58 protein-coding genes and 8 tRNA genes (1 of these 66 only partly in view) are annotated in these 55949 nt (G+C 38.6%); 14 read left to right on the plus strand and 52 right to left on the minus strand.

Annotated elements, in window-relative coordinates; all coding sequences use genetic code 11:
- The 13 genes from ACT2CV_RS00255 to guaB all read right to left on the minus strand — a co-directional run.
- A protein-coding gene (locus ACT2CV_RS00255) for a DUF441 domain-containing protein (RefSeq protein WP_464973912.1) crosses the window boundary here: on the minus strand, positions 1-138 show its 5' portion. Its footprint begins 315 nt before the window's first position; the window shows 138 of its 453 coding nt (coding positions 1-138); its start codon is at positions 136-138; the stop codon falls past the left edge of the window.
- A 71-nt stretch (positions 139-209) separates the two neighbouring features.
- Positions 210-1754 carry a peptide ABC transporter substrate-binding protein gene (locus ACT2CV_RS00260; RefSeq protein WP_464973911.1) on the minus strand — a complete coding sequence of 515 codons (1545 nt, stop codon included), beginning with the start codon at positions 1752-1754 and terminating at the stop codon, positions 210-212.
- Positions 1755-1787: 33 nt separating this feature from the next.
- The gene (gene degS, locus ACT2CV_RS00265; protein WP_464973910.1) at positions 1788-2831 is read right to left on the minus strand and encodes an outer membrane-stress sensor serine endopeptidase DegS; all 1044 of its coding nucleotides are present in this window, start codon (positions 2829-2831) and stop codon (positions 1788-1790) included.
- An 8-nt stretch (positions 2832-2839) separates the two neighbouring features.
- Positions 2840-3967: a bifunctional diaminohydroxyphosphoribosylaminopyrimidine deaminase/5-amino-6-(5-phosphoribosylamino)uracil reductase RibD gene (gene ribD / locus ACT2CV_RS00270; protein ID WP_464973909.1), complete on the minus strand. Its 1128-nt coding sequence runs from the start codon at positions 3965-3967 to the stop codon at positions 2840-2842.
- Positions 3964-4419: a transcriptional regulator NrdR gene (gene nrdR / locus ACT2CV_RS00275; protein WP_464973908.1), complete on the minus strand. Its 456-nt coding sequence runs from the start codon at positions 4417-4419 to the stop codon at positions 3964-3966. The genes ribD and nrdR overlap by 4 nt, the downstream gene beginning before the upstream one ends.
- Positions 4420-4502: 83 nt before the next feature.
- Positions 4503-5300, minus strand: a complete 798-nt coding sequence (locus ACT2CV_RS00280; RefSeq protein ID WP_464973907.1) for a hypothetical protein — start codon at positions 5298-5300, stop codon at positions 4503-4505.
- Between the two features lie 335 nt (positions 5301-5635).
- Entirely contained in the window at positions 5636-7210 is a 1575-nt protein-coding gene (guaA, locus tag ACT2CV_RS00285; RefSeq protein ID WP_464973906.1) for a glutamine-hydrolyzing GMP synthase, read from the minus strand.
- An 8-nt stretch (positions 7211-7218) separates the two neighbouring features.
- Entirely contained in the window at positions 7219-7758 is a 540-nt protein-coding gene (locus ACT2CV_RS00290; protein ID WP_464973905.1) for a hypothetical protein, read from the minus strand.
- Positions 7759-7916: 158 nt separating this feature from the next.
- Entirely contained in the window at positions 7917-8738 is an 822-nt protein-coding gene (locus ACT2CV_RS00295) for a BRO-N domain-containing protein (RefSeq protein WP_464973904.1), read from the minus strand.
- A gap of 48 nt (positions 8739-8786) precedes the next feature.
- On the minus strand, positions 8787-9413 hold the full coding sequence (locus ACT2CV_RS00300) for a DUF1919 domain-containing protein (RefSeq protein WP_464973903.1): 627 nt from the start codon (positions 9411-9413) through the stop codon (positions 8787-8789).
- Position 9414: 1 nt separating this feature from the next.
- The gene (locus ACT2CV_RS00305; protein WP_464973902.1) at positions 9415-10086 is read right to left on the minus strand and encodes an HAD family hydrolase; all 672 of its coding nucleotides are present in this window, start codon (positions 10084-10086) and stop codon (positions 9415-9417) included.
- 9 nt (positions 10087-10095) lie between these two features.
- Positions 10096-10524, minus strand: a complete 429-nt coding sequence (locus ACT2CV_RS00310; RefSeq protein WP_464973901.1) for a hypothetical protein — start codon at positions 10522-10524, stop codon at positions 10096-10098.
- A gap of 54 nt (positions 10525-10578) precedes the next feature.
- Positions 10579-12042, minus strand: a complete 1464-nt coding sequence (guaB, locus tag ACT2CV_RS00315; protein WP_464973900.1) for an IMP dehydrogenase — start codon at positions 12040-12042, stop codon at positions 10579-10581.
- Between the two features lie 134 nt (positions 12043-12176).
- Between guaB and birA the strand changes: the two genes are divergently transcribed.
- Positions 12177-13109, plus strand: coding sequence for a bifunctional biotin--[acetyl-CoA-carboxylase] ligase/biotin operon repressor BirA (birA, locus tag ACT2CV_RS00320; RefSeq protein WP_464973899.1), 933 nt, complete (start codon positions 12177-12179; stop codon positions 13107-13109).
- A gap of 2 nt (positions 13110-13111) precedes the next feature.
- Here the strand turns inward: birA and ACT2CV_RS00325 are convergent.
- The 26 genes from ACT2CV_RS00325 to rne form a co-directional block, all read right to left on the minus strand.
- Positions 13112-13186 (minus strand) — tRNA-Gln (locus ACT2CV_RS00325).
- A gap of 48 nt (positions 13187-13234) precedes the next feature.
- A tRNA-Gln gene (locus ACT2CV_RS00330) sits at positions 13235-13309 on the minus strand.
- A gap of 28 nt (positions 13310-13337) precedes the next feature.
- Positions 13338-13420, minus strand: a tRNA-Leu gene (locus ACT2CV_RS00335).
- Positions 13421-13426: 6 nt separating this feature from the next.
- Positions 13427-13503, minus strand: a tRNA-Met gene (locus ACT2CV_RS00340).
- A 137-nt stretch (positions 13504-13640) separates the two neighbouring features.
- Positions 13641-14861, minus strand: coding sequence for an ROK family protein (locus tag ACT2CV_RS00345; protein ID WP_464973898.1), 1221 nt, complete (start codon positions 14859-14861; stop codon positions 13641-13643).
- Between the two features lie 79 nt (positions 14862-14940).
- Positions 14941-18342 carry an exodeoxyribonuclease V subunit gamma gene (recC, locus tag ACT2CV_RS00350; protein WP_464973897.1) on the minus strand — a complete coding sequence of 1134 codons (3402 nt, stop codon included), beginning with the start codon at positions 18340-18342 and terminating at the stop codon, positions 14941-14943.
- 33 nt (positions 18343-18375) lie between these two features.
- Positions 18376-18675: a DUF5374 domain-containing protein gene (locus ACT2CV_RS00355; protein ID WP_464973896.1), complete on the minus strand. Its 300-nt coding sequence runs from the start codon at positions 18673-18675 to the stop codon at positions 18376-18378.
- Complete coding sequence (locus ACT2CV_RS00360; RefSeq protein ID WP_464973895.1) at positions 18659-19345, minus strand: DUF2572 family protein; 687 nt, start codon at positions 19343-19345, stop codon at positions 18659-18661. Before ACT2CV_RS00360 ends, ACT2CV_RS00355 begins: the two co-directional genes overlap by 17 nt.
- Positions 19342-20061 (minus strand): hypothetical protein, encoded by a 720-nt coding sequence (locus tag ACT2CV_RS00365; RefSeq protein ID WP_464973894.1) that lies wholly within the window; start codon positions 20059-20061, stop codon positions 19342-19344. The genes ACT2CV_RS00360 and ACT2CV_RS00365 overlap by 4 nt, the downstream gene beginning before the upstream one ends.
- Positions 20058-20585, minus strand: a complete 528-nt coding sequence (locus tag ACT2CV_RS00370) for a prepilin-type N-terminal cleavage/methylation domain-containing protein (protein ID WP_464973893.1) — start codon at positions 20583-20585, stop codon at positions 20058-20060. The genes ACT2CV_RS00365 and ACT2CV_RS00370 overlap by 4 nt, the downstream gene beginning before the upstream one ends.
- A 111-nt stretch (positions 20586-20696) precedes the next feature.
- Positions 20697-20772, minus strand: a tRNA-Lys gene (locus ACT2CV_RS00375).
- Between the two features lie 186 nt (positions 20773-20958).
- The gene (pal, locus tag ACT2CV_RS00380; protein ID WP_464973892.1) at positions 20959-21417 is read right to left on the minus strand and encodes a peptidoglycan-associated lipoprotein Pal; all 459 of its coding nucleotides are present in this window, start codon (positions 21415-21417) and stop codon (positions 20959-20961) included.
- Positions 21418-21437: 20 nt separating this feature from the next.
- Positions 21438-22727 (minus strand): Tol-Pal system beta propeller repeat protein TolB, encoded by a 1290-nt coding sequence (tolB, locus tag ACT2CV_RS00385; RefSeq protein ID WP_464973891.1) that lies wholly within the window; start codon positions 22725-22727, stop codon positions 21438-21440.
- Positions 22728-22762: 35 nt separating this feature from the next.
- Positions 22763-23911, minus strand: a complete 1149-nt coding sequence (gene tolA / locus ACT2CV_RS00390; protein WP_464973890.1) for a cell envelope integrity protein TolA — start codon at positions 23909-23911, stop codon at positions 22763-22765.
- Positions 23912-23926: 15 nt separating this feature from the next.
- Positions 23927-24352 carry a colicin uptake protein TolR gene (tolR, locus tag ACT2CV_RS00395; RefSeq protein WP_464973889.1) on the minus strand — a complete coding sequence of 142 codons (426 nt, stop codon included), beginning with the start codon at positions 24350-24352 and terminating at the stop codon, positions 23927-23929.
- A gap of 70 nt (positions 24353-24422) precedes the next feature.
- Positions 24423-25106 carry a protein TolQ gene (tolQ, locus tag ACT2CV_RS00400; RefSeq protein WP_464973888.1) on the minus strand — a complete coding sequence of 228 codons (684 nt, stop codon included), beginning with the start codon at positions 25104-25106 and terminating at the stop codon, positions 24423-24425.
- A gap of 16 nt (positions 25107-25122) precedes the next feature.
- Complete coding sequence (ybgC, locus tag ACT2CV_RS00405) at positions 25123-25524, minus strand: tol-pal system-associated acyl-CoA thioesterase (protein ID WP_464973887.1); 402 nt, start codon at positions 25522-25524, stop codon at positions 25123-25125.
- A gap of 153 nt (positions 25525-25677) precedes the next feature.
- Entirely contained in the window at positions 25678-26955 is a 1278-nt protein-coding gene (gene murA / locus ACT2CV_RS00410) for a UDP-N-acetylglucosamine 1-carboxyvinyltransferase (RefSeq protein ID WP_464973886.1), read from the minus strand.
- 12 nt (positions 26956-26967) lie between these two features.
- The gene (locus ACT2CV_RS00415; protein ID WP_464973885.1) at positions 26968-27225 is read right to left on the minus strand and encodes a BolA family protein; all 258 of its coding nucleotides are present in this window, start codon (positions 27223-27225) and stop codon (positions 26968-26970) included.
- A 14-nt stretch (positions 27226-27239) separates the two neighbouring features.
- Positions 27240-27593, minus strand: a complete 354-nt coding sequence (locus tag ACT2CV_RS00420) for an STAS domain-containing protein (RefSeq protein WP_464973884.1) — start codon at positions 27591-27593, stop codon at positions 27240-27242.
- A 2-nt stretch (positions 27594-27595) separates the two neighbouring features.
- A complete protein-coding gene (mlaC, locus tag ACT2CV_RS00425; protein WP_464973993.1) occupies positions 27596-28228 on the minus strand; it encodes a phospholipid-binding protein MlaC in 633 nt (210 codons plus the stop codon).
- 21 nt (positions 28229-28249) lie between these two features.
- Positions 28250-28756, minus strand: a complete 507-nt coding sequence (mlaD, locus tag ACT2CV_RS00430) for an outer membrane lipid asymmetry maintenance protein MlaD (RefSeq protein WP_464973883.1) — start codon at positions 28754-28756, stop codon at positions 28250-28252.
- A gap of 71 nt (positions 28757-28827) precedes the next feature.
- Positions 28828-29607 (minus strand): lipid asymmetry maintenance ABC transporter permease subunit MlaE, encoded by a 780-nt coding sequence (mlaE, locus tag ACT2CV_RS00435; protein WP_464973882.1) that lies wholly within the window; start codon positions 29605-29607, stop codon positions 28828-28830.
- Positions 29604-30401, minus strand: coding sequence for a phospholipid ABC transporter ATP-binding protein MlaF (gene mlaF, locus ACT2CV_RS00440; protein WP_464973881.1), 798 nt, complete (start codon positions 30399-30401; stop codon positions 29604-29606). The genes mlaE and mlaF overlap by 4 nt, the downstream gene beginning before the upstream one ends.
- Before the next feature lie 109 nt (positions 30402-30510).
- A complete protein-coding gene (gene xseA, locus ACT2CV_RS00445; RefSeq protein ID WP_464973880.1) occupies positions 30511-31839 on the minus strand; it encodes an exodeoxyribonuclease VII large subunit in 1329 nt (442 codons plus the stop codon).
- Positions 31840-31895: 56 nt separating this feature from the next.
- A complete protein-coding gene (rne, locus tag ACT2CV_RS00450; protein ID WP_464973879.1) occupies positions 31896-34739 on the minus strand; it encodes a ribonuclease E in 2844 nt (947 codons plus the stop codon).
- A 403-nt stretch (positions 34740-35142) separates the two neighbouring features.
- Here rne and rluC point away from each other — a divergent pair, with 403 nt between their 5' ends.
- Positions 35143-36114, plus strand: coding sequence for a 23S rRNA pseudouridine(955/2504/2580) synthase RluC (gene rluC, locus ACT2CV_RS00455; RefSeq protein ID WP_464973878.1), 972 nt, complete (start codon positions 35143-35145; stop codon positions 36112-36114).
- A 6-nt stretch (positions 36115-36120) separates the two neighbouring features.
- Entirely contained in the window at positions 36121-36633 is a 513-nt protein-coding gene (locus ACT2CV_RS00460; protein WP_464973877.1) for a hypothetical protein, read from the plus strand.
- A gap of 71 nt (positions 36634-36704) precedes the next feature.
- Here ACT2CV_RS00460 and trxA read toward each other — a convergent pair whose 3' ends face one another.
- A complete protein-coding gene (trxA, locus tag ACT2CV_RS00465) occupies positions 36705-37028 on the minus strand; it encodes a thioredoxin TrxA (protein ID WP_464973876.1) in 324 nt (107 codons plus the stop codon).
- Positions 37029-37164: 136 nt separating this feature from the next.
- Positions 37165-38274: a methionine biosynthesis PLP-dependent protein gene (locus tag ACT2CV_RS00470; RefSeq protein WP_464973875.1), complete on the minus strand. Its 1110-nt coding sequence runs from the start codon at positions 38272-38274 to the stop codon at positions 37165-37167.
- A gap of 270 nt (positions 38275-38544) precedes the next feature.
- On the opposite strand from ACT2CV_RS00470, the gene ACT2CV_RS00475 reads away from it, so the two are divergent.
- From ACT2CV_RS00475 to ACT2CV_RS00485, 3 genes are all read left to right on the plus strand, one after another.
- Positions 38545-38620 (plus strand) — tRNA-Gly (locus ACT2CV_RS00475).
- Positions 38621-38635: 15 nt separating this feature from the next.
- Positions 38636-38722, plus strand: a tRNA-Leu gene (locus tag ACT2CV_RS00480).
- A gap of 49 nt (positions 38723-38771) precedes the next feature.
- A tRNA-Cys gene (locus tag ACT2CV_RS00485) sits at positions 38772-38845 on the plus strand.
- A 122-nt stretch (positions 38846-38967) separates the two neighbouring features.
- On the opposite strand, the gene ACT2CV_RS00490 is transcribed toward ACT2CV_RS00485, so the two are convergent.
- Complete coding sequence (locus ACT2CV_RS00490) at positions 38968-40227, minus strand: HlyC/CorC family transporter (RefSeq protein ID WP_464973874.1); 1260 nt, start codon at positions 40225-40227, stop codon at positions 38968-38970.
- A 67-nt stretch (positions 40228-40294) separates the two neighbouring features.
- A complete protein-coding gene (locus tag ACT2CV_RS00495) occupies positions 40295-41062 on the minus strand; it encodes a cytochrome C assembly family protein (protein WP_464973992.1) in 768 nt (255 codons plus the stop codon).
- A gap of 158 nt (positions 41063-41220) precedes the next feature.
- Between ACT2CV_RS00495 and ffh the strand changes: the two genes are divergently transcribed.
- Together ffh and ACT2CV_RS00505 are read left to right on the plus strand one after the other, a co-directional pair.
- Entirely contained in the window at positions 41221-42609 is a 1389-nt protein-coding gene (gene ffh, locus ACT2CV_RS00500) for a signal recognition particle protein (RefSeq protein ID WP_464973873.1), read from the plus strand.
- Between the two features lie 64 nt (positions 42610-42673).
- The gene (locus tag ACT2CV_RS00505; RefSeq protein ID WP_464973872.1) at positions 42674-43141 is read left to right on the plus strand and encodes a surface-adhesin E family protein; all 468 of its coding nucleotides are present in this window, start codon (positions 42674-42676) and stop codon (positions 43139-43141) included.
- 75 nt (positions 43142-43216) lie between these two features.
- Here ACT2CV_RS00505 and mpl read toward each other — a convergent pair whose 3' ends face one another.
- Positions 43217-44593, minus strand: a complete 1377-nt coding sequence (gene mpl, locus ACT2CV_RS00510; RefSeq protein WP_464973871.1) for a UDP-N-acetylmuramate:L-alanyl-gamma-D-glutamyl-meso-diaminopimelate ligase — start codon at positions 44591-44593, stop codon at positions 43217-43219.
- A 122-nt stretch (positions 44594-44715) separates the two neighbouring features.
- Here mpl and fbp point away from each other — a divergent pair, with 122 nt between their 5' ends.
- From fbp to priC, 6 genes are all read left to right on the plus strand, one after another.
- Positions 44716-45720, plus strand: coding sequence for a class 1 fructose-bisphosphatase (gene fbp, locus ACT2CV_RS00515; protein ID WP_464973870.1), 1005 nt, complete (start codon positions 44716-44718; stop codon positions 45718-45720).
- Positions 45721-45871: 151 nt separating this feature from the next.
- The gene (locus ACT2CV_RS00520) at positions 45872-46384 is read left to right on the plus strand and encodes a hypothetical protein (RefSeq protein ID WP_464973869.1); all 513 of its coding nucleotides are present in this window, start codon (positions 45872-45874) and stop codon (positions 46382-46384) included.
- A gap of 110 nt (positions 46385-46494) precedes the next feature.
- Entirely contained in the window at positions 46495-46902 is a 408-nt protein-coding gene (gene gloA, locus ACT2CV_RS00525; RefSeq protein ID WP_464973868.1) for a lactoylglutathione lyase, read from the plus strand.
- 59 nt (positions 46903-46961) lie between these two features.
- Positions 46962-47624, plus strand: a complete 663-nt coding sequence (gene rnt / locus ACT2CV_RS00530) for a ribonuclease T (RefSeq protein WP_464973867.1) — start codon at positions 46962-46964, stop codon at positions 47622-47624.
- Between the two features lie 98 nt (positions 47625-47722).
- Positions 47723-49078, plus strand: coding sequence for a Na+/H+ antiporter family protein (locus ACT2CV_RS00535; RefSeq protein ID WP_464973866.1), 1356 nt, complete (start codon positions 47723-47725; stop codon positions 49076-49078).
- A gap of 42 nt (positions 49079-49120) precedes the next feature.
- Positions 49121-49696, plus strand: a complete 576-nt coding sequence (gene priC / locus ACT2CV_RS00540) for a primosomal replication protein PriC (protein WP_464973865.1) — start codon at positions 49121-49123, stop codon at positions 49694-49696.
- 426 nt (positions 49697-50122) lie between these two features.
- Here the strand turns inward: priC and ACT2CV_RS00545 are convergent, their stop codons facing one another.
- The 8 genes from ACT2CV_RS00545 to ACT2CV_RS00580 all read right to left on the minus strand — a co-directional run.
- Entirely contained in the window at positions 50123-50392 is a 270-nt protein-coding gene (locus ACT2CV_RS00545) for a DNA helicase UvrD (RefSeq protein ID WP_464973864.1), read from the minus strand.
- On the minus strand, positions 50371-51024 hold the full coding sequence (locus ACT2CV_RS00550; RefSeq protein ID WP_464973863.1) for a hypothetical protein: 654 nt from the start codon (positions 51022-51024) through the stop codon (positions 50371-50373). Before ACT2CV_RS00550 ends, ACT2CV_RS00545 begins: the two co-directional genes overlap by 22 nt.
- Positions 51021-52604 carry a tail fiber protein gene (locus ACT2CV_RS00555; protein WP_464973862.1) on the minus strand — a complete coding sequence of 528 codons (1584 nt, stop codon included), beginning with the start codon at positions 52602-52604 and terminating at the stop codon, positions 51021-51023. The genes ACT2CV_RS00550 and ACT2CV_RS00555 overlap by 4 nt, the downstream gene beginning before the upstream one ends.
- Positions 52597-53202 carry a baseplate wedge 1 family protein gene (locus ACT2CV_RS00560; RefSeq protein WP_464973861.1) on the minus strand — a complete coding sequence of 202 codons (606 nt, stop codon included), beginning with the start codon at positions 53200-53202 and terminating at the stop codon, positions 52597-52599. Before ACT2CV_RS00560 ends, ACT2CV_RS00555 begins: the two co-directional genes overlap by 8 nt.
- Before the next feature lie 4 nt (positions 53203-53206).
- The gene (locus ACT2CV_RS00565; protein WP_464973860.1) at positions 53207-54643 is read right to left on the minus strand and encodes a baseplate J/gp47 family protein; all 1437 of its coding nucleotides are present in this window, start codon (positions 54641-54643) and stop codon (positions 53207-53209) included.
- Complete coding sequence (locus ACT2CV_RS00570) at positions 54640-55014, minus strand: contractile injection system sheath initiator (protein WP_464973859.1); 375 nt, start codon at positions 55012-55014, stop codon at positions 54640-54642. The genes ACT2CV_RS00565 and ACT2CV_RS00570 overlap by 4 nt, the downstream gene beginning before the upstream one ends.
- On the minus strand, positions 55011-55646 hold the full coding sequence (locus ACT2CV_RS00575) for a Gp138 family membrane-puncturing spike protein (RefSeq protein ID WP_464973858.1): 636 nt from the start codon (positions 55644-55646) through the stop codon (positions 55011-55013). Before ACT2CV_RS00575 ends, ACT2CV_RS00570 begins: the two co-directional genes overlap by 4 nt.
- A gap of 2 nt (positions 55647-55648) precedes the next feature.
- On the minus strand, positions 55649-55949 hold a 301-nt coding region (locus ACT2CV_RS00580), incomplete at its 5' end, for a hypothetical protein (RefSeq protein WP_464974038.1).

The raw sequence follows: 55949 nt of genomic DNA on the forward strand, positions 1-55949 counted from the left end.
GATATATCTGGATAAAAAAGTTTGCTGCATTAACAGCAAGATGGTAGCAGAAATGGTAATGGAGCTATTATTGCCCAGCACGCCAAGCAAAATCAGCATAACTAATAATAATGCAATTGAATTAAAATGAAGCGACATAATTTTCCTAAAAGTGCGGTGGAAAAAAGAAAAGTTTTGCGAATTATAGCAAATTTATTATTTGAATGATCTTATTTATTTTGCACGCGTCGATAAAGATCTTTGCTATATAACACGCCTGTTGGATTTTTCAGACTATATCCTGCCAACAAGGGTTGAATATTCATTGCATGGGTATATTGGAAAAGCGGCAACACCACTTTTTCTTGTTGCATAATATCAATCACTTTTTGATAAATTTCCGCACGTTTTTGTTCGGAAGCTGTTAGACTTTCCAATAACAATTGATCCACATCTGAATGGCTAAAACCCATTTTATTGTCAGGATTGGTTGAATGTAACAAATTCAAAAATGCTGAAAGTTCATTATAATCCGCACACCAACCAGAGCGAATCAACTGAAAATCACCCGTTGCGCGTTTCTCCAATAACTCGGTATAGGTCACAGCCTCTGGCACAATACGTAATAAATCCGATTGAGACCAGGCGCGAATCAAACGCTCTGCAATCACATTATGAGGAAAACTATTATCATAGGTTAAACGCAAGCTAATGGGTTGTTTTATTTCTGCAAGCTGCAAAAGTCGCTCAATTTCTTGCGGTTGGAATTCCTGTTCCTGTTTAGGCTGCATATGCAACGGTAAAAAATTCAAGCCATTAGACAACACATTTGCTTTTTTCAGCACCATGCCTTTGGTGTAAATCATCGAAACTAACGCTTTTCGCACCGCACTTTTGGCTAGCAAAGGATCCTTAAAATTGAACTCATAAAAGTAGGTACAGAGTTTCGGAAAATAACGAGTGATCGTTTCTTGTTGCTTTGGCTTTTCCACAATATCAAACTGCTGAAGATCTTGTTCACCGCTTATTTTTCGATAAATAACTTGATTAAAATAACCTTTACTTGTATTCCAATAATGCGGATTTTTTTCTAATCGAATTTCCTGTTCATTTTCTGATATTAAACGATAGGCACCGTTGTAAACATGAGGTTGCTCGTTTTGCGGTAATAAAACCAAATGGGCGAGCATTTGTGGTAAATAAGGCGTTGGTTTATCCAATATGATTTTAATATGCTGCGGATCTAAGGCTTGAATACCTAAATGCTCAACTGATAATTCGCCTTGCAATACCGCACTCGCGTTTTGCATATTCATATAGCTTAAATATTGCTTTTGCGGATGATCTGATTGTGCTAAACGTTGCCAACTTGCCACAATATCCTGTGCTGAAAATACCTCACCATTTGACCACTTTAACCCTTCACGCAAAGTAAAAATCCATGTTTTTTGATCTGTTGTGGTCCAAGATTCAGCAATGCCAGGTTTAATATTACCCAGTTGATCGTAAATCACTACTCCTTCGAATAAATCTCGCATTAATGCAGCTTGTTCAGGCTGTTTTATTTGTTGGATTTCAGTGGCAAGATCTAAATAACTGCCTCGTAATAAAGTATCGACGGGCAATACTTCTGACAACGTTGGCTTCTGTTCAACGGAATTGGCAGGAACTTGTGGTTTTATCTGATCTACAGGCTCACAGGCGGTTAGTAAAACAAATAAAAAACTAACCGCACTTAAACGCAGAAAAGAAAGAAAAACCTTAACACCAATCATCTTATTACCCCAATGAATATCATCCACCAAAACTTAATTTGAAGGATATTCCTCTATAATAACGGGTAATTCTAAGGTTTTGCCTAAGCGAGAAATCAATACTTTCACTTTCGTATGTGGCGGCATATTACTAATCACAGGCATAATCTGAGCAGGAGAAGTTGCTTCAATATCATTAAATTTCAACATAATATCGCCCGCTTGAATCCCTGCCTTATCCGCCGGGCCATTTGGTACGACATTTTCAATCAAAATCCCACTGCGGTTGTAAGCACCCTGTCCATCGCTAAATAAAATATTACTTTGTACGCCAAAATAACCACGAATTACTCGTCCATCACGAATGATTTTTTGCATAACATCATTGGCAATTTCAATTGGAATCGCAAAACTCAATCCTTCAGCAATTTCATTGGCGTCTTTACCAATACTCAAGGTACTAATGCCGACTAATTCCCCTAATGAATTAATTAATGCGCCACCGGAGTTACCTCGATTGATGGAAGCATCAGTTTGGATAAAATTCTGTCTACCAACGGTTTCACCAATGGCATTACGTCCTGTGGCACTAATAATGCCTTGAGATACGCTTTGCCCTAGATTATAAGGATTGCCAATAGCTAAAGCGATGTCACCTACATGCACTTGGCGTTCAGCATTTTGAGGGATGGTTGCTAAATTATCCGCGCGGATTTTTAATACCGCTAAATCTGTTAAATCATCAGATCCAATTAAATTAGCCTCAAAAATTCGCCCATCTTGTAAAGCAACAATAATTTGATCCGCACTTTGCACCACATGCTTATTGGTTAAGATATAACCATCTTTTGACATAATAACCCCTGAACCAAGGTTATTAGTGGTAACATCGCCCGCATCCAAATTCGAATTACTAATAAAGGTTTGGTTATACACATTAACCACCGCTGGCGATGCAATACGTACCGCGTCTTTAAAAGACATCACCTCACTAGTTAATTTTAAGGCAGAGCCACCGGTAAATTTAGGAATAACAAATAAAATCAACCCTGCGCAAACTAATCCTATAAAGGCTGATTGTAATAATTTCTTAATCATAACCACTCCTAAGCTTGTTTAGGCGAATAAATCATTTTGACATCTTCGCCGATTTGCTCAATAGATTGTAACTGCCATTGGGGTGCTTTGGCTAATTGCGTAAGATGAGGTAATTTACATAATCCTCTTGCCTGATCGCCCAATAATTTTGGCGCCATATACAAGATTAACTCATTGACCGCATGCTGCTCAATCAATGCACCTGCCAATGTTGCCCCTGCTTCAACCCAAAGCGTATTAATTTGACGCTGACCTAATTCTTCCATCAATTCTAAAAGTGCGGTCTGTTTTTCACGACTTTTTAAAGTAATTTGTTGGCAAAACTCAGGAAAATTAGCAAGATCACGCGTTTTATTGCTGACCAGCCAAATTGGTGAAGATAAATGAAACAGCTGCAAATCTGGGGTAAGTTTATGCTCAAAATCTAAAATGATGCGTATTGGCTGGCGTAAATTTTCAAAATGATATTGTTGCTGAATTGATGTTGGTAGCTGCTCCCAACGTACATTTAAGCTTGGATTATCCGCTAAAACAGTAGCACTGGTCGATAAAATCGCCGACGCTTGCGCTCGTAATTGTTGCACATCGGCACGAGAATCAGCGCCCGTAATCCATTTGCTTTCACCGCTTGCCATTGCAGTACGCCCATCTAAACTCATACCTAATTTGAGTTGCACAAAGGGCTTGTTATGCCTCATTCGATACAGAAACCCTTTATTTATTGCTTCGGCTTTTTCTTGCAATAATCCCACCGCAGTTTCAATGCCTGCTTGCTGTAACATTTGCAAACCTTGTCCAGCCACAAGAGGATTGGGATCAGACATCGCTGCAATCACTTTGCTCACACCTGCATCAATTAAACCTTTGGCACAAGGCGGTGTTCTACCATAATGGGAACAAGGCTCAAGGGTAACATAAGCGGTAGCGCCTTTTGCCTTTTCCCCTGCATCGCACAACGCCATGACTTCTGCATGTGGTTGACCTGCTTTAAAATGAAACCCTTTTCCCACCACCTGATCAGCTTTTACTAACACACAGCCCACAACTGGATTAGGCGTTGTTGTAAAACGCCCTTGCAACGCTAAATCAAGCGCCATTTGCATATAATATTCATCCTGTGGGCTAAATTTCATCATAGCAAATCCTTTAATTTATCAATTTCTTTTGAAAATTCATTGATATCTTCAAAACTCAGATAAACGGAAGCGAAACGAATATAAGCGACTTTATGCAAGGCTTTCAATTCATCTAAGACCAGATTCCCCACGAATTTACTTGTTACTTCTCGCTCACCTGTTGCCTGCAATTGATGGGTAATGCGACTAATTGCCTCTTCAATTTGGTCTTCACTTACGGGCAATTTCCCTACTGCTTGTTCAATACTTCGACGCAATTTACTGTCATTAAAAGGTTCTCTTGAACCATCACTTTTTATCACTCGAGGCACAATTAATTCTGCCATTTCAAATGTAGTAAAACGTTCGTGACATTCAATACATTCACGACGACGTCTAACTTGAAATCCCTCTGCGACCAATCGGCTATCAACAACTTTGGTTTCTTCCGCAGAGCAAAAAGGACAATGCATAATAATTACCTTAATCAGAAAAGTGAGGAAAAACAGTCTAACAAAAATTTATTCAATTGACGATCAATTCTCAGCGCATTGCATTACAAATGAATCTGAAAAAATACCGCCCAAATAGGCAATGACATGCTGAGTAATAATAAAATCACGAGTTCAAAATAGGCTAATTTTTGCTTTTTAATAATATGCAGCGCAATGAAGAACATTAAAATCAAATGCAGAACAAAATATAAAATCACTGCAAATTCATTGCTTAAATGATCAAGTTGTTGGCTTAGAACTAACAAAACAAAAATCACATTTAGCAACAGCACAACTGCCATAGCAAAAGGTAATAAAGCAATAAAATTTTGCAAACGACTACGCGAAATCACTAAAGCAAAATTCGCCAACACAACACCAATAAATAGCTGACTGATTGGATTATAAATCAACAAGGAAAAATCATGAGAAGGCATTATAGTGATATAGCTTATTATTCCCACGACACCAAGCAACGCACTAAACTGCAATAATTTTGACCGCAGTTTTTCATTGTCAAAGGGTTGTTTTGCTGCAATTAAACACATAGCTAAACCGCATAAATAACTAAACAGCATTGAAATAGAAAATTGTTCTGCTGCAATATTTATTACCAACCAAACTAGCCAAAATACAGTAAAAAAATGATGAGAAAACAGCAAACGTCCACGTTGCCCTGGGCAAATATCGCCTTTCACAAATACCAAACAACATAATAATTGCGCGATCAATAGCGCAACAGCAAAAGCAGAAACTGCATGTGGTTGTAGAAACGAGATATAACTATCTGTTAATAACAATAAAAGAATTGGTAACAAGGAAAAAAGCGCGGTCTGTTTTAATGAAGTTTTCTCTGACATAAACGAAATAAAAAAATAAGCCCCAAAAATTGGGCTTATTATGCAAGATTTAGCCTAGATTTGCATTAGAAATCTCTATCAGGCACTTTATAGAGCTTATTTTTCAACGTATAAAATTTGATTTACTGGCAGTTAGAATAATGCCAATACCGTCATCAATTTGACGGTATTTTTTATCTTTCGTTAAAAATTGTCAAACGATACCGCCAAAAATACCGTCAAAAAAATGAACTACCTAGAAAAATAAAGAAAAGCTTAGAAAAAAATAAAGCCTTGAAATACAAGGCTTTATAGTTAATTTGAAATTATTAGAAATAAGCTGAAACAGCTAATTTTTATTCCCACTCAATAGTCGCTGGTGGTTTACCTGAAACATCGTACACCACGCGGGAGATGCCGTTCACTTCGTTGATGATACGGTTGGAAATTTTGCCGAGTAACTCGTATGGCAAGTGTGCCCAATGTGCCGTCATAAAGTCGATGGTTTCCACTGCACGAAGGCTTACTACCCAGTCGTATTTACGTCCGTCGCCCATTACGCCTACGGATTTTACTGGTAGGAACACAGTAAACGCTTGGCTGACTTTGTAGTACCAACCTGAGTTGTAGAGTTCTTCGATGAAAATCGCATCGGCTTTACGCAGTAAATAGCAGTATTCTTTTTTGATTTCGCCTAACACACGCACGCCTAAGCCTGGACCAGGGAATGGGTGGCGGTTGAGCATTTCTGCTGGCAAGCCAAGAGCCAAACCGATTTTACGCACTTCGTCTTTAAATAACTCACGCAATGGCTCGACAAGTCCAAGTTTCATATAATCAGGCAAGCCACCTACGTTGTGGTGCGATTTAATCACGTGGGCTTTGCCCGTTTTGCTGGCGGCAGACTCGATCACATCTGGGTAAATCGTGCCTTGTGCTAACCATTTCACTGATGTGAGTTTTTTCGATTCATCATCGAATACATCCACGAACACTTTACCGATGGTTTTACGCTTCGCTTCAGGCTCGTCAATGCCTTTAAGTGCGTCTAAGAAACGATCTTCTGCATTCACACGAATGATGTTCAAGCCGAATTTATCGCCGAACATTTCCATTACTTGATCGCCTTCATTTAAACGCAATAAGCCGTTGTCCACGAACACGCAGTGTAAATTTTTGCCGATGGCACGGTGTAATAAAAGTGCGGTTACCGATGAATCCACGCCGCCTGATAAGCCTAAAATCACTTCATCATCGCCTACTTGCTCTTTAATGCGAGCCACTGCGTCTTCAATGATGTTTTCCGCAGTCCAGTTGGTTTCGCAGCCACAAATGCCGACTACGAAGTTTTTCAATAATTCTAAACCGCTTTTGGTGTGAGTGACTTCTGGGTGGAATTGCACGCCATAGAAACGACGGCTTTCGTCTGACATTGCAGCGATTGGGCAAGTTGGAGTGACACCAGTGATGGTAAAGTGCGGTGGTAATTGGGTGACTTTATCGCCGTGGCTCATCCAAACGTCAAGTTTCGGGGCATCGCAACGGGTCAAATCATCGTTAAGTTTTGCAAATAGTGCGTCTGCGGCTTTTAAATCCACGCTTGCATAGCCGAATTCACGATGGTCAGAGGTTTCGGTTAAACCACCCAACTGCATTGCCATTGTTTGCATTCCGTAGCAAATGCCAAGCACAGGCACGCCTGCGTTGAACACATATTCAGGGGCACGCGGGCTGTTTTCTTCGGTGGTGCTTTCAGGACCACCCGAAAGAATGATCCCCGTTGGATTGAACTCACGAATTTGTTCTTCCGTCACGTCCCAAGCCCAAAGCTCACAATACACGCCAATTTCACGCACACGACGGGCGATAAGTTGAGTATATTGCGAACCGAAGTCCAAAATTAAAATTTTATGATTGTGAATGTTTTTCATTGGTTACCTTATTTATTTTCAGGAATTTCTTTGATCATATATTTAACAATGTCTTTTTCAGTATCTGTTGATATTACGATAAATTGATAAGTTTTATTATTTTTAGCTGAAAACTTATAACTTTTTCCTATATCTATATTTTTACTTACACTTTCGCCATTTTCAAATGTAAAGGTAAAATAACCATAATTATTATAAGGGTACTCTAATAAATAAATAACACCTAAAAAATCATCTATCACAGGTTCACGTTTTTTCAGTTCTTTTATTTCGTTTTCAACAAATTTACTTTCTTTGGAGTTAGCACTTTCTTTTATCCCCAATTTCGATTTTAATTGTGAATTTTCAAGCTGCAACGCTTTTACTTGTGTTTCAAGTGCCGATATTTCGGCATAACGCATATTGACATAGTCTGCTTTACTATCGCTTGTACGAGTAGCGAGTGTCCAAGTTGCACCAATCAAAGTCGTGATGGAAATTGCAGAATAGGTAAGAACTTGTTTCCACGACAAATTTTGGATAAATTCTAACTCAGCAAATTTTTTCATTTTAGTTTCCTTTTGGTCTGAAGAATTTTTACTATTATAACTGTTTAATATGATTTAAGTCATTGTACAAATTTTAATTTATGTACAAAACCGAAATTTTAAAATTTATATTCCGTTCAACGTTTAGTGACAAATTTCTCTAAAATTTTGACCCGTTGCTATTTCAGTTTTTTCTTATCCGCTAACATCTTCTTCGCCGATAACTCGCTCACCACTTTCTTGCCTGTTTTACTTTCCAACTCTTGCAACGCCACTTTGGCAACATTGCCACCTTGTTGGGCGACTTGTTGATTTTCTTCAAAAGTTTGGGGATCAACGGCTTGGGAAATATCTTTGGCGGACGCTTCGGCTAACATATTTAAAATTAGCTCGGTATTGGTCATATTATCTCGTAAGTTTTCCTTTTTTAAGCCTTTGAATTGCTTATATTCTTTAGTGGTTTTGCCACTCCAAGCCTTAGTAATAATATCAGTCAGCACCGCAAATTGTTGCCCTTCTTGCACGCCTGTGCGTTTCCATTCGTCTGTCAATTCTTTGCGAATTTCAATGCTTTTCAGCCGTTGGTTGATCCAATTTTCTGAATAGCCTAAACGTAAATAATCCTGCATTGCTCGGTTAATGGTCAGTTCAGGATCTTGGTATTCATCAATCCGCTCACTGCCGACTTGTGCCAACCACTGCTTAAATGGCTCCGCTTTCGGCGACGGAATAGATTGAATTAAGCGTAAAAGTTGTGGCACGTCTGCCACATCGGTCATTCGCATTTTTCCGTCACGGGCAAGCATTTTCAACCCGTGACAATTTGTCACGGTTTCATTGCCTTCAACTTTTAAACGCTGTTTCAATTTTCGCCAATAGGCTTGTGGATCAAGACTTTCCGTCAAAATCTCAACCACATCAACAATGGAAAAATACCACTTTTCCTGTTCTTCGTCCCAAACGGAACGCACTTCTTTTTGTTCAAATAATTGGATACTCATTATTGGTTCCTTTCACAGATGAAGACATCGGAAAATTTGCAAATTTTTCTAATTTTTGGACCCGTTGTTAAACCATTCCACATAATCAAATTGGTCGTAATAACGTTTGCCAAATAAGCCTGTGTTTTCAAAGAGATCGCCGACCATTCCTAGCTCAGAAAAGCCTGAAATTTTCACCGCACTTTTGAGTTCTGGGTAGTCTTTATAAGTGAAGACCACTTTATTGGCAAAAGGTAAGCGGTCGAATTCGACTAAGTCTTCGTAAGTGCAGCCATCGCGGTCTGTCATTAGGATAAACAGATTATCCAAATTCATACGAGCGGTACGTTCTTGCCATTTTTTTGCAGCCTCTTGCTCGCTGTGGTAGTGCATAAAATGGATGGTTAAATCAGCGAGTTTTCCAACAGGATAGCCTTTCTCCGTTTCGATAAATTCAAGGGGTTGATTGCGATAAAAATCCATCTTGCTTAAATAACGAATAAAATCTTTTGGCGTTAAATACAAATTCACAAAAGGGGAATCAAAACGTAACTGTAAATCGTGCAACATAAATGCCCCAGTGCAATTACTGGAAATCACTGTCGGGCTAGTATTTTTTATTCTTTTTCGATTTTCCGCATTGATAAATTGGCGAAAATAGCGATTAATTCGGTTGCTGATACGTTTTAATAACATCTTATTCCTTGTTAGTTAATTGTTTAATAATGGCTAATATCTCTAGCATATCTTTTCCCATATAATCGGCAAGAGATTGGTCGATTTCCATTCGGGTTTCTTCATAGCCAATACAAGTCATTCCCGCTTTTTTCGCTGCAACCATTCCAAAATAAGAATCTTCAATAGCAACCGAGTATTCAGGCAACACGCCTAATTGTTGCATTGTATATTGATAAATTTCAGGATGGGGTTTGCTTTGGGCAAATAAATCACCAGTTACAATTAAATCGAAGTCATTAATAATGCCACATTGAGTCAATATATTTTGAATATGTGGTAATGGCGACGATGACGCCACTGCTAACTTAATATGATGTTGTTTGGCAAATTGAATAATCTGCTTAATATCTTGGCGGAAAATCGTTAAATAATCCATTCCATCAAAAATGCTATGAAAAAAAGCATTGTAGCGTTCAGCCAATTCTTCTTGCGATAAACGAGAACCACTAATTGTTTTAATAATTTTAGCAATATCTTTTAAAGCTTTGCCAACCACTTGAAGATATTCTTGTTTCGTAATTTCATCGGGACGTTCTTTGACTGCTTGAATAAAATCTTTTTGCAAAGCAAATTCGACATATTCAGTATCGACAATCACACCGTCCATATCAAAAATAATGGCTTGAAGCATTTTCGTTTCCTAAAAATTACAAAGTGGCTTTGCACCCACCATATTGATGTAAGTTAAATTGACTGAATGGGGCTCGATTTTTTTATCCAAAAAGGTTTGGGTTGCTTGTAATGATGAGCCATTCAGTTGGGTAATTTTAAATTGGGCAAACGGCTTTTTTTGGTTATCTAATAAGGTAAAAGCGTTGTTGCCGATTTTGCTTAAATGCACTGTTTCGGTGCTGTTTAGGCGATAGTGTTCGCTGTCTTCGCAGCTGTAATCGTAAATTTTTACGCTACCGTTTCGTTGAAATTGGATAACTCGATAAGCATCATCAACGGGTTGCATTGCCCAGTAGCCTTTATAAACTTTTGAATTTAAATCACTTTCCGAAAATTTGTGAGAACCACCGCAAGCTGCGAGAAAAAGTGCGGTGCAAAAAACTAAACTTTTTTTCATAAATTAAAAATAAAAAACTTCCCCCACAAATGTAGGGGAAGAAAGTCGCTTGAATTAGCTCATACGATAGTTTGGTGCTTCTTTGGTGATGGTCACGTCGTGAACGTGGCTCTCTTTAATACCTGCACCGCTAATGCGTACGAATTGTGATTTGGTACGAAGTTCTTCGATGGTCGCACAGCCAGTTAAGCCCATACAAGAACGTAATCCACCCATTTGTTGATGGATGATTTCTTTTAGATAGCCTTTGTATGGAATACGACCTTCAATGCCTTCTGGTACGAGTTTGTCTGCTGCGTTATCGGATTGGAAATAACGGTCGCTTGAGCCTTTGCTCATTGCCCCTAGCGAACCCATACCACGATAAGATTTGAACGCTCTGCCTTGGTAAAGTTCGATTTCGCCCGGTGCTTCTTCTGTACCTGCGAACATTGAGCCAACCATTACACAACTTGCCCCTGCGGCAATCGCTTTGGCGATGTCGCCTGAATAGCGGATACCACCGTCAGCAATCACTGGAATGCCACGTTCTTTTAATGCAGCTGCTGCGTCTGCAATCGCAGTAATTTGTGGTACACCCACGCCTGTTACGATACGAGTGGTACAGATTGAACCTGGACCGATCCCCACTTTCACCGCACTTGCCCCTGCGTCCGCTAAAGCAATCGCCCCTTCAGCAGTCGCAATGTTACCCGCTACGATTGGTAAGTTTGGATATTTCGCACGTGTTTCACGTACACGTTGTAGCACGCCTTCTGAATGACCGTGTGATGAGTCGATCAATAAAATATCCACACCCGCTTTCACAAGAGCTTCAATACGTTCTTCGTTGCCCGGACCCGCACCCACCGCAGCACCTACGCGTAAACGACCAAATTCATCTTTACACGCGTTTGGTTTGCTTTCGGCTTTTTGGTAGTCTTTTAAGGTGATCATCCCTTTTAATTTTTCTTGATCGTCCACGATCAAGATTTTTTCAATACGGTGAACGTGCATTAAATTGAAGATTTCTTCACGTGTTGCGGTTTCTTTCGCTGTGACTAATTTCGCTTTTGGCGTCATAAAATCCGCCACTGTTTTGGTTAAATCAGACACGAAACGGGTATCACGGCCTGTGATAATACCAACTAGTTCGCCTTTTTCATCAACGACTGGGAAACTTGCAAAGCTGTTTTTTTCCACCACTTTAGCTAATTCCGCAAGGGTTAAACTTGGTAGAACGGTGATTGGCTCAGATACCACACCGCTTTCAAATTTTTTCACCTTACGCACGCGATCCGCTTGGCGTTCAATCGACATATTTTTATGGATAAAACCAATGCCGCCTTCTTGGGCAAGGGAAATCGCAAGTTTGGTTTCAGTTACTGTATCCATCGCTGCCGAAAGCAGTGGGATATTTAGACGAATTTCTTTGGTAAGTTGAGTAGAAAGGTTGGCAGTATTAGGTAATACCGTTGAGTGTGCTGGAACTAATAGAACGTCGTCAAAAGTTAAAGCTTCTTGTTTGATGCGTAACATTGCAATATTCTCTCTTATTAATATGTTGTAAAATATTGCGGCGAGATTATACAGGTTTCATTAAGTTTTGTGAATGATTTTTTGTGAAAAAACGCTCATTAATTTATCATTCATTTTTTATCAAGGACAGCGATATGCAACAATTATTAGCACTGATTTCGGATTGCCAAACACATTCTTTTGAAAAATTAACCGCACTTTTAAAATGTGATGATGCGCAGTTATTGCAAGAAATTCAACAATTACAACAACAAGGCATACAGATAGATACATCCTTCGGCGAAGTTAAGCTTATTCCACAAACAGAATTACTGGATTTATGCAGAATACAAACTGAGTTGCCTTATCAAATTATTTATCAACCTGTTATTCATTCCACCAATCAATTTCTTATTGAAAACATCAAACGCTTGAATAAAGGTGATATTTGTATTGCAGAACACCAAACTGCTGGACGAGGACGACGTGGACGTCAATGGCTTTCGCCTTTTGCCAGCCAATTAATGTTTAGCTTTATCTGGCAAGTGGATGCGAGAAAAGCGATTGATGGCTTGAGTTTAGTGATTGGAATGGCAATTTATGAAGCGATTCAAGAATTAGGCGGAAAAAATGTGATGCTAAAATGGCCAAATGATATTCTGTTAAATGGACGTAAATTGGCGGGCATTTTGATTGAAATTACCCATAATTGCAAAGGAAAATTACATTTAGTCATTGGCATTGGACTGAATATTGCTCTGCCACAGCAAAATCAAATCAATCAACCTTGGGCAAATTTAACCGAAATCTTACCGAAAATAGACCGCACTTTATTGTTCATCAAGCTAATAAAACACATTTATGCAAAACTTGCTCAATTTGAACAGCAAGGCATTAGCTCAGAATTCTGTCAGCAATGGCAAGAAAGAGATGCATTTTTTGGCGAAGAAGTACATATCATTACCGAAAAAGAAACTATTTCAGGCATTGAACAGGGAATTGATCAACGCGGATATTTACAATTGCTTGTTAATGGCAATCAACAAATGCACTTTAATGGTGGAGAAGTATCATTAAGGAAAAAATAAGATGGCTGGGGTACTAGGATTCGAACCTAGGGATGCCGAGATCAAAACCCGGTGCCTTACCGCTTGGCGATACCCCAACTGAGATTATCTTGAAAAGAGATAAAGATTTGTTCTTTAGAATAGTATGGCTGGGGTACTAGGATTCGAACCTAGGGATGCCGAGATCAAAACCCGGTGCCTTACCGCTTGGCGATACCCCACCTACTAAAAGACTGCAAGCTGATGAAATGGTGCGGAAGGAGGGACTTGAACCCACACGCACAGGCGCCAGAACCTAAATCTGGTGCGTCTACCAATTTCGCCACTTCCGCAACAAATGGTGGCTACAGCGAGATTCGAACTTGCGACCCCAACATTATGAGTGTTGTGCTCTAACCGACTGAGCTATGTAGCCATTTTTTGCGTTACCGACATCGGCTTTGCGGAGCGTATTATGCTGATTTACATCTAGTTCGTCAACTCTTTTTTGTGAGAAAATGCATTTTTCAGCTTATTCGAATAGAGTTTAAACAAATCAGCGATAAATTCTGCTTATTCCGCTAATAAATGGCGAAGCAATGTGCCATCTAATAAAGCTTGTTTCACTAAGGCAAAAGCCCCTATTACACCTTCATTTTCTAGCTGTGATTCCACTAAAGGCGTATCCACCACAAATGAAGGCAAGGCATGGTTTTCAAGCGTTCGGCGAATAGCAGCAAATAAAATATTTTTTGCTTGAGTAATTTCCCCTGAAATCACAATTTTCTCAGGATTAAACATATTCACTGACATCGCCAACACACGTCCAATTTGAGTGCCAACATGCTCAATTAATTCCGTCGCCACTGCGTCATTCTTATTGCTTGCTTTACAAATCGCCTCAATATCATGACTTTCTAAAGATAACCATTTACTTTTATAGCCATCTTCCAACATTTGTTCCATTTTATTTTCAATGGCAGAATTGCTGACCACCGTTTCCAAGCAGCCAATATTGCCGCACAAACAACGTTTGCCCAATGGATCGACCTGAATATGTCCAATTTCACCTACATTATTCCGATAGCCTTGGAAAACTTCATGATTAATCACAATCCCTGCGCCCACACCGCGGTGGACACGCAACAATAATGAATCAAAGCAATCTTGTGTGACGCCAAAATAATGCTCAGCGAGTGCCAAACTACGCACATCTTGCCCTATATAAGTGGGCAAATTAAAGGTTTGTTCAATACGTTGCGCCAAATCCCAAGGCTCTGAAAGAGAAAAGTGCGGTAAATTTTCAATGAGATTATTTTTACTATTAACAAACCCCGCCACTGTCATACCAATAGCAATCAACTCGCTCGATTTTTTTTGATTTTCAGCAATAAACTCATTTAATTCACGAAATAATAATTGCTCAAGTTGTTGAATATCTTGTAATTCAGGTAAATCAAATTGACGTTGTTTTAATAGTTTTGTTGATAAATCCATCATCGCCAAAATCACTTCTTGACGACCAAGGTGAATGAGCAATGTGCGAAATGCCTTTTGTTGTACCACTATGGAAGTGGCTCTGCGACCACCTGTCGATTCTTGTTGCTCCACTTCTTTAATTAAACCACGCGCCAAGAGGTTACGCGTAATTTTGGTCACGCTCGCAGGCGCAAGCTGACTTAATTCAGAAATTTGGATACGAGAAATCGGCCCCTGTTGATCAATGAGCTTATACACCATGGCACTATTCATTTGTTTAACCAAATCTACATTCACAATTTGATTAATCTGCATAGGATTCCACCTTTAGTTATTACACAAAATACGCCTGTTATTCTATCTGAAAATTCAAGAAAAATTAACCGCGCTTTTGTTACATTTTCTTGACACTGTTATACATTAGGGCGAACCACTCGGTTGTTTGTTGCATAATTTCAGGTAAATATTGATTTATATCCTGAGTTTGCTTCAATAGTCTACGCCAATAAGGATCCTTATCATAATGACTATATTCATTCCCATAGGCTAACTGATTCACTGCCTTAATGTAGCTTTCTTCTGTCGCATTTTTTGCTAAACAATCTTTGAGAGAACTTGTCACCACTAAGGTTAATTTCTGTTCTTTATGCAAATAAGCCGCTAAATACGTTTTTAATAAAGAATGGGGATCAAATTCATCACTCATTTCAAAATATTTTCCAACTAAGGAATCTTTTTCCCTCGCATAGAATAATGGCGATAAGACAGAGTTTGGCAGCGAGGCAGCTTGAACTAAGAAATACAACCAATTTTCAATTAAATAGCTATCTTTATGACTCGCCATACGCCAAGTGATACGACGACGCTGATTATCTACATCAAATAGATTTTCCAAATAACCTTTTAATACCACATTTTTGCCATCAATAAGGAAATTGAGCTCAATATATTCTGAAGCAGGTTGCTTATCTAAATAATCTGCCAACACTGAGCGAAATTGCATAATTTCAGACCGCACTTTTTCAATATAAACCTGAGCAAATTCACCACGAGGCAATGTGCCTTTCAGTTTTAATTGTGCAAACACCTCATCGATGTTTTCTTCTTGTAGCAACGCTTGGCGAATTTGATAAAGATCTAATCCCTGCAAAGTGAAATTTTCCGTATCCGAAATTTCCTCATCTTCACAACGGAAATAAGCACCAAGTTGTTGTTCAAAAAAGAATTTAATTGGATTTTGCACAAATTTAATCAATTGATCTAACTGAATTTCAATCACCTCTTCACTAATGTTTTTCTCCTCTATTGGCTGAATAAAATCATCAACAGGTGATTGATTTGAATTGGCCACTTTTTCCCATTCATAAGCAAAAGTGCGGTGATTTTCGCTGAAGTTTTTTGGACTAAACGCTGTCATTGCGTGGTAATTCACTAAAGCTTTCTGCCCTTTATGCTGAGTTGATGGCAAAGCATCTAAGTTATCATATAAATAATCCAAGAGCTGATTGACTAAAACCGACGGTTCTAACAGCGAATTATCAATAATTGATTGCCCAACGTAACTGATATACAAACGTTCATCCGCAGATAATAAGGCTTCTAAAAATAAATAACGATCATCGTCTCTACGAGAGCGGTCGCCTTTTTGATGATGATATTGCATAAGATCGAAGCTGTTTGGCGTTTGTTGACGCGGGTAATCTCTTTCATTCATACCAAGCAAACAAACGACTTTGAACGGAATCGCACGCATCGGTAATAAGGTACAAAAACTCACTCGCCCAACCAAAAACTTCAGACTATATTTATTATCATTTAATTGTGTCGTTAAGGCGTCAGCTAATACGTCCGCTTCAATAGGCTGATCAAAGTGTAATTGTTGTAATAAGTCCGTAATCTGCTGAATACCATCTTGAATATAACGAAAAATATCTGCTGTTTTATCCTCTACGGCAAAAAAATCCGTTAAAAGTGCGGTTAAATATTGTTGCCATTTTTCGATGCAATGAGGTGCTTGTAATTTCTGGTGCCAATCCATGAGTTTTTCAATAAACTCGCTCAAAGCGCCTGTTAATCGACTTTTTAAACCATAACTCGCATCAAAACCAAGATGTTCTTCTTGCCAAATACCATTTTCTTCACGCATAGCAAAACCAAGCAACATTCGCTCTAATCCTGCTTGCCATGAATTATAATTTGTCTCTTCCTGTTCTGATTTATTTAAACCAAAGCGAATGCCTGATTGCTCAACCCAATGCCGAACATATTCAAGATCTGATAAATCCAAGTCGAAACATGTTCTGATAGAAGGAATATCCAATAGTTCAAGCACATTTTCCGCACTAAATTGGCTTTCTTTTAAACGTAAGAAATTTAAGAAAGTCGCCAGTAAAATTTCACTTTCCGACAATTTTTCATCGGAAATAGAAAACGGAATGTATCGATGATCATAGCGATATTCTTGATGTTGCTGAGACCATATTTTTTGTTGATAACGACCAAATACCGCTTGGATATAAGGCGCATAACGATCGATATCTGATACCATTACCACAATATCTTTTGGTGTGAGATCTGGCGACTCTTGAAAACATTGCAGCAAATAATCATGTAACACTTCCACTTCACGCATTGGACTATGGCAAGCATTAAAGGAAATCGATTTATCCATTTCATCAAAATGCAATGCGCCTTTTTCACTCGGTTTTAGTTGCAAAATATGATGTTTAAGCTGCGATAATAAGCCATCTTGTTGCCATTGGCGATTAGACTGAATTTCAACCGTATCTAGTTGACTTAATAAATAGAAAAAGTCGCGCCCTAATTTTCCCCAGCTTGCCAATAAAGGATGACCCACTAATAAATGTTCATTTTCTGCGGTCAGTTCTTGTGCACCTTGTGAAAAATCTTGTAATTGCGTTTCTGTAAACAAAGGCTTCGCCGCTTGTGTTTTATAGTCAGTGAGTTGTTTTAATCTCAGTTGCTGCGCAAATTTATCATCAATAATGTCTCCCCAATAATATTCGCTTGGATTATTAAAAAAGAGATGGACATCACAATGTTGGCTAATAGCCTCAAAGGTCTCTAAATAGGTTTTCGGCAATGCTGAAATACCAAAAATAAACAGACGTTTAGGTAAATTATGATACTGAGGAAGGGAAATATATTGCGTATGTAAATTTGCACGATGTTGAATCACATTGAGTTGATTTTCGCCCGAAATATCTTGAAGCAATGCTCGCCATAATTGACCTTGCCATTGAATATCTTGCCATATTTGAGCATTGAATTTTTCATCTGCTTGAGGATGTTGAGCAATAATTTCAGCTAAAATCTCATTGTCATTTCCTTGCTCCCAAGCCAAAATCCAGTTTGGTCGATAAACTAAATATTGGTCAAAGAGATCCGCGATTTTGCAAGCAAGCTGATATAACTTTTGCTGTTCAGATTGTTTTGAACAATGCAAATAATGCAGAATTGGCTGGAAATCACTACGCTGAATTAAGCGCATAAGTCGCCAAGCCATTGCTTCTTTACTGAATTGGGCTTGTTCTAACACATTCGGCAAATTATCGACATACTGTTGCCAAATAAAACTCGCAGGCATCGGAAAGCGAAAATTAGCCGCAATGCCATTTTTCTCCGCCAATTTTAATTGTAACCACTGCGCCATTCCCGGACTTTGTACCAAGATCGTTTCAGGCTCAAAAGCATTTTGTAATGGCGCTGATTCAATAATGTAATTTAAAATATCTTTTTGAACATCAAGATCATTTGAATGATAGACTTTAAACATGGCAAACTCGTTTTGTGCATAATTTGATAACTATTATAAACGAATTTCGCCTAGAACATACCGCACTTTTACCATATTCGTTTGACAACTGACTTCAAAAACGAGCTGATTTTGTTTAATGATAGGTTGACAGTCTAACCCTAAAAATTGGCGTTGCTTTTGATTCTCTGCAATTTGAACTGCTTGATAACGTTGATAAATTTCATTAGCTTGCTGTCGTTGAGTGGATGTCCATTGGCTTAATGCTAACCAAATTCCACTAAATAAACTCAAAACGACTAATAAAGTAAACAAGGTCATGCCTCGATAACCAATTTTATGGAATAAAATCATGCCACGTTTTCTCCACATATTGCCAACGACTATAATCCTGGACCAATTTTGTTACGACTGATTTTTTATAGCTGATTGTCAAAGAATCCTGCTTAGAAAAATTGCCTTGTGTAATGATAGCGCCACTAATTTTTCCTTTTCCTGTGACGGATAAATCCCCCTCAGCAATCACAATCGCATTAATCTGCGCATCAAGATGCCAGTGATTTTGTTCTTTATTAAACCAAACCACATGGTAGTTTTGGCTAGTGGGAATTTCCTTATCGCCAGAACTAAAACGTCCTTGAAACAAACTTACAAGTTCCATATCAATAAAATGATTCAATTCACTTTCATTCAAAATTTTCTTGGGCGCTTGCTTAAACAATGCTTGGCGTTTGCACCATAAAAAATGCTGAATCCCTAATTCATGGCCATCATTAATGGAAACAATGCTGACATTATGGCTATTATCCAATGCGAGATTTTCACAAGCTGCTAACTTACGCTGTTCAAATTCCATAAGAAGCAAATCATTCTGTTCAACAAAATAACGACGTTGTTCAACCATTGAACGATGTATATTTAGATATTCCTCATTGAATAATAAGATGAGAAATAACAGACTTGATAATGCTATCAGCAACGTAATGGTGACAAAACCGCGGTGATTTTTTGCGATGTTTTTCATTTTTCCTCAGGCTGATTTAATAATGGCACCACAATGCTCGTTTCATAAGTGATCGTTTTATGTTGTTTTAATCGCCCTGCTAAATTGATTTCAATAGCCGGATAACGGGCCTCAGGCAACCAAGAAAAAACTAAATCCGTTATGTCATAACTGTCTTCATCCAAAAATTTACTCCAACCTTTTTCTAAACAGGCATTTTGCTGTAAATAAGATTGGCATTCTGCTTTCTTGCACTTATTGTTCGCTTTGTTACCATAGGTTCGACTTTCCAAAATATTGTCACGTAGGCGATAACCAAATAATTCGCGTCCCACTTCAGAAGTCATATTCTGATTATTCTTGACGCAAGTACGATTGGTCGAACCCAAACACGCATTTGCATCTAAATCATAAAAAAATAAAACACAATTATTTTTAACCGCACTTTGCATTGAGTAAATGGCAAGGCTCGTTCCTTTATCATCCACTTCAAATAAGTGAAAATTATCCTGACTCACTTTCGGCGATAAAGCTCTAAAGCCGGCTCGACGTATATCTTTTGCCATTGTTTGAATTGCGCGTTGCAATTCAGTTTGTAGCTGCAATTTCAGTAGCAATGTGCGATTTTGCTGCTGTGCTTGCGTATAGAACTGAATAATGGCAAATAATAGAAAAGAGGATAAAGTAATGCTCAGCATTAGACTTAGCAAAGTTTGTCCACGATAAAATCCGATCATTCTTCATCTCCCGTATTACAGCTACTCAAGTTTTGCCCTTCTCTTAATCGTATGCGTCCTAAATTAGAAAAGGAAAATAGCGTCGCATATTGATCGATTTGTAATAACAAACAACCTGAATCAGCCGAATTTCTAGTGCTGTTAAAACTAATTAATTTATCGGGATAATAGGATTTAGTTGCGATCATGGTTTTCTGTTGTTGTAACGGATAATAAAAAACCGGCTTTAGGGATGAACTGCAACTTTGAGGGTAAAAACAATTACAGGTTGTATCATCTTTTAATTGCACCGTTGCGCACCAACGCTGTTGGTTGAGATCTCGGTTTAGTACCAGAAACCAAATGTCCGTCGAATTTTCAATTTTTGCTTGTATTTGGCGAAGAAAAAGATAAAAACGTTGTTGTTCCTTGGCCAAAATCATTTGATTATCAGATTTCGTTAAGATAGGAAGGCTTACAACTGACAATAAAGCAATGATAAAAAGCGTAATTAGGAGTTCAAATAAGGTAAAGCCTCTTTGCATAAATCTTTCCTTTTTTACACCGCACTTTAAAAGTGCAAGATGAAAATGCAAAAAGTCTTAATGCGAAGTTGGAACAAAGATCACAAAAATAATCAAACTAAGGAGATTAAGTGGTGGGTCGTGAAGGATTCGAACCTTCGACCAACGGATTAAAAGTCCGCTGCTCTACCGACTGAGCTAACGACCCACTGGTTACAAAAGACAATTTATCTTACGCAACGGGTGCATATAATACGGATTTAAATTTAATAATCAACAACTATTTTATATTTTTTTGTCATTTGCCTGAATAGTCATCAATTTCAATAAAAATCAATCAACTGAAAAACAAAACAGGCTCTAAAAAGAGCCTGTTTCATAATAAAATTCTAAATTAGTATGCTAACACTGCACGACGGTTTTTAGCATATGCTGCTTCAGTGTGACCTAATACAGCTGGTTTTTCTTCACCGTAAGATACAGTTGAAACATTGTTAGCACCTTTAGCTGCTAAGTATGATTTCACTGCGTCTGCACGACGTTGACCTAATGCGATGTTGTACTCTGGAGTACCACGTTCGTCAGCGTTACCTTCAACAACAACTTTAGCTGCTGGAGTAGCTGTTAAGTATGCTGCGTGAGCATCTAATAATTGTTTGTATTCACCTTCAACTGCATAGCTGTCAAATGAGAAATAAACAGTGTTGTAACGGCTTTGTAAATCTTGAACTGAATAGCCACCGAATTGACCATTTGCGTTCGCACCGTCCATACCGTTAGCATCATTTTTTGATGAGCTACATGCAGCTAATGCTAATACTGGGGCAACTAATAATAATTTAGTTAATTTCATTAATTTGTCTCCTTAGAGTTTTATTTAGTTAAATATGGTGACCAAGCAGGGAATTTAACTTGTCCATCACTTCCTGGCAACCGCGCTTTAAAGCGTCCGTCTGCAGACACTAATTGTAGCACCTTTCCTAAGCCTTGGGTAGAGCTATAAATAATCATAATTCCGTTAGGTGAAATGCTTGGACTTTCATCTAAGAAAGTTGAGCTTAATACTTGGCTAGCCCCCGTTGCAAGATCTGTTTTAACAACGTTATCACCTGAAATCATCACCATAGTCTTTCCATCAGCACTAACCTGACCGCTATAACTACGACCAGAACCTACCAATGTTGCACCACCACCTGATGCACTCATTGAGTAAACTTGTGGTGAACCTCCTCTATCAGAGGTAAACAAAATACGGCCATCTGGCGTCCAACTTGGTTCAGTATTATTTCCTGCACCACTAGTTAATTTTGTTGGATTTCCACCATTTGAGCCCATCACATAAATATTTAATTGACCATCTTGGTTAGATGCAAATGCTAATCGCGAACCATCTGGTGAGAATGCTGGCGCACCATTATGACCTGGATAAGAAGCAACAACTTTACGTGCACCAGAACCTAAGTCTTGAACAACTAATTGAGATTTTTTATTTTCGAAAGATACATAAGCCAAGCGTTTACCATCAGGCGACCAAGCTGGTGACATAATAGGTTGTGAGCTACGATTTACAACAAATTGATTGTAACCATCATAGTCTGCTACACGTACTTCATAAGGCTGAGAACCACCATTTTTTTGCACAACATAAGCAATACGAGTTCTAAATGCACCTTTAATCGCAGTGATTTTCTCAAATACTTCATCACTTACAGTATGCGCACCAAAACGAATAAATTTAGGTGTTACTGTAAATGAATTTTGCGCCAATACTGCACCAGCCGCACCTGAAGCACCGATAGTGTCAACGAGCTGATAAGCAATATTATAACCACCGCCCGTTGCTGTAACTTGTCCAACCACAATCGCATCAACACCTAAAGATGACCATGCATCAGGCGTTACTTCAGAAGCAGAACCTGGTTGTTGTGGCATTCTATCTACAGGGATTGGGTTAAATTTACCGCTATTGCGTAAGTCAGCAGAAATAATTTCCGCAACATCAGCGGGAACTGAACCATTAGTTTTAAAAGGAACAACAGCGATAGGACGTGCCCCCTCAACCCCTTCATCAATCACGATACGAACTTCATCGTCAGCTTGTGCTGTATTAATTGCAAAAAACAACACAGCGAAAACACTCAAAACACGAGCCAATAATTTCATTAAACCACCTATTAGTTTATGTTTACTTTAATCGATTATTTTAAATCAAAATCAATAATCGGATTTTTATATTTACTATAAATAGCATCAGACGGTGCTGCTGGCACTTTCTTCGTTCTTGCAACCGCACTCAATGCTGCACTACAAATATCATCAGGTCCAGAAACACGTTGATAGCCAGCAATAGTTCCATCACGTTCTAGCTGAATTCGGATACTACATACTTTACCAGCAAAACTTGGATCTTTAATAAAGCGACGTTTTATTTCACGTTTAATAACTCCAGCGTATTGATCGCCCACTTTACCACCATCTCCAGTACCTTGCCCTGCACCAGTTCCTTGAGCGCCACCTTTGTTGGCATTTCCGCCTTTAGCAGCACTACCGCCACCAACATCACCGCCATTTAAGAAATCATCTAAGGCGGCTTGCTCTGCTTTACGTTTTGCTTTAGCTTCTTTATCTGCCTTTTCTTTTGCAGCTTTTTCTGCTTTTGCTTTAGCCTCTTTCTCCGCTTTTTCTTTAGCTTCTTTTTCAGCCTTCGCTTTAGCCTCTTTTTCTGCTTTTTCTTTAGCCGATTTTTCCGCTTTCGCTTTAGCTTCTTTTTCTGCTTTTTCTTTGGCGTCTTTCTCAGCCTTTTCTTTGGCTTCTTGGACAGCTTTCGCTTTGGCTTCTTCTTCCGCTTGTTTTGCTGCCGCAGCTAAACGTTTTGCTTCAGCTTCTTTTTTCAATTTTGCTGCCTCCGCTTCTTTTTTCGCTTTGGCTTCTTCTGCTTGTTTAGCTCGCTCTAAGGCTTCTTGCTGCGCTTTTTGTTTTTCTAATTGTTTTTGACGTTCTTGCTCACGTTGTTGTTCTAAACGTTGTTGCTCAAGCTTTTTTAATTCTTCTAAATTATCTTCCTGTTTCTTCACTTCTGGTTCAGGCTTAATCTCAGGTTCAGGCTCTTTTTTCGCTTTGTCAGTTTGCCCTTTTTTCTGCTGCTGAAGACGTCCCCATTCTTGAGCCGCTGCACCTGTATCGACCATCACAGCACCAATCATATCGCCTTCACCTTCGCCACCACCCATTGCTTGAATTGGCTCGTGAAAGAATGAACTTAGAATTAATAAACCGAACAAAATCGCATGCAAAACAACGGAAATTAGCACCGCACTTGTTTCTTTGTTTTGTCGATTATTTTTCACAATTTACCCTACTACTTAAATTGGATCTGTCATCAAACCAACAGATTTTATGCCGGCTAAATGAAGTAAATTTAATGCCTTGATCACTTCTTCATAAGGCACATCATTGGCTCCACCCACTAAAAACATAGTGTTAGGATCTTTCTCAAACTCTTCTTTCATCATCTGAGTAACCATTTCTTCTGTTAAACCTTCTGAACGTTCTCCAGCAATAGAAACGGCATATTGACCGACACCCGCCACTTCCAAAATCACAGGCACTTTATCTTCATTAGACACACTTTGGCTTTCAACAGCATCAGGTAAATCCACTTGCACACTTTGACTGATAATAGGTGCTGTTGCCATAAAAATTAAGACTAAAACTAATAATACGTCCAAAAATGGAACGATATTAATTTCAGATTTAATACTTTTTTCTCTACTACGGCGGTAAGCCATATAAACCTCTAAAACTTAGCGAAAATCAACCGCACTTTGCACAAAGTGCGGTCAAAAATATCAACATTTGTTAGTTCTTAGCGAAAACTTGACGCTGTAAAATGGTGGTAAATTCATCAATAAAGTTACCATAATTTTGTTCTAATTTATTCACGCGTAAACTTAAACGGTTATACGCCATTACAGCAGGAATCGCCGCAAATAGACCAATAGCTGTTGCAATCAAGGCTTCTGCAATCCCCGGAGCCACCATTTGTAACGTAGCTTGTTTAGCACCACTTAATGCCATAAATGCATGCATAATCCCCCAAACCGTACCAAACAAACCAATGTAAGGACTTACAGAAGCCACTGTTGCTAAGAAAGGTACACGGGTTTCTAAATCTTCTACTTCACGATTCATCGCTAAATTCATCGCTCTTGTACTTCCCATGATAATTGCTTCTGGTGCATCTGGGTTAACCTGTTTCAAACGGCTAAATTCTTTGAAACCAACATAGAAAATTTGTTCACTACCCGTCATATTGGAATCACGACGATTTTCTAAACCTTCATATAATTTATTCAAATCTTCGCCAGACCAGAAACGATCTTCAAATGCCATTGATTCTTTTAAGGCTTTTGTTAATACGCGACTGCGCTGGATAATAATTGCCCATGAAATAATAGAAAATAAAATTAAAATTAAAATTACAAGTTGAACGACGATACTCGCCTTTAGAAATAAATCTAAAAAGTTCAATTCTGCGGTCATTGCAAAGCTCCGAAAATTATGAATTAAATGCAGCCTTTAATTCCATAGGAATGGCTACAGGTTTCATTTTGCCAAGATCAACACAGGCTACCTTAACAGTAGCCATACTTAAAGTCTTATCTTCTCTTTTTATACATTGAGAAAACAGGATTGTCGCCCCTTTTACTTGCTCAACATAGGTCTCAACTGTCAAAAAATCATCTAATTTAGCTGGAAAACAATAATCAATATTCATTGATTTCACAACAAAGGCTATCTGATTTTGTTGCAACAACGTTTGTTGAGAAAAATCAAGGGAACGTAAATATTCTGTTCTTGCTCGTTCATAAAAATGTAAATAACGAGCGTGATAAACAACACCACCAGCATCTGTGTCTTCATAATAGACACGAACAGGCAATTTAAACATCTTTGTCATAAACCTATCCTTAACTGGTTAAAATCTATATAAAAACTGGCGTATTCTAAAGCGACTTATAGGAATAAGCAAGTACAAAATAGGGAATTTATTTCAAAGTGCGGTCAAAATTTATCTTATTTTTGACCGCACTTTTATATAGATAAAATGAGGTTATTCTTCTGAATGACTTTCAGAAAAACGCTCAATCTTCGCCCCTAGTAAGCGTAATTTTTGTTCAATATGTTCGTAACCACGATCAATATGATAAATACGATCCACAATGGTCTCGCCACTAGCAATACAACCTGCTAGCACCAAACTAATAGAAGCGCGTAAATCCGTCGCCATTACTTGCGCACCAGACAAGCGTTCAACACCTTGAATCAATGCTGTATTGCCTTCAATTTCCCCTTTTGCCCCCATACGATTGAGTTCAGGAATATGCATAAAGCGATTTTCAAAGATAGTTTCTGTAATTTTACTCGTGCCTTCAGCTACTGCATTTAGTAAGGTGAATTGCGCTTGCATATCCGTTGGAAATCCAGGGTGTGGCATGGTGCGGATATTCACTGCTTTTGGACGTTTTCCTAAGCTATCTAGTGTAATCGTATTTTCAGTGACATCAACTTGCATGCCTGCTTCACGTAATTTCTCAATCACAGCATCCAACGTGTCTGCTTTTGTCCCTTTACAAGTGATTTTTCCGCCAGAAATGGCTGCCGCAACTAAAAATGTGCCAGTTTCGATACGGTCTGCAACAACCGCATGTTCACAACCAGTTAAACGTTCAACACCTTCAATGCTAATTGTATCTGTTCCAGCTCCTGAGATTTTCGCACCCATTTTATTTAAAAATTCAGCGGTATCTACTATTTCAGGTTCACGCGCGGCATTTTCAATAATGGTTTGACCTTGTGCCAACGTTGCCGCCATCATGACGGATAAAGTCGCACCAACACTCACTTTATCCATATAAACACGTGCACCAGTCAAACGTCCATTTACGGTTGCTTTCACATAGCCTTCAGCCAATTCAATATGTGCACCCATTTTTTCTAAGCCAGAAATATGCATATCTACTGGACGAGCGCCAATAGTGCAACCGCCAGGTAAAGATACTTGACCTTCATGGAAACGAGCCAATAAAGGTGCTAATGCCCAAATAGAAGCACGCATGGTTTTAACTAATTCATAAGGCGCTACATAATGGTCGATTTTACTTGCGTCAATTAGTACTGATTTATCCGCATCACGTTCAACACTTACACCCAATTTGCGTAAAATTTTAAATGTGGTATCCACATCTTTTAATTCTGGCACATTGGTTAATTTAACAGGCTCTTCCGCCAAGATCGCTGCAAATAAAATAGGAAGCGCGGCATTTTTCGCACCGGAAATTTGAACTTCACCATTTAAACTGGATTGACCATAAACACGAAATTTTTCCATTGTTATTCCTCTCTAGCCTAAACCGTTTAACAAACGATCTCTTTTCCATTTTTCCTTATCATAGGTTTTAATGGTCAGAGCATGAATTTCACCTGTTTGGAAATATTGCATTAACGGTGCATAAACGGTTTGTTGTTGCTTAATGCGTGATAACTTTGCTAACTCATCATCCACAACTATGACACCAAAATGCGAATTCTCGCCTTGTGCATAAATTTCTTCAATATTCAGCGCTTGCTTTAAGATTCGTTCGATTTCTTGCGGTTCCATTCTATTTTCCGTAGTTATAAAAAAGCCTTGATCCAATTATCTAAACCAAATAGATCAGCTAAAGTGAGTAATTCGCGGGGACCATTTTCCAATTTTACCTGATAAGGCATATCCATCTCTTTTTGATAGTGATGAATAAGATCGCATAACAATGCAAAACCTGCACTATCCATTCTAGTAATATTTGAGAGATCAATAATCAGGTGCTGATTTTTGATTTTTTGTTTATCTAAAACAGCAATACGTTGCTCCCTTTGATAATAATTCCATAAGGGTAACAACGTATCACGAACAAGCTCTCCGCTTAATTGGAGAGCTATTCTATCATCATTTACAACTGTCGACCATGTAAGTTTTTCAGTCTGCATAATTATTTTTTCATTGTGACAGGAGTAGCAGCAGCTTTTAACACTTGATTAGTTAAAGCATCAATGCCATCTTTGCGTAAAATAGGACTCCACTCTTGTTTTTTCGTGTCAACCATACTAGAGCCTTCAGCTGTCATATCATACACTTGCCATTTGCCCGTTTTGCTATTTTTACGCCATAAGAATGTTAGATTCACTGGCTGCGCCTGGATTAATTTCACACGAACAGAAGCTTGACTATCACCATTTAATTGCGCTGGTTGAATTTGAATTTCTTGTCCAGTATATAAAGTTAAAGATTGCGCATAAGCTTGTTCAATAAATTTATCGAATGCCGCAAAAAAGCGCTCACGTTGTTCTGGAGTGGTTGATTTAAAATATTGACCTAACACTAAAGAACCCGCATAGTTCACATGCACATATGGCATTAAATCCTGACGTACTAATGTTTTTAATGTGTTTGGATCTGCTTTAATTTTCGCTTCGTTTGCTTTTAAATCTGCAAATAATTTGTCTGAAGCTTTTTGCATTAACTCATAAGGCCCTTCTGAAGCCATGACTGTTTGTACTGCAAAAAGTGCGGTTGAAATAACAACAATTTTTGCTAACCAATTTTTGAATTGAATTTTCATAATAAACTTTCCTAAATCTATGAATTATTGAACATTTGGCACTTCTGCCTCTGTTTCTTCTTTCTTATTTTTATCGCCATATAAGAATTGGCCAATAAGATCTTCTAATACCATTGCTGATTTAGTATCAACAATTTTACTACCGTCTTTTAACATTGGGGTTTCACCATCATCAAATCCCATACTCAACGCAATATATTGTTCGCCCAATAACCCTGAGGTTTTAATGGATAACGAACTGTTATCTGGAATTTGATTAAATTCTTCATTGATTGCAATGGTTACTTTCGGTAAGTAAGATTGCTCATCAAGAGAAATGTCTGTCACACGACCGATGACAACACCACCAACCTTTAAAGGCGAACGTACTTTAAGACCACCAATATTGTCAAAAGTTGCAGAGACTTGATAAGATTTTGTCTGACTGAACCCTTGCACATTGGCGACTTTTAGCCCCATAAAAACCAACGCTGCAATACCGAGTAATAAAAATAACCCTACCCAGAATTCATATTTAATTGTTTGTCGCATAAAATGTCCTAATTATTTTTTATCTTTATTGAGTAACAAAATTGCCCATTTTGTCACCGCACTTTTCTTTATTAACCGCCAAACATCATGGCTGTTAATACAAAATCCAGTCCTAAAACTAAAAGAGAGGCATGTACAACGGTTTTCGTTGTAGCCTGGCTTATACCTTCAGAAGTAGGAATACAATCGTAACCATTAAATAACGCGATCCACACCACCGCAAAGGCAAAAACAATACTTTTAATAAAACCGTAAAGTAAATCTTGGCTTGTCACTGCATTTTGCATAATCGACCAGAAACTGCCACCATCAATGCCTTTCCAATCAACACCGACTAAAGAACCACCAATAATCCCTACCGCTGTAAATAGAATAGCTAAAATTGGCATGGCTATAATACCGCCCCAGAATCGTGGAGCAATGACGCGGCGCAATGGATCTACCGCCATCATTTCTAAGCTAGATAATTGCTCCGTCGCTTTCATTAAACCAATCTCTGCGGTTAAGGCTGATCCTGCTCGTCCCGCAAATAAAAGTGCGGTCACAACTGGGCCTAATTCACGCAATAAGGATAACGCGACTAATTGTCCAACATTGGCTTCAGCAGCAAAATCCACTAGCACAACATAACCTTGCAATCCCAGCACCATGCCAATAAAAAAGCCTGACAATAAAATAATCAGCAAAGATTGCACACCCAGTACATGCAGTTGTTTGATCAATAATGGGGTATGCTTGCGAAATTGTGGTTGACCAATTAAAGCGCCAAATAACATAAAACCAGAGCGCCCAAGCGCTTTCAAACTATTAATGACGCTAGCACCAAATGCAGAGATACATTTCACAATCATTTGAACATCTCCTCTACATAATCGCCCGCTGGGAAATGGAAACGCACTGGTCCATCTTCTTCCCCTTTAATAAATTGAACAACTTGAGGATCTTGGCTTTGTAGTAAATCCTTCGGCGTTCCTTCTGCAATCACGCGCTTATCCGCAATAATATAAGCATAATCAGCAATACTTAACACTTCTTGCACATCGTGGGAAACCACAATAGAAGTCAAATTTAATGCTTCATTTAATCGCTTAATTAAGCTGATGATAACACCCATGCTGATTGGATCTTGCCCAGTGAAAGGCTCATCATACATAATCAAATCGGGATCTAGCGCAATAGTACGTGCCAACGCTGCTCGACGAGCCATACCACCAGATAATTCAGAAGGCATTAATTCGGCAGCGCCACGTAATCCAACTGCTTCCAATTTCATCAATACAATTTTACGAATTAATGCTTCAGGTAAATTAGTATGTTCACGAATAGGAAAAGCGACATTATCAAAGGTTGAAATATCTGTAAATAACGCGCCTGACTGAAATAGCATCCCCATACGTTGACGGATTTTATACAATTCGGCATTCGACATTTTGCAAATATCTTGTCCATCAAAAAAAATCTCGCCTTGATCTGGGTGCAACTGACCACCAATTAATTTCAGCAAAGTGGTTTTACCAATTCCCGAAGGGCCCATAATGGCAGTAATCTTACCTTTTTCAAAACGCAGGTTAAGATTATTATAAATGGTACGTTCACCACGCTTAAATGTGAGATTTTTCACTTCAACTAAGGTGTTCTCACTCATTGTTTATTTTCCATGGTTTTCTCAAAAAAATAAAAGTGGATTTTAATTCAATCCACTACTTTGTCAAACTTAACTTCTGTTAAGACTATCAATTTTAGTAAATGTTCAATTAATTTCGTTTTTGCACACAGCTTTCAATCACGCCATCTTCAACACGTGTTTTAATGATATCCCCTACTTTCACCTGTTTTAACGAAACAATGGCTTGTCCCGCTTCGTTTTCTGCAATGGAATAACCACGTGCTAACACCTTTAAAGGACTTAAACTATCAAGCTTACCGGCTAAATGCGCTAGTTTATGCTGCTTGGTTGAAGCGAACTGTTGGTAAGAAAAGGTTAATCGCGTTTGTAATTGCTGCAAATATTGCTGCTGTTTCTGCAAATGATGAGCAAGCGGATTTTTATCCAATCGCTCACAAAGTGCGGTGATCTTATAACGATTTTTTTCAAAAATTCGTTGCATTGCCAACTCAATCCGTTGACGCAATAATTCGTTATATTTTTGTTGTGATTTCAATTGCGTTTGTGGATGCTGATTTTGCAAACGTAGCAATAAACGCGATAAATATTGCTGTTTTAAATTGAATAAACGATCAAATGCCATATCTAAGCGCTGACGTTTATAGTTCAATTGTTGCAATAATTCGTCTTGGTTTCGGCTGACTAATTCCGCCGCTGCAGAAGGCGTTGGCGCACGTAAATCAGCCACAAAATCAGCAATAGTAACATCGGTTTCATGACCAACTGCACTGATAATCGGCAAATTAGAATTAAAAATAGCTCTTGCAACCGCTTCTTCATTAAAGCACCACAAATCTTCTAAAGAACCGCCTCCTCGCCCAACAATAAGTACATCCACCTCATTGCGTTTATTAGCTAATTCAATCATCTGCACAATTTCAGCCGTTGCATCTTTGCCCTGAACTTGCGTTGGATAAATCACTATTTGTAAACTTGGATCGCGTCTCTTTAAAATTTGTAAAATATCTTGTAACGCAGCACCTGTTGGCGAAGTCACAATCCCCACCGATTTCGTAAAGTGCGGTAGATTTTTCTTGAGATTTTGTGCAAATAATCCTTCAGCAGCCAAACGCATTTTCAGTTGTTCAAACTGTTGTTGCAATAAACCTTCACCTGCAGGATGCATACTTTGCAAAATTAATTGGTAATCGCCTCTTGGTTCATACAAACTCACACTCGCCTGCACCAAAACCTGCATACCATTTTGAGGACGAAAACTCACCCTGCTGGTTTTCATACGCCACATTGCACAACGTACTTGCGCATTTTCATCTTTCAATGTCAGATACCAATGCCCAGATACAGGTTGGGTAAAGTTCGAAATTTCCCCTGTTAACCAAACAGCACCGAATTGTCCTTCTAACGCATTACGGACTGCATTATTGAGTTGGCTCACTGAAAAAATATTATCCTGCATATTGATCCTATAAAAAATCCGACGACAAGCATCGGATTTTTAGGTTTTTATATCTATTATTCAGCTTGTGCTCGAGTTGGCTCACTGAAAACATGACTTACAGCACTATGATGACCTGCAGCACCTTTACCATGGAAGTAATAACGACTGTCATTCCATTGCACAATCTCAAAGGCTGGATTTAGCTCTGGGTTCGCTTGGGCTAAAGTCATCTCCGCTTTAGTGTGTTTTACCGCAGAAATCGTACCTAATCGACCTTCAAAACAATAAGTGCGGTCAGTTTTTTCCACAATTTCAACTGGTTGAGCTGATTGTTCAACTATTTCAACTTCAGGTGAAAGTTGTTGCTCTGCTTGTTGTTCAAGAATACGCTGTTCTTCATTTAAGCGTTCTAAAGATTCTTGCACTTTCTTATCCACCGCCTCATTAGCAGGTTGAGTGACTAAACCGAACGGTTGAACCACCGTTTTAGGCTCGCTCACAACCACTTCAGTCGCTGGCAGAACAGTTTCTACAACAGCATTTTGCGTATGGTTTTCTTGTTGTTCAAGCAACTCGTCAACAGATAAGAAATTCGCCTCTTTCGTTTTAGCTTCGACTTGATGGTTAATCCACACTTTACCGCTCGCTAATTCCGGCGACGCAACCGCTGCAAATAGAGGCATTGGCGACGCATTTTCATGACGGCGACGACGTTGATTATTCATACGTAAATGACGAGGTAAACGACGATTGTTGCGTTCTTGGCGACGCTCTAGGTTTTCCTCTGGTTGCTCAACTGCTGGAGTCACAGAAACTGTCTCAGTCTGCACCGCACTTTCAGCAATCTCTGCAGTATTGACCTCAGCCACTGGCATAATTGGTGCTTGTTCTTGATGTTCAGCTTCAATTCGAACACGCTTGCGTAAATCACGACGTTCACGACGTTGGCGAACAGGCGCTTTTTCTTCCACTGCCGTTTCAATGGTTTCAACAACATTGTTATCCACTACCACTTCATCAGCCACATTTTTGCGGTTGCGGCGATTATTACGATCTAATCTCGTACGCTCCGTTTTTTCTACCGTATTCTCTTCATTGGATTTTCCATTACGTTCATGGCGAGCACGACGAGGATTACGACGGTCATTACGACGATTACGATGATGACGATTATTTGGCGTTTTCTTTTGTTCTTCTTCGCTGCTAAATAACCCTTTAATTGCAGCGATAATTCGTGCAATTAATGAAGGTTTATTATTTGCTTTCGCTTCCACAACTGGTGCAGCTTCAGGAATTGTCATTGATAATGCTGCAGTTTCTGCCACATTTTCAGGACTCACTGCTGCTGTTTCAATATTGCGTGTCACCAAACTTTCTTCAGGAATAAAAATATCCTCTTGTTGCTCATGTAATTTAGCTAAATTGTAGCTCAATACATTCACATCCTCGCCTTCACGCACTCGGAATACGCTAAAGTGCGGTGTTTCCATGGCTTGATTTGGTGCAACCACAATATCAACTTGATGACGTTTTTCAATATTTTGAATGGCTTTACGTTTTTCATTCAACAAGTAAGAAGCAATTTCAACAGGCACAATGCAATGCACTTGTTTGCTGTTTTCTTTAATGCCTTCTTCTTCAATTAAACGTAAAATTGAAAGTGATAAACTTTCATTGTCACGAATTTTGCCCGTTCCCTGACAACGAGGACAAATATGGTGAGATGATTCACCTAAAGAAGGGCTTAAGCGCTGGCGTGACATTTCAAGTAAGCCAAAACGTGAAATTCGGCTAATTTGAATACGAGCACGATCTTGACGCACCGCATCACGAATACGATTTTCTACTTCACGTTGATGGCGGACTGGCGTCATATCAATGAAATCAATCACAATTAAGCCGCCTAAGTCGCGCAAACGTAATTGACGAGCGATTTCATCAGCCGCTTCTAAATTGGTATTTAATGCAGTTTCTTCAATATCACCACCTCGAGTTGCGCGAGCTGAGTTAATATCGATCGCAGTTAAGGCTTCTGTGACATCAATGACAATTGAACCACCTGAAGGCAAACGAACTTCGCGTTGGAAAGCCGACTCAATTTGTGATTCAATTTGGAAATGACTGAATAATGGCACTTCGCCTTGATACAATTTAATGCGATTAATAAAATCAGGGCGAACTAATTTAATATGCGCTTTGGCTTTTTCAAAGACTTTTGGACTATCTACCAAAATTTCGCCAATATCACGACGCAAATAATCGCGAATGGCGCGCACAATCACATCGCTTTCTTGATGAATTAAGAACGGAGCTGGGCGACTTTGAGCAACTTGCTTAATCGCATCCCAATGATGAAGCAAGACTTTTAAGTCCCATTGTAATTCTTCCGGTGATTTACCAACACCAGCTGTACGCACGATTAAACCCACGCCATCTGGCACTTCTAATGAGCTTAATGCTTCTTTTAATTCCAAGCGTTCATCGCCTTCAATACGGCGAGAAATACCACCAGCACGCGGATTATTTGGCATAATTACTAAATAACTTCCCGCAAGAGAAACGAAAGTCGTCAACACAGCACCTTTATTACCGCGTTCTTCCTTGTTCACTTGAACAATAACTTCTTGACCTTCTTGAATCACATCTTTGATATTTGGGCGACCGTTATAAACATAATCCGCAGGGAAATATTCACGCGCAATTTCTTTTAACGGTAAAAAACCATGGCGCTCCGCACCATAATCCACAAATGCCGCTTCTAAGCTTGGTTCAACACGCGTAATGCGTCCCTTGTAGATGTTTGCTTTTTTTTGTTCATGACCCGGATTTTCAATATCCAGATCGAATAAGCGCTGCCCATCGACTAGCGCCACACGCAACTCTTCTTTTTGAGTTGCATTGATTAACATTCTTTTCATTGTTTGATTTTTCTCATTTTTATTCTAAAAACTCGATTAAAAACCACCGCACTTTTGCTTTATTTCAATATCAATAGGGGCAAAATCCACAATCGACCTCGTGTTTGTCGCCTTATGCCTGTCATCACGACTGTCTAGGGCTGGGTGCATTGATTGGGTATCATATAAGCATTTAACGCATGCTTTGATAACAGATGGATTTAATCACATATTTTGTTAAAAATTAATGTCTTATGTCTAAACTGCATTAATTTTAGCTTTAACAAAAAACAACTCAATTTTGCTGAGGCAAAATCTGACATATTATGGACGGAAGTCACTAATTTGGCAAGGTATTTCGGCAATTTTAATCACAACTAAATTGTGCTAGAATTCGCCTAATTTTTATCAGCATCAAGATTTTATGGCTACTGAAAACGACAAAATTATCAATGCGAGTGTCAAATTATTTGAAATATCTGAAGATGAATCAGGTCAACGAATTGACAATTATTTATTAGCAAAATTAAAAGGCGTGCCGAAAAGCTTAATCTATCGCATTGTGCGCAAAGGCGAAGTGCGTGTGAACAAAGGGCGCATTAAGCCGGAATATAAATTACAAACTGGAGATATTGTTCGTGTGCCTCCTGTTCGTGTATCAGAAAAAACGCAAGCACCTGTTTCAAGTAAATTAAATAAGGTTTCTCAACTAGAACAACAAATTATCTTTGAAGATGATTGTTTGTTGGTATTAAACAAACCTTCAGGCATTGCTGTGCATGGTGGCAGTGGATTAAGTTTTGGAGTTATTGAAGGGCTAAGAGCATTGCGCCCAGAAGCTCGCTTTTTAGAACTCGTTCATCGTTTAGATCGTGATACCTCCGGCATTTTACTCGTAGCTAAAAAACGTTCCGCATTACGTCATTTACATGAACAACTTCGCGTTAAAACCGTACAAAAAGATTATTTGGCACTGGTAAGAGGACAATGGCAATCCCATGTAAAATCCGTACAAGCACCATTATTAAAAAATGAATTAGCCAGTGGCGAGCGTATTGTCAAAGTCAGCGATCAAGGAAAACCTTCCGAAACACGTTTCACTGTGGAAGAACGCTATCATAATGCGACCTTAATCAAAGCCTCACCAATTACAGGAAGAACACACCAAATTCGTGTGCATACATTACACGCAGGACATCCAATTGCCTTAGATGATAAATATGGCGATAAAAACTTTGACGCAGAAATGAGTGAAATAGGTTTAGATCGTTTATTTTTACATGCTGCAAGCATTCGATTTGAGCACCCAAAAACTGGGGAAACTTTGCGTTTGAATGCACCATTAGATAATAAAATGAAAAAAATATTAACTATACTCCGAGAACAATCTCGTTAGGATAATATGATGAAAAAATTGCTATTGTTATTACTCACTAGCTTGGCATTGCCTCTAAGTGCGGTGCAAAAAAATGCGATTTTACCGCAAGATATTATAGGCGAATGGACCTGCCGCATTTTATATCGTGATATCAATATTGAAACCATGGACAACCTTGATTTTCAAGAAGATGGTAAAATCGTCGCCATTGGTTACACCTTAATCAAAAAAGATTTTATGTATGAAAACAAACACATAGGTCAATGGTATTTGCAAGATAATATGCTTTCTGAACTCATTGATGAATTTGAGATAACACGACTTCATTCTAAACAAACAGAAAAACGATTAAGAAAAGAACCCCGTTTAGCTCAATGGGAAGATACCTTGTTCTATCATCTAAAAAATGGCATGAATCAAGGCGATATTATTGATTTTTCGGTTACCAAATTTGATAAAGAAAATATGGAAATTCAACATATTTGGGAAAATCAGAAACGTTATCCTGGTATTTGTAAAAAGAAAAATAAATCCTAAAATTCATCAAAAATTGACCGCGCTTTAAAAGAAAAATCCCGCTAATTGCGGGATTTTTTATGTAATTCAAATTAAAGTGCTTGATCTACAAAAGAGGCTAATTGTGTTTTTGGCAACGCACCAACTTGTGTTGCTACCACTTTACCATCTTTGAATAAAAGTAATGTTGGAATACCACGAACACCAAATTGTGCTGGTGTATTTTGGTTTTCATCAATATTCATTTTTACGATTTTCACTTTATCGCCATATTCAGCCGCTAAATCTTCCAAAATTGGCCCAACCATACGGCAAGGTCCGCACCAAGGTGCCCAAAAGTCTAATAATACGGGAACATCTGAATGTAAAACATCGCTTTCAAATGATGAATCTGTTACATGTAAAACATCTGCCATTTTTCTTTCCTTCTTAATGTTGTTTGAACCTTAAGATAAGGCTCAATAGATAAAATTCAAGGGTTGTACTACAAAATTAAACTCAGTGTAGCACAAGCTCGCCCTTATTTGAATTATTAAGCAACTCAATCAACCTTTATTTACATTGAGAAAGCGCTTGTAATAAATCGGCTTTAATATCTTCCGCATCTTCTAACCCCACAGAAAAACGTAATAAACGGTTGCATACGCCACGAGCAATGCGTTCTTGCTCCGGAATATCCATATGCGTTTGCGTTGCAGGATAGGTAATAAAACTTTCCGCACCACCTAAACTCTCAGCAAAAGTAATCAATTTTATTGACTTAAGGAATGGGTTAATCCAATTTTCATTGTGTAAACGGAAAGATAACATTCCCCCTTTATTTGGATATAACACATCTTTCACTTGCGGTTGTTGACGTAAAAACTCAGCAATTTCTTCTGCATTCTTTTGGTGTTGTTTTATGCGTAAAGACAAGGTTTTTAAACCGCGAATAATTAACCAAGAATCAAAAGGTGAAAGTACCGCACCTGCGCCATTTTGAATATAGAATAAACGGTCACAAAGCTCTTGTCCTTTCGCCACTATTAATCCTGCTAATACATCATTATGCCCCGCCATATATTTGGTTGCGCTATATAATACGATGTCAGCACCGGCGTCCATTGGTTTAAATAACACTGGCGTTAAAAACGTATTATCCACAATTAATAATAAATTATGTTTTTTCGCCACTTTAGAAATAGCAACAACATCACATTCTTCCATTAATGGGTTAGAAGGTGTTTCCACAAAAATAGCTTTTGTATTTTCCGTAATTGCTGCTTCAATTTGTTCAACAGAAGCGGTATTCACATAAACAGGTTTCACGCCATGGGTATTTTTATAGCAAAAATCCAACCAACGATAAGTGCCTCCGTAAACATCACTAGAGACAATCCATTCATCAGGTGCTTTAAACAAGGTCATCAAAGCTTGAATTGCTGCCATACCAGAAGCAAATGCTAAAGCTCGATCACCACCATCTAATTTAGCGGCAGTTTCTTCTAATACAGTTCTTGTTGGATTTTTTGTTCTTGTGTAATCAAAACCTGTACTTTCACCAATGCCATGATGGCCATAAGCTGTAGAAAGAATGATTGGTGTTGAAACCGCGCCTGTTCTAGGATCCGTTCGATTTCCTGCTTGTGCTAGAATGGTCTCTAATGCATATTCCTTGGTCATTGTGTTCACCTAATTTTTATATTTAATTATCCGAAAAGAGCTGTCATTCTGACATAAAGCGCGGTGTGATTAAAGCCTAATTTTCAATATAACCTATACTCAATTTGGTTAATCATTCAAATCAAGCAAAGAAATGTATCACAAATCGCCGAACTGCATTTTTTTTCAGCAAACGACATCTATTTTTCTATTTATTTAAAAAATCCTGTTGACACAAAATTAGATTTGCGTAAAATGCACATCCGTTGACAGCAATAAGCTGAAAGCAATGCGGGAATAGCTCAGTTGGTAGAGCACGACCTTGCCAAGGTCGGGGTCGCGAGTTCGAGCCTCGTTTCCCGCTCCATTTTAAATGCGTTGTGCCCGAGTGGCGGAATCGGTAGACGCAAGGGATTTAAAATCCCTCGCCTTTCGAGGCGTGCCAGTTCAAGTCTGGCCTCGGGCACCATTTAATCGAACACCGCAAGGTGTTTTTTTATATCTACACAACTTCCTACGGCGTGTTAGCAAAGCGGTTATGCACTGGATTGCAAATCCATGTAGCTCGGTTCGACTCCGGGACACGCCTCCATTTTATTTCCACTTCATATTCAACATATAATTCAACTATTTGTTAAATTAAATCCATTTATATTTTGATAATAAAAAAGCGACAAATTAACTTCATCGCTTCGGTTTCTAATAAAAGTGCGGTTATAATTTCACGACTTTTGCCTGTTTCACCATATTGTCTGCTACTTCCAAAATAGTGACTTTCAGCCCATTTAGTTCAAATTCTGTTCCTTCTTCAGGGATATCTTCTAAATGTTCTAAAATCAAGCCGTTAAAGGTTCGTGCCTCTTCCGTATCTAAATTCCAATCGAATAATTTATTTAGGTCACGAATATTGGTTGAGCCCTCAATTAAAATGGAGCCATCAGACTGTGGTGTCACCTCTTCTTCAATTGATGGCATGGTGGAAGTAGTGAACTCACCTACGATTTCTTCCAAAATATCCTCTAAGGTAACCAGGCCTTTGATATCGCCATATTCATCCACCACTAGACCAATACGTTCTTTATTGTTGCGGAAATTTAATAACTGCGCTGTCAAAGCTGTTCCTTCTGGAATAAAATAAATTTCATCCGCAGCTCGAATTAAGGTTTCTTTGGTGAATTCATTTTTATCTAACATTAAGCGATATGCTTCACGCACGCGTAAAAATCCCAGGACATTTTCATCCATATTATTTTTATACAACAACACTCGTCCATGAGCTGCATGGTTAAGTTGTCGCATAATAGATTTCCAATCGTCTTCAATATCAATACCGGCAATATCAGGGCGCGGCACCATAATATCGTCAACAGTAACCTCTTCTAAATCCAAAATGGATAACAACATTTCTTGGTGCGCTGAAGGAATGAATTTACCACTTTCATGTACAATTGAACGCAATTCTTCAGGACTAATATGATTGCCCTTCGCTTCTGTTTTCAAGCCTGTTATTTTAATTAAGGCTTTAATGATTAAATTCATCAAGAAAACTAATGGCGTAAAAATTTTCATTAGCAGTGAAAGCAGATGGCTAGAAATAAATGCCACTTTTTCAGGGTATAAAGCAGCCACTGTTTTCGGATAAATTTCCGCAAAAACGAGCATAAAGAAAGTCAACACCCCTGTTGCAATCGCAACCCCTGCATCACCATATAAACGCATACCGATAATGGTTGCTATCGCTGAAGCAGAAATATTGACAAGGTTATTACAAATAAGAATTAGGCTGAGTAATTTATCTGTTTTTTTCAATAATTTGTCCGCTTTTTTAGCGCCTTTATGACCTTTTTCAGCCAAATAACGCATACGATAGCGGTTAGCCGATAATAATCCAGTTTCAGAACCAGAAAAATACGCCGATGTGACTAATAGAATGGCAAGAATAATGAATAGCGTACTAAGGGGAATACTGTCCAAAGATTGTTCCTTTTGTTAATTGAATATTAAGCAAAACTGCCTCAATTTAGACCGCACTTTTAAGCGTTTAAAATGAAACTGGTAAAATTTTGCTGCCAAAATAAGCAATAGTAAGCAGGATCATACCTGAAATTGTCAAAATAATCATTCTTTTTCCGCGCCAATACCATTTCCAATGCCCTAAAATCGCCAAAGCGAAAACGATCCAAGCAAGAGCAGAAAATACGGCTTTGTGAATATTACTGTCTGCCATGGCATGCGATAAATGATAAGTCCCTGTTATAAGAATAATGCTAAGCAATGCTTCCCCTGTACACATCACTCGGAAAAAATGGCGTTCAACTAGCATTAATGGGGGTAAATCTGGAGAAGGCACTGCTTTTTTCCGTTTCAGATGACGATCTAACCACACAATTTGAATGCTATATAACATGGCAACAAAGCATACGGAATATGCCAACATGGATAAGGTGATATGAATAAATAATTCTGGCGATAAATGCACCAATTGGCTTGGAATAAATTCCGTCATTAAAAGATTAATTAATGCTAAAGCATAAACACTTGGCAATACAAAAGACAGGGTTTTCACATTCCATAACATCAATAATGTTGTGAATAACGCCATGACCCAACTAATAAGCGAGCTGATTTCAAGTAAGCTGAGATTTGTACCAGTATTCAAATAAGCGAGTAGATTAGGGAAACTGAGGTAATGACAAACAACCGCTACCAAAACTGTTGTTAAAAAGAGATGACGTTTGGGTTTGGTATGCCCATCAATTTTCAACAACATTGGCATAATCAATAGAATATTGAAGCTATAAAATAGCATTGCGAAAATGGCATAAGGAGGTGTTGTCAATTTCTTTTACCTTTTATTTGAAATAATTCGCATTTATTTTAACTGGGCTAATCTGAAATTTCAAATAGTGAAACAAGGTGATTTCAGGTATAATCAAGCAAAATCATTGAGTAATATGAGAAAGTAAAATGTTTGAAAATTTATCCGATCGTCTATCGAAAACCTTACGAAATATTACAGGTAAAGGACGCTTAACTGAAGATAATATAAAAGATACGCTGAGAGAAGTACGCATGGCGTTACTTGAAGCGGATGTTGCTTTACCTGTGGTGCGTGAATTTATCAATAAAGTGAAAGAACGCGCTATTGGTGAGGAAGTCAACAAAAGTTTAACACCAGGGCAAGAATTTCTCAAAATTGTACAAGCAGAACTTGAATCTGCAATGGGAGAAAGCAACGAAAGTTTAAACCTTGCCACACAGCCGCCAGCTGTTATTTTAATGGCGGGTTTACAGGGCGCGGGTAAAACAACTTCCGTTGGAAAATTAGCGAAATTCTTAAAAGAACGCCACAAAAAGAAAGTGCTTGTGGTGTCTGCTGACGTTTATCGCCCTGCCGCGATTAAACAACTTGAAACCTTGGCACAAGCTGTTGGCGTGGATTTTTTCCCTTCCGAAGTCAAACAAAATCCTGTTGATATCGCCAAAGCAGCTTTAGCTGATGCAAAATTAAAATTCTATGATGTTTTAATTGTGGATACTGCGGGTCGTCTACATGTTGATACCGAAATGATGGCGGAAATTCAACAAATTCACACCGCACTTAATCCAGTTGAAACTTTGTTTACTGTGGATGCGATGACCGGTCAGGATGCAGCAAATACAGCAAAAGCCTTTAATGAAGCTTTGCCACTCACTGGGGTAATTTTAACCAAAGTGGATGGTGATGCGCGTGGCGGTGCAGCACTTTCGATTCGTCAAATCACAGGTAAGCCGATTAAATTCTTGGGTGTAGGCGAAAAAACAGAAGCTCTTGAACCCTTCCATCCAGATCGTGTTGCTTCACGTATTCTTGGCATGGGCGATGTACTGTCGTTAATTGAAGATTTGCAACGTTCAGTAGATCAAGAAAAAGCGGAAAAAATCGCACAGAAATTTAAAAAAGGCGATCAATTTACTTTAGAAGATTTTCGTGAACAGTTAATTGAAATGAAAAAAATGGGCGGTATGATGTCCATGTTAGACAAACTGCCGGGTGCGAAGAACTTACCGGATCATGTTAAAAATCAAGTAGATGACAAAATGTTTATAAAAATGGAAGCCATCATCAATTCCATGACATTAAAAGAACGCGCCAATCCGGATATTATCAAAGGCTCACGTCGCCGTCGTATTGCAATGGGATCAGGCACACAAGTACAAGATGTCAATAAACTATTGAAACAATTCGATGAAATGCAACGTATGATGAAAAAAATGCGTAGCGGTGGCATGGCGAAAATGATGAGAGGCATGAAAGGCTTAATGGGCGGAGGCATGGGTGGCCTCGGCGGATTAGGAAACATGTTCCGTCGTTAAGCCAAAACTTCAGAAATTTACACCGCGCTTTACATAGCAATCACATTAATTGAGGGAGGTTAATATGAAAAAAGTACTATGGCTAACCAGTTTGATGCTACTTTCCGCATGTAGTTCTAACCAACCAACAACGCCTGTAAAAAATGAGCAGCAGTTAAATCCGCCTGAAAAAATTGAAACAGGCTTTTTCCGTCTTGCACCAAATTCTGAATACTACATTGATAGTGCATCGATTTGGGTGGATAACGATAAATCACATCTGATTAACTTTGATATTGTGATTAATCTAAAAATTGGACACGCAGTATTTGAAGACAAAAATCTGTTTAGTCATTCATTACGACAGCATAAAGTAGTCAACTGTAAGACACAGAATTTAATGCATACCGATTCTTATTTTTATTCTGAATTTTGGGGACAAGGTTTAGCAACGCCACCTAAACGCCAATCTGAACATACCGTTAAATTGCGTGAAGGTTCAAGCTTAGGTACTGCGGCACAAATTATGTGTACTAACTTCTATCGCCCTTAAAAGTGCGGTCAAAAAAGAAAACGTTCTGATAGAAAAATCCCTGAGTCGTTATCTGCTCAGGGATTTTTAATTTAACTAATTTTTTAATTTATCTAATATTTTCTGATGAATACCACCAAAACTACCATTAGACATCACTAAAATATGATCACCAGGTTTGGCTTCTTCAGCAATAAATTCTACTAATTTATCCAATTCTGCCGCCCATTTAACAGGCTGAATACAAGCGCTAGCAATCTCGGCAACTTCCCAGGGAATATTTTCAGGTTGTAATAAAAACACATTATCCGCGCGAACTAATGCTGGGGCGATTTCATCTTTATGGTGCCCCATTTTCATGGTATTTGAACGAGGTTCTAACACCGCCAAAATTCTCGCTCCACCACCGACTTTATCTCTAAGTGCGGTTAAAGTTGCTTGAATTTCTGCGGGATGGTGGGCAAAATCATCATAAACGGTAATCTGATTAACTTCGCCTTTCACTTCTAAACGACGTTTTGCATTAATAAAAGTCGATAAGGCTTTCGCGGAATTTTCAATGGAAACGCCTGCATGATAAGCTGCTGCAATTGCCATTAATGCATTGTGCATATTGTGCTGACCAACAATGTTCCAATGCACCTCCGCCGCTTTCTGCCCTTTATGATAAACCGCAAAACGCGTGCTATCTTGCGTTAAACGTTCTGCATACCATTCTTGATCCTTCCCTAAATATTGTTTTTCAGACCAACATCCCATATCCAAGGTTTCTTTTGCACTTTGTTCATTCGCAACAGACAAGACCAAACCTGATTGAGGCATAGTACGAATCATATGGTGGAACTGGCGTTGAATCGCTTTTAAATCATCAAAAATATCTGCATGATCAAAGCCAATATTGTTGATAATTAAGGTCTTAGGATTGTAATGCACAAATTTTGAACGCTTATCAAAAAATGCCGTATCATATTCATCTGCTTCAATCACAAAATATTGGCTATCGCCTAAGCGAGAAGATACGCCAAAATTGCCCGCAATACCGCCAATTAAGAATCCTGGATTTAAACCATTTTGATCTAAAATCCAGCTTAACATACCCGTTGTAGTGGTTTTTCCATGGGTGCCTGATACGGCAAATACCCAACGATTACGCAATAAATTATCATGTAACCATTGTGGGCCAGAGGTAAATGGCAACTGATTTTCTAAAATATATTCGACGCAAGGATTTCCGCGTTTGATTGCATTACCAATCAAAATCATATCAGGTGTAGGTTGCAACTGTTCAACCTCAAAATGGGGGATGATATCAATGCCACTTTCTGTTAAAAAAGTGGACATTGGCGGATAAACATTAGTATCAGAACCAGTAACATGGTAGCCCAATTGTTTAGCGATAAGAGCAACACCGCCCATAAAGGTGCCACATATACCTAAAATATGTATATGTTTTTTCTGTGAAATTTCGTTCATTTATTTAGACCAAGTAAAAAAGCGTGAGCTGGATCACATTCTTCAATATATAAAGTTGGTATCATAATCTAACTTATTCTACTCGTCTAGCAAGAAAATATAATCAAGGAATTAAGATTGTTATGAAAACATTAGATGAATTTGTCATTGAAAAACAAGCAGAATACCCGAACGCCAAAGGCGCATTAACCGGTATTTTATCGTCCATTCGTCTTGTTGCGAAAGTCATTCATAGAGATATTAATCGTGCAGGACTCAGTCATGATATTTTAGGTGCAGTTGGTAATCAGAATATCCAAGGTGAAAACCAAATGAAATTGGATGTGTTTGCCAATGATACCTTTAAACGAGCCTTAATGGCACGTGAAGAAGTGGCTGGCTTTGCGTCAGAAGAGGAAGATAGCTTTATCGCATTTGATACAGAACGTGGCCGTAATGCAAGATATGTTATTTTGACCGATCCATTAGATGGTTCTTCTAATATTGATGTCAATGTGGCAGTGGGAACAATCTTCTCCATTTATCGTCGCGTATCCCCTATTGGGACTCCTGTCACCTTAGAAGATTTTATGCAAGAGGGGAATAAACAGGTTGCTGCTGGCTATATTGTATATGGTTCCTCAACAATGCTGGTTTACACAACAGGCAATGGTGTTAACGGTTTTACCTATGATCCGACCTTAGGTACATTCTGTTTATCTCATGAGAATATTCAAATACCAACTGACGGACGCATTTATTCTATTAACGAAGGGCAATATTTGAAATTCCCAATGGGTGTTAAAAAATATATAAAATTCTGCCAAGAGGAAGATAAATCTACTGGTCGTCCTTATACATCCCGTTATATTGGTTCATTAGTATCAGATTTCCACCGCAATCTGCTTAAAGGTGGGATCTATATTTACCCAAGTGCAACAACCTATCCCAAAGGTAAACTACGTCTATTGTATGAAGGAAACCCAATGGCATTCTTAGCAGAGCAAGCAGGCGGATTAGCAAGCGATGGTTACCATCGTATTTTAGATATTAAACCAACAGAACTCCACCAGCGAGTGCCATTATTCCTTGGCTCCAAAGAAATGGTAGAAAAAGCTCAGCACTTTATGAACGAATTTAAAGATTAATAGTCTAAATAACCGCTTCTGAAAAAGCGGTTATTTATTTTTACAGTTTAGAAAATGTAAATTTATGTAAAATATGAATCCCTTTTTTGATCTTTTATACAAGATTATTTATATTTAGAAAACATTAATAATTTATTTTAAGGAAATATCTATGAAATTATCTAAAAAAGCACTATTAGCAACTGTAATGGCTGCAACAGTGACATTAACTGCTTGTGATAAATTAAATTATCAAGCACAAGCTGCAACACAAAAAACTCAAGTTCAAGAACAAAAAACTACCAATGATGCGATGATTGCCGAATTTGGTAAAAATATTCAAATAAAAACGATTGCCCGTAATTTCGTTAAAAATGACAAAAATGAACCGGGTCTTGCATATAGCTACAATATTACCAATACCGGTAACAAAGCGATTAAAACAGCTTCTTGGGTATATGCATATCAATTTGAGAATAATGTTATCCATACACATCCAATAAGCCTTAATTTTGAACAAGACTTCAATCCAAATGCGAATTTTAACTTAAATGTGATTATTCCTTTTTCAACTGTATCACCAGAAGTGAAAGCTATTTTTGAAAATCCTAAAAATGAAATTTCAAGCGTTGCCATTGCACGTGAAATTCAATTTGTTGACGGTTCAAAAATCACTGTTGAATAATAAAGACTTACCAAAGGCATCGTTCTGATGCCTTTTTTATTTTTTCATTTCTCTTAATTTACAAAATTATGGCATAATCTAACCTGTTTATTAGATAAATGGAGGAAATCATGCGTATTTTGCATACCATGTTACGAGTGGGAAACTTAGAACGCTCTATCAAATTCTATCAAGATGTATTAGGCATGCGTTTATTACGTACTAGCGAAAACCCAGAATATAAATATACGCTCGCTTTTCTTGGTTATGATGATGAAGACAAAGCAGCAGTGCTTGAATTAACCTATAATTGGGGCGTTGAAGAATACGAATTAGGCACTGCCTATGGTCATATCGCGATTGGTGTCGACGATATTTATGCGACCTGTGATGCAGTAAAAGCTGCTGGTGGAAAAGTAACGCGTGAAGCAGGTCCTGTAAAAGGTGGCACAACGGTAATCGCTTTTGTTGAAGATCCTGATGGCTATAAAATTGAATTTATTGAAAACAAAAGTGCAAAATCCGCATTAGGTAACTAAAGCGCGGTCAATTTTTACTTAATTTTATCGGTGCGTTTCGGCGTACCCTTTTTATTTTTATGACAAACGAAATTGTAGATTTTAATTTATTAAAGCACCGTTTTCGCGGTTACTACCCTGTCATCATTGATGTAGAAACAGCGGGATTAAATTGCCAAACGAATGCATTATTAGAGTTAGCTGCCATCACTGTCAAAATGGATGACAAGGGTTTGTTGCAAAAAGATCAAACCTATCATTGCCACATAAATCCCTTTGAAGGCGCAGAAATTAACCCTGATTCAATGAAGATCAATGGCATTGATTTAAATAATCCTATGCGACAATCAATGGCCATTTCTGAATTAGATGCGATAACAGGGTTATTCCAAATGGTTCGTCGCGGACAGAAAGAAGCTGGCTGCCAACGTTCCATTATCGTGGCACATAATGCGACCTTTGATCAAAGCTTTATTATGGCTGCCGCTGAACGTACTGGCATCAAACGAAATCCATTCCACCCCTTTGCCTCTTTCGATACGGCGACCTTAGGTGGATTTATGTTTGGACAAACTGTTTTAGTGAAAGCATGTCAAGCAGCTAATATCAGCTTTGATGGAAAACAAGCACATTCGGCTTTATATGATACAGAAAAAACCGCTGATTTATTTTGCTACATGGTTAATCACTTAAAACAGCTAGGTGGATTCCCTCATGTTATAAATTCATTAGATAATTCATAAAAGCGCGGTGTTTTTTTGATAAATTTTTGTAAAGCGCTAGACAAATCTTTTTTTTCCAGTAAATTTAAAAAAGACATTACAAAAACTAAGGAAACAATATGCTGACCAATCCCGTTATTATATCAATTCTCGTTTTGCTCGCCTTGAGCTTGCTACGAATTAATGTGGTGATCGCATTAGTGATCTCCGCACTTACTGCTGGTTTAACTGGCGGATTAGGCATGTCAAAAACAATTGAAGTCTTCACCGGCGGACTCGGTGGTGGTGCAGAAGTTGCAATGAACTATGCTATTTTAGGCGCATTCGCTGTCGCTATTTCAAAATCAGGCATCACTGATTTATTAGCCTATAAAGTCATTCAACGTTTAGGGCAAACGCCAACTGGTAATTCTGTTGCTGGTTTTAAATACTTCATTTTGATTGTATTGGTCCTCTTCGCTATGTCCTCACAAAACGTTTTACCAGTGCATATCGCCTTCATTCCGATTGTGGTTCCACCATTATTAAGTATCTTTAATCGCTTAAAATTAGATCGTCGAGCTGTCGCTTGCGTGCTCACTTTCGGTTTGACCGCAACCTATATGCTCTTGCCAATCGGTTTCGGTAAAATCTTTATTGAAAGTATCTTAGTCAAAAATATCAATGAAGCGGGAGCAAGTCTTGGCATTCATACTAGCGTTGCTGAAGTGTCAATGGCAATGCTCATTCCTGTAACAGGTATGGTACTGGGTTTATTATTCGCTATTTTTGTTAGCTACCGTAAACCGCGTGAATACATTGTAGATGTCGCAGAACCAACAACAGCAGAAATTGAACAGCATATTGCCAATATTAAACCATTTCATGTGTGGGTAAGCATTATTGCTATCCTTGTGACCTTTGGCTTGCAACTCTTTACAAGTTCAACCATTATTGGTGGTCTTGCTGGTTTAATTATCTTCGGTGTCTGTGGCATCTTCCGCTTAAAAGAAAGCAATGATATTTTCCAACAAGGTTTACGCCTAATGGCAATGATTGGCTTTGTGATGATTGCAGCTTCTGGTTTCGCTAGCGTCATTAAAGCAACAGGTGGCGTCACATTACTGGTTGAAAATTTCAGCCAAGGCTTAGGAGCAGATAACAAAGGCTTAGCTGTTTTCTTAATGCTAGTAGTTGGTTTATTTATCACAATGGGAATTGGATCATCTTTCTCTACTGTGCCGATCATTACCTCAATTTACGTGCCACTTTGTGTTGCATTAGGACTTTCGCCATTAGCGACCGTCGCGATTGTAGGCGTAGCTGCAGCATTAGGCGATGCAGGTTCCCCAGCCTCAGATTCAACATTAGGTCCAACGTCAGGCTTAAATATTGATGGTAAACATGATCATATTTGGGATAGCGTTGTACCAACATTCTTACATTACAATATACCATTGCTCGCATTCGGTTGGATTGCCGCAATGATTTTATAATCCCATCCCCCTATCATTAGGGGGATTTCTTTATTTAAAACAATGAAAAATTACACCGCACTTTTTGATGAGTTAGAGCGACATATTGCTGCACTTCAACAGCAATATAGCGCTTATCAAGATAAATCCTTGACAACAACATTTGCTGAACATGTATTTAGTGAAAACGGATTATCATTAAATGACTATATTGCTGAAATGCGACAAGGTGTACAACAATTACGTCAATTGTCCGCACCGACAAGCGAAGAGATAACGTTTTATTGCGACAGATTAATCGCACAATTTAGGTCATTACAAGACGCGATGATTGAAATATCCCAATCTAAGTCCAAGAAGGCCATAAATTTCAAATCAACGATGAATAACAGGGAAAAACTTCGTCAATCAATCGATCAACTCCCCCCTCGTGAGCGTTTAGATAAATACTATGAAGCCTTGCATGCATTAAATGAGAAATTAAACCAACAGAAAAGCATGTTAACTCTGGCTACTAATGACTGGGATAAACAAGCAATTAGCGCTCAAATTGAGCATACAAAACAACGACAAATACGTTGTTTAAATGCAATTGAAACCCTAGAGGAATATTTGGCATTCAAAGATGAGCAGATATAAAAACAAAACCGCAGCCCTAAGAGCTGCGGTTAAAAATTTGATGGCGGAGGAAGTGAGATTCGAACTCACGGAGGGCGTAAACCCTCGCCGGTTTTCAAGACCTACATAATATAACTATTTGTAAGCAAAAATATATTTATAAATCAAAGATCTAAACTCCTAATATTATACCATTGTTCATAATAAAGTATCATTGATTTAGTGATTTTTGTATTTATTATGTCAAATATATGTCAAACACAAAAACAAATCACAATGCAACATTGCCTTAAACCTTGCACGCAATAACATCTATATACACCACACCTATAACATCACATTAAAAATGTGATCCACATTACAAAATAAAAATAATAACTCCAAAACAATCTGGCACATAGCTAGTCATTTATAGTCCGCCGCACCATACAAAGTGCGGTGGATTTTTTAGGATTTTTTGAAACTATCGGGATATTGCTTGCGGTTTAATTCGCTTTTATAGGCGGTTTCGCAGTGATTTTTGTCAAAAAATAAGCCATTGATAACCTTAAATAACAATCGCCAACGTTTTTTCGGCTTGTCGGCTAACACCGCACCGCGATAGGCTCGGCTTGATAGCGTTTCATCCGCCGCACCACCCAGAAAAGCATTGAATAGTTGGTCAATACCAATAACGACATGATAAAAATAGTTTTTTAGCCTAAATTTAATTGCCATTGTTCAATCTCCTGTTCAAGTACGGTTAAATCTGCCTCAGTTTTAGCGGCTAAAATACGGTCCTCAAAGGCTTGACGCGTGCCGATAATATACCCCATCACTACCGCGAATTGGTCCGCTTTTTCAATCACTTTTTGACACAATAACGCCAACGGTACACCGCGATTTTCTGCCAGACTGGTAAGCATTGGTGTTGGGTAGCTATTATCCTCAACCCATCCGCGCGCCTCACGTTCTTGACGGTAAAAACTATCAATCTCTGCTTGTGGGTAGCCGATAAGGATTTTTGCTTTTAATGCGTCCGTTTTATCGGCGGTCTGTTGGATAAGAACTGTTTTTTCAATTTCAAGTTGTTCATTTTGTAATGCTTTTTGCTGGCTTGCAGTTAAAAGTTTCCACGATTTACTGCTTTTATCCCAATAGTGATTTTTTGATGGTTTATCGCCTGAATAGTGAATTACCCCATTTTCTACCCATACATCACCATCATTTGTAACACTAGCTGAAATACCATTTATATCCTCTTGTGTATACACTGGATACCAATTACTACCAGATGTTATTAACGAACCATCAGCAGCAGTTATCGGCTCATCAAAAATCAAATCATCAATATTGAATTGTTTAATCATAACAACACCCCTCCGTCTATCACATGTATTTGAAATCCACATCTTTTGCTTGCTGGTGCAAATATTTTTATTTTGTTTACGCCATGCATTACTACGCTATAACTAAATCTAGCACTGCCATTATCTGTTACATTTACCACTGCATTAGATGTTACAGCTTCTGGTAAATTAATAATTACCTCTCCATTTGTTGGCGTTTGTATATCTGGAGCATAGATTGACATGATTTTCCACCCTTTCCATCCATTACTATAGTTCATCCTTAGTTTTAAAACTTTCGCTCCTGAGTAATGTCTTGGATATAATGATTCAGTGATTAAGTTGTTTAAACTCAACCCACCGTGAGCAAAAACATCACCTGCTGATACAAAATCCCCATTTTTATGGAAATACCAATTTGACAAAGTGTTATCATCAGCACAATATGTAATTACGCCTGCACCGTAATTTTGCTGACTATATGTTCTAACCCCTAAACCAAACGTGGCTCTTTTACCATTACCGGTTGCTCCAGTAAATAACGCTTTAATGAATGGATAATAAGCATCTCCGTTCCAATTTATTTGAGGTATATATAGAGGTGACTCTTCTCTGAGTTGTTCGTTATAAGCCTGTTGGCTCGCTTTTAGTTTTAAATTACCATTTAACGCATCCCCATTTTTGTTTACTCCATCAACAATCCCGTAACCAGAAAGAGTTGTAGGCTTGCCCCTAACTCCATCCCAATCTGATCCGTCTATACGCGTCCAATCTAGCCAGTTGTTATCTTTTCTGCCTCTAACATATTTACTATTGTCAGCATAAGTTGTGTACTCTTGCTGCACGCCATACGCCGATAAACTCACCATTAATGTGCCCGCTTGATTAGTTGGATAATTCCTAGCAGTAGTTGCCTCATCAGTAAGTGGTTGTCCGTAAATACCTGGAGTGGATACATCATTAAGATTTTCTGTGTTAAGGCGACGAACAATAAAATCTGATATACCATAACCTGCTAGCGTTGTAGATGGAGATTGTTTACTTCTAACCACACTTAGCGCCTCCACACCTTTATCATAAGCAGTCTTTACCGCATTACTTGTCGCTACTGTGTCGCTTGATGCGCTATCTACCGCGTCAGATTTTTTACTATTAGGTATATAGTTAGCCAAATTCCGCGTTAAAGCATTGATTAAATCTTTAACAACTTTCACCGCTTTTGGTGTTGCAGCTTTATCTTCCGCGTTTGAATCTGTGGAGCTATCTAATTGAGTAACCCCCACCTGTTCCGTTGTTGCATTAGGTTGAGCAGCAAGTTTTTTAATGGCTTTTAGTAGTGTGTTAAGATCGTTTTCTGTTACTGCAATTTTTTGGTCTTGACACACTTTTGCAATCTGACTGTATAGCCATTGGTCTTTTTTATCGTTCCATTGCTGTAAAGCATTGAAATCCTCAACTGTAGGCGTGTCATCACCTAAAAAAGACCACCCTGTACTGTAGTTTGTTTCGGAAAAATCCACAGTATCGCCACTTTCAGCCCATTTGATTTGTTGAAACAATTTCATTAAGTCGATTTGATTTGTACTCATCGTTTTACCCATTTCCATTCATAATGTTGACTGAAACAAAAATCCCAGCGGCTGCTGGGATAAGTTTTTCTTTTATGCTTTCAATAGCTTCACTTTCAAATTTAACCGATCTGGTGACATTAACTGTCAGCTTACACTTCTCCTCTATCACTTCAACTCGGTTTGCCACAAATGCAGCTTGGCAGGCTCGAATAACATCTTCAACCGTACCGTGAGAATTGTTTTTAACAATCTTCCAACGCAGCAACCGTTTATAAAGGTTGTCTGAAATAAATCGGTATTGCTTGTTGCTTGTTTCTGAGTTTAGGCTACGAATAACTGCTTGCGAGAAACCTTTTGCTTTGCTCTGCCCTGTAAAACCAAAGTAAAACACACCGTCCACAGTCATATAAGGACGTGATAGACCTAAAATATCCCCAATTCCGTCTAACTGCTTACCAACCGCATTATCTAAATGCCGATTTAGCAATAATTCCCGAAATGCACCTTGCAATGACGCAAAAGGGGTGAAAAGTGCGGTATAAAGTGAGTGGATATTAGGTGAGCATTGAAACTGAATGAGATTGTGTTGTTTCGCTATCTCAAGATAATTTTCATCTAGTCCGTCCATTTGCCTATCCTATGGTAATTATGGTTTTATCAAATACCGCAATTTCATCAGGTGCGATCTGAATATCCTGTGCCTGATAATGCGGCTCAGAATCTGTGATTTGATTAGTTGAACCAATGGTAATAGATACGCTGTTGACACCATTAACAGATACACATTGAGCCATCAGTCGTTGCAGTACAACATCTGATCCGATTTGCAGCTTGTCGCCATATTTCATTAAATTATTTAAGATACTTACAAAATGACCTGATGCAGTCGGCTCACCTTGATCGACAAAAGTATTCACAGAAACTTTAATCCAAATATAGCGTCTGCGTGGGCGTGAGAACTTAATTGCTCGGCTTATATTCTGACTGTCTGTGACGGAAACAGTTGTATTGCCGTGCGTAGGTATGCCCGCAGGTTTTTTAGTCAAAATCGCTTGTGCTACAGCACTATCCAACCCACCTTGTACAACGCAATGAATAGCATTTGCTGGTGTGCTAAATTGGTCTTGGGTGTTGCTTGTGTTCTCATATACAAAAGCAGATGACACCCCTTTCACTTTGAGCAGATTATCTAACAGGCTTTCAACCGTTCCTGCTCCAGTTTGATACACGCCTAACTGATAACGAGCATACAATTCGGCATCGGTTTCCATTTCTCGCCCTTTTGTGCCTTGTGTAACGTTATTTACGCTTTCTAAGCCATCAATTCGAGTGATGAGTTCACTCACTTGCCCAACTTCTGCCAAATCAGTACTTGCTCCTTCCGTTTGTGCTTCGTTTAAACAGCCTAATGACGTAATCACAAGGTTTTGACTTAAATCAAGAGAAAAGCCAGAAACCGTAGTAGCTCGCAAACGCAAGCTATTACCTTGTGTTACAACGGATAAAAAATGCAGCACTTTTAATCGGTTACCCAACTGTTCGATCGCATATTGGATTGATGAGCGATCGGTTTGATAGCGATACTGCACACCGTTGATTGTGACTTGTAAAACTTCGCCTGTTGAAATTCTGCTGTTTTTAAAAGCAATCTCCACATCATAAGCACGAGAACGGTTAAGTGTTAATTCGCCGACACTGTAATACATCTCTTGGCTTTTAATGTTGCGAACAGCAGTATATTCAGGGATTACCGTATTTTCTTGTCCGTACCACGCCACATCCACAGCGGACGGTTGAGCTGGCAAGCGTTTAACCCCAGTAAACGACACCGCACGATCTAAATTCGCACCCGTTGCACTCATTGGGTACATTGCACTGTAGATACTTTCGGCAAGCTCCCAAATGGTTGCAAACCGCTCCGCTTCATTCGCAGCCAATACGCCAAGCACCGTATCAGGCGAGAGTTCCGTTTCTTCGCCAAATTCAGAGCGTAATGTTGTAAAAATCTCCTGTAACTGTTCAGGCAGTCGTTTACGCTGAAAACCTTGTGATGTTACGCCATACTTCATTGTTTCTCTCCTATTTCAACCGTATCAGCAACTAATCCTGCTGTGGTTTCTGCTTCAAAAGAGACAAAAAGTAACCGTGCTTGACGGTCAATTTTCGTCTCTAATTTTGTCACCCGTTTTACCCCTTTCACTGCGATAATCTTCTGCCGAAAAACATTCTCAACTTTCACTTTATCCGCTGATTTGAGCAGAATTTGCTCAAAGTACGGAACACCAATCGAAGTGTCCAAAAACCACTCGCCTAAAAACGTGAGTAAGGCAATTTTGATTTGTTGAGCTTTTTGGTTTGCTCCATCAACCAAAACCAAGCGATTATTTTTGAATAGCAAATCGTGCTGACTGGATAATTTTAGATCTACACTTACGCTCATTTTTTCGGACTTCCTGATTCTTTATTACCACTTTCTACGCCAGTATGGGTATGAGTTGAAAGACTAATGCCTTTTCCGCCCACTTCGCCCTGTGCAGTAATGCTACCCGTGCTTGTCATACTGCCATTTAGGGTTAAATCGCCATTGATGGTGTTTTGTGGTGCGGTAATTGTTGTGCTAGGGGCGTTAATCAACACATCACCGCTAGGCGTAATCTTTAGCGAGCCAGCACCATACTTGATACAAAGATTTTCCCCATCAGCAGACGGCGATTTGGCGTTAGTGCTAGGCATAGCAAACGCATCGGATAAATCGAACATTCTCGGATCATCTGGCGACTGCTCACTCCCACTTAACCAGTTTTCCAACGAGCGATGAGAGAAAATCAACAACACGCCATCACCTGCTTTCATCGGCAGCGTAATTTGAGCCACCGCACCGCCCACATCCGCCACTGGAAAGCACACAGGCACATTCACAATCTGCGGAGCAGGCAATGTTTCTCCATTGCTTAACCGCTTAGGAATGGTGGGTTTGACAGTGGCACGCACCGCAGACGGATCGTAACTGACAATCTTCGCTGGAATAGCGATATTGATTTCTGCAAGGGCATTAGCGATTTCGGTTTGCATTGTTACCACCAACGGATTGCACTAATAAAAGGAGTTGAGAACAGTAATGTTAATCCGACTGCAATAAAAATAATGGCAATACCTATGGATGTTTTAATAAATGGGGTTGCATAAGTTTCCATTTCTAGTCCCTCTTTTGGATGGATTTTTAATTTAGTTTTGCTATACTTAGCCATATAAATTATTTCCTCTTTGTTACGGAAAGTTGGGAATAAAAAACCCCGAACACTCGCAATGTTCGGGGTTTTGTTTTTACAACGGGTCAAAATTTGCAAATTTTTTGCAAGTAAAAATCCACCTTCA

This window comes from Reella acinonychis, assembly GCF_052384575.1.
Taxonomy (GTDB): Bacteria; Pseudomonadota; Gammaproteobacteria; order Enterobacterales; family Pasteurellaceae; genus JBQSUQ01.

Coding starts and splice junctions, on each gene's coding strand:
- pal (WP_464973892.1), bottom strand. CDS start 21,417: ATGAAATTAACTAAATTATTATTAGTTGCCCCAGTATTAGCATTAGCT.
- ACT2CV_RS00305 (WP_464973902.1), bottom strand. CDS start 10,086: ATGCTTCAAGCCATTATTTTTGATATGGACGGTGTGATTGTCGATACT.
- ACT2CV_RS00570 (WP_464973859.1), bottom strand. CDS start 55,014: ATGAGCGTAAGTGTAGATCTAAAATTATCCAGTCAGCACGATTTGCTA.
- ACT2CV_RS00470 (WP_464973875.1), bottom strand. CDS start 38,274: ATGACCAAGGAATATGCATTAGAGACCATTCTAGCACAAGCAGGAAAT.
- ACT2CV_RS00565 (WP_464973860.1), bottom strand. CDS start 54,643: ATGAAGTATGGCGTAACATCACAAGGTTTTCAGCGTAAACGACTGCCT.
- ACT2CV_RS00555 (WP_464973862.1), bottom strand. CDS start 52,604: ATGGGTAAAACGATGAGTACAAATCAAATCGACTTAATGAAATTGTTT.
- ACT2CV_RS00460 (WP_464973877.1), top strand. CDS start 36,121: ATGATGAAAAAATTGCTATTGTTATTACTCACTAGCTTGGCATTGCCT.
- ACT2CV_RS00360 (WP_464973895.1), bottom strand. CDS start 19,345: ATGAAAAACATCGCAAAAAATCACCGCGGTTTTGTCACCATTACGTTG.
- ACT2CV_RS00495 (WP_464973992.1), bottom strand. CDS start 41,062: ATGCTATTTTATAGCTTCAATATTCTATTGATTATGCCAATGTTGTTG.
- ACT2CV_RS00295 (WP_464973904.1), bottom strand. CDS start 8,738: ATGAGTATCCAATTATTTGAACAAAAAGAAGTGCGTTCCGTTTGGGAC.
- mlaF (WP_464973881.1), bottom strand. CDS start 30,401: ATGAGTGAGAACACCTTAGTTGAAGTGAAAAATCTCACATTTAAGCGT.
- ACT2CV_RS00365 (WP_464973894.1), bottom strand. CDS start 20,061: ATGATCGGATTTTATCGTGGACAAACTTTGCTAAGTCTAATGCTGAGC.
- birA (WP_464973899.1), top strand. CDS start 12,177: ATGCAACAATTATTAGCACTGATTTCGGATTGCCAAACACATTCTTTT.
- ACT2CV_RS00260 (WP_464973911.1), bottom strand. CDS start 1,754: ATGATTGGTGTTAAGGTTTTTCTTTCTTTTCTGCGTTTAAGTGCGGTT.
- ACT2CV_RS00370 (WP_464973893.1), bottom strand. CDS start 20,585: ATGCAAAGAGGCTTTACCTTATTTGAACTCCTAATTACGCTTTTTATC.
- ACT2CV_RS00290 (WP_464973905.1), bottom strand. CDS start 7,758: ATGAAAAAATTTGCTGAGTTAGAATTTATCCAAAATTTGTCGTGGAAA.
- fbp (WP_464973870.1), top strand. CDS start 44,716: ATGAAAACATTAGATGAATTTGTCATTGAAAAACAAGCAGAATACCCG.
- mpl (WP_464973871.1), bottom strand. CDS start 44,593: ATGAACGAAATTTCACAGAAAAAACATATACATATTTTAGGTATATGT.
- ACT2CV_RS00545 (WP_464973864.1), bottom strand. CDS start 50,392: ATGGCAATTAAATTTAGGCTAAAAAACTATTTTTATCATGTCGTTATT.
- rne (WP_464973879.1), bottom strand. CDS start 34,739: ATGAAAAGAATGTTAATCAATGCAACTCAAAAAGAAGAGTTGCGTGTG.
- ACT2CV_RS00280 (WP_464973907.1), bottom strand. CDS start 5,300: ATGTCAGAGAAAACTTCATTAAAACAGACCGCGCTTTTTTCCTTGTTA.
- rluC (WP_464973878.1), top strand. CDS start 35,143: ATGGCTACTGAAAACGACAAAATTATCAATGCGAGTGTCAAATTATTT.
- ACT2CV_RS00420 (WP_464973884.1), bottom strand. CDS start 27,593: ATGCAGACTGAAAAACTTACATGGTCGACAGTTGTAAATGATGATAGA.
- ACT2CV_RS00560 (WP_464973861.1), bottom strand. CDS start 53,202: ATGGACGGACTAGATGAAAATTATCTTGAGATAGCGAAACAACACAAT.
- ACT2CV_RS00535 (WP_464973866.1), top strand. CDS start 47,723: ATGCTGACCAATCCCGTTATTATATCAATTCTCGTTTTGCTCGCCTTG.
- ACT2CV_RS00575 (WP_464973858.1), bottom strand. CDS start 55,646: ATGCAAACCGAAATCGCTAATGCCCTTGCAGAAATCAATATCGCTATT.
- mlaD (WP_464973883.1), bottom strand. CDS start 28,756: ATGCGACAAACAATTAAATATGAATTCTGGGTAGGGTTATTTTTATTA.
- ribD (WP_464973909.1), bottom strand. CDS start 3,967: ATGATGAAATTTAGCCCACAGGATGAATATTATATGCAAATGGCGCTT.
- guaB (WP_464973900.1), bottom strand. CDS start 12,042: ATGTTACGCATCAAACAAGAAGCTTTAACTTTTGACGACGTTCTATTA.
- xseA (WP_464973880.1), bottom strand. CDS start 31,839: ATGCAGGATAATATTTTTTCAGTGAGCCAACTCAATAATGCAGTCCGT.
- tolR (WP_464973889.1), bottom strand. CDS start 24,352: ATGGCTTACCGCCGTAGTAGAGAAAAAAGTATTAAATCTGAAATTAAT.
- trxA (WP_464973876.1), bottom strand. CDS start 37,028: ATGGCAGATGTTTTACATGTAACAGATTCATCATTTGAAAGCGATGTT.
- priC (WP_464973865.1), top strand. CDS start 49,121: ATGAAAAATTACACCGCACTTTTTGATGAGTTAGAGCGACATATTGCT.
- recC (WP_464973897.1), bottom strand. CDS start 18,342: ATGTTTAAAGTCTATCATTCAAATGATCTTGATGTTCAAAAAGATATT.
- nrdR (WP_464973908.1), bottom strand. CDS start 4,419: ATGCATTGTCCTTTTTGCTCTGCGGAAGAAACCAAAGTTGTTGATAGC.
- ACT2CV_RS00300 (WP_464973903.1), bottom strand. CDS start 9,413: ATGTTATTAAAACGTATCAGCAACCGAATTAATCGCTATTTTCGCCAA.
- murA (WP_464973886.1), bottom strand. CDS start 26,955: ATGGAAAAATTTCGTGTTTATGGTCAATCCAGTTTAAATGGTGAAGTT.
- ACT2CV_RS00355 (WP_464973896.1), bottom strand. CDS start 18,675: ATGATTTTATTCCATAAAATTGGTTATCGAGGCATGACCTTGTTTACT.
- ACT2CV_RS00550 (WP_464973863.1), bottom strand. CDS start 51,024: ATGATTAAACAATTCAATATTGATGATTTGATTTTTGATGAGCCGATA.
- ffh (WP_464973873.1), top strand. CDS start 41,221: ATGTTTGAAAATTTATCCGATCGTCTATCGAAAACCTTACGAAATATT.
- degS (WP_464973910.1), bottom strand. CDS start 2,831: ATGATTAAGAAATTATTACAATCAGCCTTTATAGGATTAGTTTGCGCA.
- ACT2CV_RS00310 (WP_464973901.1), bottom strand. CDS start 10,524: ATGAAAAAAAGTTTAGTTTTTTGCACCGCACTTTTTCTCGCAGCTTGC.
- tolQ (WP_464973888.1), bottom strand. CDS start 25,106: ATGACCGCAGAATTGAACTTTTTAGATTTATTTCTAAAGGCGAGTATC.
- ACT2CV_RS00415 (WP_464973885.1), bottom strand. CDS start 27,225: ATGGAACCGCAAGAAATCGAACGAATCTTAAAGCAAGCGCTGAATATT.
- rnt (WP_464973867.1), top strand. CDS start 46,962: ATGACAAACGAAATTGTAGATTTTAATTTATTAAAGCACCGTTTTCGC.
- gloA (WP_464973868.1), top strand. CDS start 46,495: ATGCGTATTTTGCATACCATGTTACGAGTGGGAAACTTAGAACGCTCT.
- ybgC (WP_464973887.1), bottom strand. CDS start 25,524: ATGACAAAGATGTTTAAATTGCCTGTTCGTGTCTATTATGAAGACACA.
- ACT2CV_RS00505 (WP_464973872.1), top strand. CDS start 42,674: ATGAAAAAAGTACTATGGCTAACCAGTTTGATGCTACTTTCCGCATGT.
- ACT2CV_RS00345 (WP_464973898.1), bottom strand. CDS start 14,861: ATGCAGATTAATCAAATTGTGAATGTAGATTTGGTTAAACAAATGAAT.
- guaA (WP_464973906.1), bottom strand. CDS start 7,210: ATGAAAAACATTCACAATCATAAAATTTTAATTTTGGACTTCGGTTCG.
- ACT2CV_RS00520 (WP_464973869.1), top strand. CDS start 45,872: ATGAAATTATCTAAAAAAGCACTATTAGCAACTGTAATGGCTGCAACA.
- mlaE (WP_464973882.1), bottom strand. CDS start 29,607: ATGATTGTGAAATGTATCTCTGCATTTGGTGCTAGCGTCATTAATAGT.
- tolB (WP_464973891.1), bottom strand. CDS start 22,727: ATGAAATTATTGGCTCGTGTTTTGAGTGTTTTCGCTGTGTTGTTTTTT.